This window comes from Buchnera aphidicola (Neophyllaphis podocarpi) (assembly GCF_964059055.1).
In the GTDB taxonomy this organism is placed as follows: domain Bacteria; phylum Pseudomonadota; class Gammaproteobacteria; order Enterobacterales; family Enterobacteriaceae; genus Buchnera_M; species Buchnera_M aphidicola_A.
Window position 1 is genome coordinate 1 of record NZ_OZ060386.1, and the last position, 57,671, is coordinate 57,671.

Annotated in this window: 51 protein-coding genes, 5 tRNA genes and 1 pseudogene; 29 read left to right on the forward strand and 28 right to left on the reverse strand. The window is 23.6% G+C overall.

Annotation, left to right across the window (positions count from 1 at the left end; genetic code table 11):
• The first annotated feature begins 239 nt into the window (after nt 1-239).
• From mnmG to atpC, 9 genes are all read left to right on the forward strand, one after another.
• Nucleotides 240-2,123 (forward strand): tRNA uridine-5-carboxymethylaminomethyl(34) synthesis enzyme MnmG, encoded by a 1,884-nt coding sequence (gene mnmG, locus AB4W60_RS00005; RefSeq protein WP_367676150.1) that lies wholly within the window; start codon nt 240-242, stop codon nt 2,121-2,123.
• A 98-nt stretch (nt 2,124-2,221) separates the two neighbouring features.
• Nucleotides 2,222-3,043: a F0F1 ATP synthase subunit A gene (atpB, locus tag AB4W60_RS00010; RefSeq protein ID WP_343188643.1), complete on the forward strand. Its 822-nt coding sequence runs from the start codon at nt 2,222-2,224 to the stop codon at nt 3,041-3,043.
• A gap of 45 nt (nt 3,044-3,088) precedes the next feature.
• Nucleotides 3,089-3,328: a F0F1 ATP synthase subunit C gene (gene atpE / locus AB4W60_RS00015; protein WP_343188644.1), complete on the forward strand. Its 240-nt coding sequence runs from the start codon at nt 3,089-3,091 to the stop codon at nt 3,326-3,328.
• Between the two features lie 98 nt (nt 3,329-3,426).
• Nucleotides 3,427-3,900, forward strand: coding sequence for a F0F1 ATP synthase subunit B (gene atpF, locus AB4W60_RS00020; protein ID WP_343188645.1), 474 nt, complete (start codon nt 3,427-3,429; stop codon nt 3,898-3,900).
• Between the two features lie 17 nt (nt 3,901-3,917).
• On the forward strand, nt 3,918-4,457 hold the full coding sequence (locus AB4W60_RS00025) for a F0F1 ATP synthase subunit delta (protein WP_367676151.1): 540 nt from the start codon (nt 3,918-3,920) through the stop codon (nt 4,455-4,457).
• A gap of 11 nt (nt 4,458-4,468) precedes the next feature.
• On the forward strand, nt 4,469-6,022 hold the full coding sequence (gene atpA / locus AB4W60_RS00030) for a F0F1 ATP synthase subunit alpha (protein ID WP_367676152.1): 1,554 nt from the start codon (nt 4,469-4,471) through the stop codon (nt 6,020-6,022).
• Between the two features lie 42 nt (nt 6,023-6,064).
• Nucleotides 6,065-6,931: an ATP synthase F1 subunit gamma gene (gene atpG / locus AB4W60_RS00035; protein WP_367676153.1), complete on the forward strand. Its 867-nt coding sequence runs from the start codon at nt 6,065-6,067 to the stop codon at nt 6,929-6,931.
• Between the two features lie 28 nt (nt 6,932-6,959).
• Nucleotides 6,960-8,357: a F0F1 ATP synthase subunit beta gene (gene atpD, locus AB4W60_RS00040; protein WP_367676154.1), complete on the forward strand. Its 1,398-nt coding sequence runs from the start codon at nt 6,960-6,962 to the stop codon at nt 8,355-8,357.
• A 32-nt stretch (nt 8,358-8,389) separates the two neighbouring features.
• A complete protein-coding gene (gene atpC, locus AB4W60_RS00045) occupies nt 8,390-8,821 on the forward strand; it encodes an ATP synthase F1 subunit epsilon (RefSeq protein ID WP_343188650.1) in 432 nt (143 codons plus the stop codon).
• Between the two features lie 77 nt (nt 8,822-8,898).
• Here atpC and gyrB read toward each other — a convergent pair whose 3' ends face one another.
• The 3 genes from gyrB to dnaA all read right to left on the reverse strand — a co-directional run bounded on the left by gyrB (nt 8,899) and on the right by dnaA (nt 13,854).
• Nucleotides 8,899-11,313, reverse strand: a complete 2,415-nt coding sequence (gene gyrB / locus AB4W60_RS00050) for a DNA topoisomerase (ATP-hydrolyzing) subunit B (RefSeq protein WP_367676155.1) — start codon at nt 11,311-11,313, stop codon at nt 8,899-8,901.
• A 69-nt stretch (nt 11,314-11,382) separates the two neighbouring features.
• Entirely contained in the window at nt 11,383-12,489 is a 1,107-nt protein-coding gene (dnaN, locus tag AB4W60_RS00055; protein WP_367676156.1) for a DNA polymerase III subunit beta, read from the reverse strand.
• Nucleotides 12,490-12,492: 3 nt separating this feature from the next.
• Nucleotides 12,493-13,854 (reverse strand): chromosomal replication initiator protein DnaA, encoded by a 1,362-nt coding sequence (gene dnaA, locus AB4W60_RS00060; RefSeq protein ID WP_367676157.1) that lies wholly within the window; start codon nt 13,852-13,854, stop codon nt 12,493-12,495.
• A gap of 325 nt (nt 13,855-14,179) precedes the next feature.
• On the opposite strand from dnaA, the gene rpmH reads away from it, so the two are divergent.
• Genes rpmH through mnmE form a run of 5 tightly spaced genes read left to right on the forward strand, consistent with a single transcriptional unit; the run spans nt 14,180 to nt 17,981 of the window.
• Nucleotides 14,180-14,323, forward strand: a complete 144-nt coding sequence (gene rpmH / locus AB4W60_RS00065) for a 50S ribosomal protein L34 (RefSeq protein ID WP_343188654.1) — start codon at nt 14,180-14,182, stop codon at nt 14,321-14,323.
• Nucleotides 14,324-14,335: 12 nt separating this feature from the next.
• Nucleotides 14,336-14,698: a ribonuclease P protein component gene (rnpA, locus tag AB4W60_RS00070; RefSeq protein WP_367676158.1), complete on the forward strand. Its 363-nt coding sequence runs from the start codon at nt 14,336-14,338 to the stop codon at nt 14,696-14,698.
• Entirely contained in the window at nt 14,668-14,940 is a 273-nt protein-coding gene (gene yidD, locus AB4W60_RS00075) for a membrane protein insertion efficiency factor YidD (RefSeq protein ID WP_343188656.1), read from the forward strand. The genes rnpA and yidD overlap by 31 nt, the downstream gene beginning before the upstream one ends.
• On the forward strand, nt 14,940-16,550 hold the full coding sequence (yidC, locus tag AB4W60_RS00080) for a membrane protein insertase YidC (RefSeq protein WP_367676159.1): 1,611 nt from the start codon (nt 14,940-14,942) through the stop codon (nt 16,548-16,550). The genes yidD and yidC overlap by 1 nt, the downstream gene beginning before the upstream one ends.
• A 60-nt stretch (nt 16,551-16,610) precedes the next feature.
• Complete coding sequence (mnmE, locus tag AB4W60_RS00085) at nt 16,611-17,981, forward strand: tRNA uridine-5-carboxymethylaminomethyl(34) synthesis GTPase MnmE (RefSeq protein ID WP_367676160.1); 1,371 nt, start codon at nt 16,611-16,613, stop codon at nt 17,979-17,981.
• 44 nt (nt 17,982-18,025) lie between these two features.
• On the opposite strand, the gene AB4W60_RS00090 is transcribed toward mnmE, so the two are convergent.
• Nucleotides 18,026-18,098 (reverse strand) — tRNA-Phe (locus AB4W60_RS00090).
• A gap of 245 nt (nt 18,099-18,343) precedes the next feature.
• Between AB4W60_RS00090 and AB4W60_RS00095 the strand changes: the two genes are divergently transcribed.
• Together AB4W60_RS00095 and groL are read left to right on the forward strand one after the other, a co-directional pair.
• On the forward strand, nt 18,344-18,637 hold the full coding sequence (locus tag AB4W60_RS00095) for a co-chaperone GroES (RefSeq protein ID WP_343183092.1): 294 nt from the start codon (nt 18,344-18,346) through the stop codon (nt 18,635-18,637).
• Nucleotides 18,638-18,719: 82 nt separating this feature from the next.
• The gene (gene groL, locus AB4W60_RS00100) at nt 18,720-20,369 is read left to right on the forward strand and encodes a chaperonin GroEL (protein ID WP_343188659.1); all 1,650 of its coding nucleotides are present in this window, start codon (nt 18,720-18,722) and stop codon (nt 20,367-20,369) included.
• A gap of 133 nt (nt 20,370-20,502) precedes the next feature.
• On the opposite strand, the gene epmB is transcribed toward groL, so the two are convergent.
• Nucleotides 20,503-21,546, reverse strand: a complete 1,044-nt coding sequence (gene epmB / locus AB4W60_RS00105) for an EF-P beta-lysylation protein EpmB (protein WP_367676161.1) — start codon at nt 21,544-21,546, stop codon at nt 20,503-20,505.
• 28 nt (nt 21,547-21,574) lie between these two features.
• On the opposite strand from epmB, the gene efp reads away from it, so the two are divergent.
• Nucleotides 21,575-22,141 carry an elongation factor P gene (gene efp, locus AB4W60_RS00110; RefSeq protein WP_343188661.1) on the forward strand — a complete coding sequence of 189 codons (567 nt, stop codon included), beginning with the start codon at nt 21,575-21,577 and terminating at the stop codon, nt 22,139-22,141.
• Between the two features lie 44 nt (nt 22,142-22,185).
• Here the strand turns inward: efp and dnaC are convergent, their stop codons facing one another.
• The 3 genes and pseudogenes from dnaC to rsmD form a co-directional block, all read right to left on the reverse strand.
• Nucleotides 22,186-22,926 carry a DNA replication protein DnaC gene (gene dnaC / locus AB4W60_RS00115; RefSeq protein WP_343188662.1) on the reverse strand — a complete coding sequence of 247 codons (741 nt, stop codon included), beginning with the start codon at nt 22,924-22,926 and terminating at the stop codon, nt 22,186-22,188.
• Nucleotides 22,926-23,468 carry a DnaT-like ssDNA-binding domain-containing protein gene (locus AB4W60_RS00120; protein WP_367676162.1) on the reverse strand — a complete coding sequence of 181 codons (543 nt, stop codon included), beginning with the start codon at nt 23,466-23,468 and terminating at the stop codon, nt 22,926-22,928. The genes dnaC and AB4W60_RS00120 overlap by 1 nt, the downstream gene beginning before the upstream one ends.
• Before the next feature lie 64 nt (nt 23,469-23,532).
• A pseudogene (gene rsmD, locus AB4W60_RS00125) lies at nt 23,533-24,086 on the reverse strand (16S rRNA (guanine(966)-N(2))-methyltransferase RsmD).
• Nucleotides 24,087-24,195: 109 nt separating this feature from the next.
• Here rsmD and ftsY point away from each other — a divergent pair.
• The gene (ftsY, locus tag AB4W60_RS00130) at nt 24,196-25,461 is read left to right on the forward strand and encodes a signal recognition particle-docking protein FtsY (protein WP_367676163.1); all 1,266 of its coding nucleotides are present in this window, start codon (nt 24,196-24,198) and stop codon (nt 25,459-25,461) included.
• Between the two features lie 147 nt (nt 25,462-25,608).
• Complete coding sequence (rpoH, locus tag AB4W60_RS00135; protein WP_367676164.1) at nt 25,609-26,469, forward strand: RNA polymerase sigma factor RpoH; 861 nt, start codon at nt 25,609-25,611, stop codon at nt 26,467-26,469.
• A 54-nt stretch (nt 26,470-26,523) separates the two neighbouring features.
• On the opposite strand, the gene glmS is transcribed toward rpoH, so the two are convergent.
• Entirely contained in the window at nt 26,524-28,353 is a 1,830-nt protein-coding gene (glmS, locus tag AB4W60_RS00140) for a glutamine--fructose-6-phosphate transaminase (isomerizing) (RefSeq protein WP_343188666.1), read from the reverse strand.
• Between the two features lie 61 nt (nt 28,354-28,414).
• Nucleotides 28,415-29,785, reverse strand: coding sequence for a bifunctional UDP-N-acetylglucosamine diphosphorylase/glucosamine-1-phosphate N-acetyltransferase GlmU (gene glmU / locus AB4W60_RS00145; protein WP_367676165.1), 1,371 nt, complete (start codon nt 29,783-29,785; stop codon nt 28,415-28,417).
• Nucleotides 29,786-29,963: 178 nt separating this feature from the next.
• Between glmU and AB4W60_RS00150 the strand changes: the two genes are divergently transcribed.
• Entirely contained in the window at nt 29,964-30,761 is a 798-nt protein-coding gene (locus tag AB4W60_RS00150) for a Cof-type HAD-IIB family hydrolase (protein WP_367676166.1), read from the forward strand.
• Here AB4W60_RS00150 and AB4W60_RS00155 read toward each other — a convergent pair.
• Nucleotides 30,758-31,645 carry a LysR substrate-binding domain-containing protein gene (locus tag AB4W60_RS00155; protein WP_367676167.1) on the reverse strand — a complete coding sequence of 296 codons (888 nt, stop codon included), beginning with the start codon at nt 31,643-31,645 and terminating at the stop codon, nt 30,758-30,760. The genes AB4W60_RS00150 and AB4W60_RS00155 overlap by 4 nt on opposite strands.
• A 156-nt stretch (nt 31,646-31,801) precedes the next feature.
• On the opposite strand from AB4W60_RS00155, the gene metE reads away from it, so the two are divergent.
• The gene (gene metE, locus AB4W60_RS00160) at nt 31,802-34,087 is read left to right on the forward strand and encodes a 5-methyltetrahydropteroyltriglutamate--homocysteine S-methyltransferase (protein WP_367676168.1); all 2,286 of its coding nucleotides are present in this window, start codon (nt 31,802-31,804) and stop codon (nt 34,085-34,087) included.
• A 112-nt stretch (nt 34,088-34,199) separates the two neighbouring features.
• Here metE and purH read toward each other — a convergent pair whose 3' ends face one another.
• Nucleotides 34,200-35,762 (reverse strand): bifunctional phosphoribosylaminoimidazolecarboxamide formyltransferase/IMP cyclohydrolase, encoded by a 1,563-nt coding sequence (gene purH / locus AB4W60_RS00165; RefSeq protein WP_367676169.1) that lies wholly within the window; start codon nt 35,760-35,762, stop codon nt 34,200-34,202.
• A 395-nt stretch (nt 35,763-36,157) separates the two neighbouring features.
• Here purH and thiE point away from each other — a divergent pair, with 395 nt between their 5' ends.
• The 5 genes from thiE to thiH are packed head-to-tail and all read left to right on the forward strand — an operon-like array spanning nt 36,158 to nt 39,658.
• Nucleotides 36,158-36,793, forward strand: a complete 636-nt coding sequence (thiE, locus tag AB4W60_RS00170) for a thiamine phosphate synthase (RefSeq protein ID WP_367676170.1) — start codon at nt 36,158-36,160, stop codon at nt 36,791-36,793.
• A gap of 4 nt (nt 36,794-36,797) precedes the next feature.
• A complete protein-coding gene (locus AB4W60_RS00175; RefSeq protein WP_367676171.1) occupies nt 36,798-37,550 on the forward strand; it encodes a ThiF family adenylyltransferase in 753 nt (250 codons plus the stop codon).
• Nucleotides 37,543-37,746, forward strand: coding sequence for a sulfur carrier protein ThiS (thiS, locus tag AB4W60_RS00180; protein WP_343188674.1), 204 nt, complete (start codon nt 37,543-37,545; stop codon nt 37,744-37,746). The genes AB4W60_RS00175 and thiS overlap by 8 nt, the downstream gene beginning before the upstream one ends.
• A gap of 1 nt (nt 37,747) precedes the next feature.
• Nucleotides 37,748-38,512, forward strand: a complete 765-nt coding sequence (locus tag AB4W60_RS00185; protein ID WP_343188675.1) for a thiazole synthase — start codon at nt 37,748-37,750, stop codon at nt 38,510-38,512.
• Nucleotides 38,513-38,530: 18 nt separating this feature from the next.
• Entirely contained in the window at nt 38,531-39,658 is a 1,128-nt protein-coding gene (thiH, locus tag AB4W60_RS00190; RefSeq protein ID WP_367676172.1) for a 2-iminoacetate synthase ThiH, read from the forward strand.
• 73 nt (nt 39,659-39,731) lie between these two features.
• Here the strand turns inward: thiH and rpoC are convergent, their stop codons facing one another.
• From rpoC to AB4W60_RS00250, 12 genes are all read right to left on the reverse strand, one after another.
• Nucleotides 39,732-43,967 (reverse strand): DNA-directed RNA polymerase subunit beta', encoded by a 4,236-nt coding sequence (gene rpoC / locus AB4W60_RS00195; RefSeq protein WP_367676173.1) that lies wholly within the window; start codon nt 43,965-43,967, stop codon nt 39,732-39,734.
• Nucleotides 43,968-44,063: 96 nt separating this feature from the next.
• Complete coding sequence (rpoB, locus tag AB4W60_RS00200; RefSeq protein WP_367676174.1) at nt 44,064-48,098, reverse strand: DNA-directed RNA polymerase subunit beta; 4,035 nt, start codon at nt 48,096-48,098, stop codon at nt 44,064-44,066.
• A 251-nt stretch (nt 48,099-48,349) separates the two neighbouring features.
• Nucleotides 48,350-48,718: a 50S ribosomal protein L7/L12 gene (gene rplL, locus AB4W60_RS00205; protein ID WP_343188679.1), complete on the reverse strand. Its 369-nt coding sequence runs from the start codon at nt 48,716-48,718 to the stop codon at nt 48,350-48,352.
• 59 nt (nt 48,719-48,777) lie between these two features.
• Nucleotides 48,778-49,281, reverse strand: coding sequence for a 50S ribosomal protein L10 (rplJ, locus tag AB4W60_RS00210; RefSeq protein ID WP_367676175.1), 504 nt, complete (start codon nt 49,279-49,281; stop codon nt 48,778-48,780).
• Between the two features lie 193 nt (nt 49,282-49,474).
• On the reverse strand, nt 49,475-50,164 hold the full coding sequence (gene rplA / locus AB4W60_RS00215; RefSeq protein ID WP_367676176.1) for a 50S ribosomal protein L1: 690 nt from the start codon (nt 50,162-50,164) through the stop codon (nt 49,475-49,477).
• A complete protein-coding gene (gene rplK / locus AB4W60_RS00220; protein WP_367676177.1) occupies nt 50,118-50,597 on the reverse strand; it encodes a 50S ribosomal protein L11 in 480 nt (159 codons plus the stop codon). Before rplK ends, rplA begins: the two co-directional genes overlap by 47 nt.
• An 11-nt stretch (nt 50,598-50,608) precedes the next feature.
• Complete coding sequence (nusG, locus tag AB4W60_RS00225) at nt 50,609-51,154, reverse strand: transcription termination/antitermination protein NusG (RefSeq protein WP_343188683.1); 546 nt, start codon at nt 51,152-51,154, stop codon at nt 50,609-50,611.
• A gap of 2 nt (nt 51,155-51,156) precedes the next feature.
• A complete protein-coding gene (secE, locus tag AB4W60_RS00230; RefSeq protein ID WP_343188684.1) occupies nt 51,157-51,537 on the reverse strand; it encodes a preprotein translocase subunit SecE in 381 nt (126 codons plus the stop codon).
• A 188-nt stretch (nt 51,538-51,725) separates the two neighbouring features.
• Nucleotides 51,726-51,799 (reverse strand) — tRNA-Thr (locus tag AB4W60_RS00235).
• A gap of 57 nt (nt 51,800-51,856) precedes the next feature.
• A tRNA-Gly gene (locus tag AB4W60_RS00240) sits at nt 51,857-51,931 on the reverse strand.
• Between the two features lie 23 nt (nt 51,932-51,954).
• Nucleotides 51,955-52,036 (reverse strand) — tRNA-Tyr (locus tag AB4W60_RS00245).
• A 16-nt stretch (nt 52,037-52,052) separates the two neighbouring features.
• A tRNA-Thr gene (locus tag AB4W60_RS00250) sits at nt 52,053-52,125 on the reverse strand.
• Nucleotides 52,126-52,297: 172 nt separating this feature from the next.
• Here AB4W60_RS00250 and coaA point away from each other — a divergent pair.
• Nucleotides 52,298-53,128 (forward strand): type I pantothenate kinase, encoded by an 831-nt coding sequence (gene coaA / locus AB4W60_RS00255; RefSeq protein WP_343188685.1) that lies wholly within the window; start codon nt 52,298-52,300, stop codon nt 53,126-53,128.
• A gap of 17 nt (nt 53,129-53,145) precedes the next feature.
• Here coaA and AB4W60_RS00260 read toward each other — a convergent pair whose 3' ends face one another.
• Genes AB4W60_RS00260 through AB4W60_RS00275 form a run of 4 tightly spaced genes read right to left on the reverse strand, consistent with a single transcriptional unit; the run spans nt 53,146 to nt 55,144 of the window.
• Nucleotides 53,146-53,865 carry a biotin--[acetyl-CoA-carboxylase] ligase gene (locus AB4W60_RS00260; RefSeq protein ID WP_367676336.1) on the reverse strand — a complete coding sequence of 240 codons (720 nt, stop codon included), beginning with the start codon at nt 53,863-53,865 and terminating at the stop codon, nt 53,146-53,148.
• Nucleotides 53,816-54,136, reverse strand: a complete 321-nt coding sequence (locus AB4W60_RS00265) for a hypothetical protein (RefSeq protein ID WP_343188686.1) — start codon at nt 54,134-54,136, stop codon at nt 53,816-53,818. Before AB4W60_RS00265 ends, AB4W60_RS00260 begins: the two co-directional genes overlap by 50 nt.
• A complete protein-coding gene (gene murB / locus AB4W60_RS00270; RefSeq protein ID WP_367676337.1) occupies nt 54,120-54,896 on the reverse strand; it encodes a UDP-N-acetylmuramate dehydrogenase in 777 nt (258 codons plus the stop codon). Before murB ends, AB4W60_RS00265 begins: the two co-directional genes overlap by 17 nt.
• Entirely contained in the window at nt 54,857-55,144 is a 288-nt protein-coding gene (locus tag AB4W60_RS00275) for a hypothetical protein (protein WP_343188687.1), read from the reverse strand. The genes murB and AB4W60_RS00275 overlap by 40 nt, the downstream gene beginning before the upstream one ends.
• Before the next feature lie 121 nt (nt 55,145-55,265).
• Between AB4W60_RS00275 and metF the strand changes: the two genes are divergently transcribed.
• Complete coding sequence (metF, locus tag AB4W60_RS00280; protein ID WP_367676178.1) at nt 55,266-56,156, forward strand: methylenetetrahydrofolate reductase; 891 nt, start codon at nt 55,266-55,268, stop codon at nt 56,154-56,156.
• 258 nt (nt 56,157-56,414) lie between these two features.
• Nucleotides 56,415-57,620, forward strand: a complete 1,206-nt coding sequence (locus tag AB4W60_RS00285) for an argininosuccinate synthase (protein ID WP_343188689.1) — start codon at nt 56,415-56,417, stop codon at nt 57,618-57,620.
• Nucleotides 57,621-57,671: the final 51 nt, after the last annotated feature.

Here is a 57,671-nt window from a genome sequence, read left to right on the forward strand (position 1 = left end):
TTATACACAATTTAATTAACATCTTAAGTATCTGTATTTTCGATACTTTTTTGACTTATCCACATATTTTTTTTTGATAATAATAACATTTTTATTATATAATTTAATATATAATTAACTAATAAAACACTTTACTTATTATTTTAATTATGTTTTATTATTTAACTAAATATTCTTTTAACTAAATACAATATGTTTATATGTTGCATTAATAATTTTGAGGAATATGTAAAATTAATATGTTGTTTTCGGAATTTTTTGATGTAATTGTTGTTGGGGGCGGTCATGCAGGAATAGAAGCTTCCATTGCATCAGCTAAAATGAGTAATAAAGTTTTATTGTTAACTCAAAAAATAGATAATCTAGGACAACTATCATGTAATCCAGCTATAGGAGGTATTGGTAAAAGTCAATTAGTTAAAGAAATAGATGCTTTTGATGGCACTATGGCTTTAATAGCTGATAAGTCTGGTATTCAGTTTAGAATATTAAACTCTAGCAAAGGTCCTGCTGTTAGATCTACAAGGGCTCAAGTTGATAGGTTATTATATAAAAAAAATGTTTTAAAAATTTTTAAAAATTTTTCTAATATTACAATCTTAGAACAAGAAGTTACAGATTTACTAATTGATAAAGATGTTATAATAGGAGTTGAAACTAACTTTGGTATTAAGTATAAAAGTAAATCCGTTATTATTTCTACTGGTACTTTTTTAGGTGGTAAGGTTTTTATAGGATTAAAAAGTTATACATTAGGAAGATTTGGGGATTCTTCTTCTGTAATTCTATCTAATAAACTACGAGAATTACCTTTTAGAATAGGAAGATTAAAAACAGGAACTCCTCCACGTATTGATTTACGTAGTATTAATTTTGATGAATTATCTATTCAACATAGTGATAAGCCTTTACCTGTTTTTTCTTTTATAGGTAAAGAGTCTGATCATCCTTCTCAATTACCTTGCTTTATAACTCAAACAAATGAGTTTACTCACGATATAGTTAGATCTGATTTATCAAATAGTCCTATGTTTATGGGTTTAATTCAAAGTGAAAGTCCAAGATACTGTCCTTCAATTGAAGACAAAATTATACGTTTTTCCGATAAAAAATCTCATCAAGTATTTTTAGAACCTGAAGGTTTATCAAGTATAGAAATATATCCTAATGGAATTTCAACTAGTTTACCTTTTGAAACTCAAGTTAAAATTATAAGATCTATCAAAGGTTTAGAAAATGCTAAAATTATTAAACCTGGATATGCTGTTGAATATGATTTTTTTGATCCTAGGGATTTAAAATTAACTTTAGAAAGTAAATTTATTCAGGGTTTATTTTTTGCTGGTCAAATTAATGGAACAACAGGATATGAAGAAGCTGCTGCTCAAGGTTTATTATCTGGTATTAATGCATCTTTATATTCTAAGGATTTAGAAGGATGGTATCCTAAAAGAAGTGAAGGTTACATTGGAGTTTTAATTGATGACTTATGTACTCAAGGTATTAAAGAACCTTACAGAATGTTTACCTCTAGATCTGAGTATAGGTTATTATTAAGAGAAGATAATGCAGATATTCGTTTTACTGAAATAGCTAAAAAATTTAATTTAATTAGTGATATTAGATGGCGTCTTTATAATGAAAAGATTGAAAATATTTATTTAGAGAAACAACGATTAAATAATTTGATATTACATCCTTATTCTAAAAATTCCAATTTGTTAAATGATATTCTAAAAATTAAAATTAGTAAATCTACTAATGGTTTATCTTTATTAAGTAGACCAGAATTGAATTATAAAATTCTTACATCTTTCAATTTTTTTGCTCCAGGAATTAATGATAAACAAGCTTACGAACAAATTGAAATAGATTGTAAATATTCAGGTTATATAAAAAGACAAGAGAAAGAAATTAATAAATATATAAATAATGAAAATATTTACTTGCCTACTAATTTCGATTATTCTAGTATAAACAGTTTATCTAAAGAAGTTATTCATAAGCTTAATAAATATCATCCTATTACTTTAGGTCAAGCATCTCGTATTTCAGGGATTACTCCTGCGGCTATTTCAATATTGTTAATTTATTTTAAGAAAAAATACTTTAGAAAAAATTAATTTTTATATTTTATTTTCTTTATTTCATTTTATATTTAAACTTAATTTAATAATCTCTAATTTAAAATTTATTTTATATAATCAAGAGAGCAAATTTCATGATTATTTCAAAGGGTATATCTAACTCACAAGAATATATTAGTCATCATTTACGTCATTTACAATTGGATTTACATACTTTTAAATTAGTTGATCCTCATAAAATTCCTTCTACTTTTTGGTTATTAAATGTTGATTCAATATTTTTTTCTTTTTTATTAGGTTTAATTTTTTTACTGTTTTTTTATGTTTCATCTAAAAATCTTACTATTTCATCTCCTAGTAAACTTCAAGTTTTTTTAGAAATAATTATTAATTTTATTAATAAAAATGTAGAGGAAATTTTTTTTATTAAAGATAAATTAATTGCTCCATTAGCTTTTACAATTTTTATATGGATTTTTTTAATGAATTTGATGGATTTAGTTCCAATTGATTTAATTCCATTTATAGGAAAATATTATTTTAATTTTTCATCTGTCAGATTAGTTCCTTCTGCTGATGTTAATATCACTTTATCTATGTCTATAGGTATTTTATTGTTGATTTTGTTTTATAGCATTAAAAATAAAGGTTTGTTAGGTTTTTTAAAAGAACTATTTATGACTCCTTTTAATCATCCTACATTCATGATTATAAATTTTATTTTAGAATCTGTTAGTCTTTTATCTAAACCTATTTCTCTGGGCCTAAGATTATTTGGTAATATGTATGCAGGAGAAATGATATTTATTCTTATATCTGGTCTTATTCCATGGTGGGCTCAGTGGATTTTAAATATTCCATGGGCTATATTTCATATATTGATAATATTTTTACAATCTTTTATTTTTATGGTTTTAACAATTGTATATTTATCTATGGCTTCAAAAAATCATTAATTTTTAAAAACTTATTTATATTAATTTAAATATTTTGGAGATTAAATGGAAAATTTAAGTATGGATATGTTATATATGGCTGCTGCTATAATGACTGGATTAGCAGCAATAGGTGCTGCTATAGGAATTGGTATTTTAGGTGGAAAATTTTTAGAGGGTGCCGCTAGACAACCTGACTTAGTTCCATTATTAAGAACTCAATTTTTTATAGTTATGGGTCTTGTTGATGCAATACCAATGATAGCAGTTGGTTTAGGGTTATATGTTATGTTTGCCGTTGTATAATAATATATTTTATATTTTATATCATATAATATTTTTAATTTATTTCTTAGGTTATTACAATAACCTAAGAAATTTTAATTCAAAAGGAAATAAAATTTGTGAATCTTAACTCAACTATTATTGGTCAATTGATATCTTTTATTTTTTTTGTATTTTTTTGCATGAAATATTTATGGCCTAAATTAATTAGTATAATAGAAAGCAGAAAAATTCAAATTGAAAATGATTTATTATTTATAGAAAATTCTAAAATAGAAATTAATAAAAAAATAAAAATTTCAATGAAAGAAATAGAGAAATCTAAAAAGAGAGCTTTTGAAATTATTGAAAATGCTAAAATTCAAAGTTCTTATATATTAGAAAAAGCTATATCAAAAGCTGAAGATGAAAAAAATAAAATTATCAATAAATCTTATGATGAAATAGAACATCAAAAAAAAATAGCATTTCAAGAATTAAATAAAAAAATCTCTATTTTAGCTATATCTATTTCTAAAAAAGCTATAGAAAGTTCTTTTATTAAGTATAATATAAATGATAATATGATTAATAAAATTATTTCTGATTTGTGATATTTAAGGATTTAAAATTGAATTTTAAACGTATAAATATTTCTTATCCTTATGCTAAAGCTGCATTTAATTATTCTGTGAATAATAATTGTCTTGAACAATGGAAAGAAATGTTGAGTTTTTCTAGTCAAATACTTAATGATAATTATATCCAAAATTTATTTCTTAATTCTATATATTCTCATAAAAATATGGCATCTATTTTATTATTAATTTTAGATAATAAAGTTGATAAATTTTTTAAAAATTTTATAAGATTGATAGGTATTCATAATCGTATATTAATTATAAATTTTATATTTAAAGAATTTATGATTCTTTATTATAAATATAATAATATATTAAATGTTACACTTACTTCTTGTGTTCTATTAAATAACAATGAATTAAATATTATTAAACAAAAACTAGAAAATAAATTATCTAAAAAAATTAATATATTAAATATTATTGATAAATCTATATTAGGGGGAATAATATTGCAATTTAATGATACAGTTTTTGATTTTAGTATAAGAAATAATTTAAAGCTGTTATCTGATTTTTTGCAATGTTAATTATATAAGATATGGAATTAAATTCTCTAGAGATTAGTAATCTTATTCAAGAAAGAATAGCTAAATTTAATATCTTGAGCAGCAAATTTAACAAAGGTACTATTGTATCAGTACGCGATGGAATTATAAATATCTATGGACTTTCTGATGTAATGCAAGGAGAAATGATATTAATTCCTGATGTTAACATTTATGCTATAGCTTTAAATTTAGAAAAGAATTCTGTTGGTGCTATTGTTATGGGTCCATATATTGATTTAGTTGAAGGTATGTCCGCTCAATGTACTGGAAAAATACTTGAAGTTCCTGTAGGAAATGATTTATTAGGTCGTGTAGTAAATTCGTTAGGAGATCCTATAGATGGAAAAGAAAGTATCAAACATCAATATTTTTATCCTGTAGAAGCTGAAGCTCCAGGAGTAATTGATCGTGAATCTGTAAATGAACCCTTACAAACTGGTTATAAATCTATTGATTCTATGATTCCTATAGGAAGAGGTCAGCGTGAATTAATTATAGGTGATAGACAGACTGGTAAAACTTCTATAGCCATAGATACAATAATTAATCAAAAATATTTTGGTGTAAAATGTATATATGTTGCTATAGGACAAAAATCATCTACTATTTCTGGTATTGTTAAAAAATTGGAAGATAATGATGCATTAAAATATACTATAGTAGTTACTGCTTTTGCTTCGGAATCTGCATCTTTACAATATTTAGCTCCTTATTCTGGATGTGCAATGGGAGAATATTTTCGTAATAAAGGAGAAGATGCTCTTATAATATATGATGATTTATCTAAACATGCAATTGCTTATCGTCAAATTTCTTTATTATTAAAAAGACCTCCGGGAAGAGAAGCGTACCCTGGTGATATATTTTACTTACACTCTAGATTACTTGAAAGATCTTCTAAAGTTAATTTAAATTTTATAAAAAAAAATAATAAAAATAAAAAACTTAAATTTAAGAATGGATCTTTAACAGCTTTACCTATTATTGAAACTCAATCAGGAGATGTATCTGCTTTTGTTCCTACTAATGTAATATCTATAACTGATGGTCAGATATTCTTAGAATCTAGTTTATTTAATTCAGGTGTTCGTCCTGCTATAAATCCTGGTATATCAGTATCTAGGGTAGGAGGATCTGCTCAAAAAGATATAATAAAAAAAATATCTAGCGGTATAAGAACATCTTTAGCTCAGTATCGTGAGTTAGCTGCATTCTCTCAGTTTGCTTCAGATTTAGATGATATTACACATAAACAATTAGTTTATGGTAGAAAATTAACAGAAATATTAAAACAGAATCAATATTCACCTTTATCTATTGCAGATCAATCTTTAATTTTATTTGCTGCAGAAAAAGGCTTTTTAAATGATATTCATTTAGATGATCTTTTTTCTTTTGAATCAAATATTTTAATATTTGCTCATCAAAATTATAAAGTTTTAATGGATAAAATTAATAAATCAGGAGAATATACAAAATTTATAAAAGATTCACTAATTAAATTAATTAAAGATTTTAAATCGAATTTTATTAATAAAAATTAGTAACTTAAAAATAAATAAAACTATTTAGGTAATGTAATTAAAATGGCTATTGCAAAAGAGATACGTACTAAAATAGATAGTATTACAAGTACAGCAAAAATTACGAAAGCTATGGAAATGGTTTCTGCATCTAAAATGAAAAAAACTCAAAATAAAATGCAAGCTAGTCGTCCATATTCTAAACTAATTTTAGAGATTATAAAAAATTTATCAGAGATCAAATCTGAATTTAATCATATTTATTTTCAAAATAGAACTTTAAAACGTATAGGAATTATTATTATATCTACTAATAGAGGATTATGCGGAAGTTTAAATTATAATTTATTTAAACAAATATTAAATTTTATGAATCAATACTTTAAAAAGAAAGTTGAAGTAGACCTGATTATTTTAGGAGTAAAAGGTATAGTCTTTTTTGAAAAATTAGGTATGAGTATTATTAAAAAAATTTTTAAAATAGATGAAAAATTAGAATTTTCTCAAGTATTAAATATTATCGGTTTATTTTTAGAAATGTATAAATCTAATAACATTGATAGAATATTTTTAGCTCATAATTTTTTTAAGAATGCTATGATTCAAATACCTAAAATAAATCAACTTTTACCTATTTGTACAGATATTAAAAATAAAAAATATGTTAAAAAACGTGGTTATTTCTATGAACCAGATGATGATATTAGCATATTAAATTTCTTATTAAATCGTTATTTAGAATCACAGTTATATCAGGGTATTTTAGAAAATGCTGCTAGTGAACAGGCAGCTCGTATGGTCGCAATGAAAACAGCTAGTGATAATAGTAATAATTTAATTACTGAATTACAGTTGGTGTATAATAAAATGAGACAATCTGCTATTACTCAAGAAATTACTGAAATAATTTCAGGTGCTTCTGCTATTTAAAAATATTTTAGAGGTTTTTAAAATTATAATGATTATTGGAAAAATTATTCAAATTATTGGTTCTATTGTAGATATATCTTTTCCTCAAGATAATGTTCCTAAAATATATACTGCCTTAAAGACATGTAATTTGAATAAAAAACTTATTTTAGAAGTTCAACAACAATTAGGTGATGGAATAGTTCGTGCTATTTCTATGGGTTCTTCTGATGGTTTAAAAAGAGGAAGTGAAGTAATAAGTTTGAATCATCCTATAATGGTACCTGTAGGAAAACCTACCTTAGGTCGTATTATGAATGTTTTAGGTTATCCAATAGACTCTAAAGGCCCAATAAAATCAAATACAGGAGAAAAAATTGAATTACGTCCTATTCATGGTAAAGCACCTTCTTATGAAGAACAATCTAATTCTAAAAAAATTTTGGAAACTGGTATAAAGGTTATAGACTTAATTTGTCCTTTTGCTAAAGGAGGTAAAGTAGGATTATTTGGAGGTGCTGGAGTAGGAAAAACAGTTAACATGATGGAATTAATACGTAATATTGCTATTGAACATTCTGGATATTCTGTATTTACAGGAGTAGGTGAAAGAACAAGAGAAGGTAATGATTTTTATCATGAAATGAAAAGCTCGAAAGTATTGGATAAAGTATCATTGGTATATGGTCAGATGAATGAACCTCCTGGTAATAGATTACGTGTTGCTTTTACCGGTTTAACTATAGCTGAAAAATTCAGAGATGAAGGTAATGATGTTTTATTGTTTATAGATAATATTTATAGGTATACTTTGGCTGGAACTGAAGTTTCTGCTTTATTAGGAAGAATGCCTTCTGCAGTGGGCTATCAACCTACTTTATCTGAAGAAATGGGTGTATTACAAGAACGTATAACTTCAACTAAAAGAGGATCTATTACTTCTGTACAAGCTATTTATGTTCCAGCTGATGATCTTACTGATCCCGCTCCAGCTACTACTTTTTCTCATTTAGATTCTACTATTACTCTAAGTAGACAAATATCATCTTTAGGTATATACCCTGCTGTAGATCCTTTGAGTTCTACTAGTAGACAATTAGATCCAGATATAATAGGAGTTGAACACTATAATGTTGCTAGAGGCATACAAAGTATTTTACAACGTTATGATGAGTTAAAAGATATTATCGCAATACTAGGTATGGACGAATTATCTGAAGAAGATAAAGTATTAGTTTCCAGAGCTAGAAAGATACAGAGATTTTTATCGCAGCCATTTTTTGTCGCGGAAATATTTACTGGTTCTCCTGGTAAATACGTTTCTTTAAAAGATACTATCTATGGTTTTAAAAATATTATTGAAGGTAAATTAGATTCTATTCCAGAACAAGCATTTTATATGGTTGGATCTATTGATGAAGTAATTGAAAAGTCTAAGAAAATTTAATTTTTAAATACTTTTTTAGGATTTATACTATTATGAGTTTTTATTTAAATGTTTTATCTATAAAATCTAATTTTTTTTCTGGGATAGTAAAAAAAATTCATATTTCTAGTACAGAAGGAGAATTAGGTATTTATCCAAATCATTCTCCTTTATTAACTTTAATCAAACCATGTAAATTATATATTTTGGACAAAAATAATATAGAAGAGTATATTTATATATCAGGAGGTATATTAGAAGTTCAACCTAAAAATGTTTCAATTTTAGCTGATAAAGCAATTAAAGGAATTGATTTAAATTATAAAAAAATTATTCTTTTAAAAAATAAATTTCAAAATATTATTAAAAAATCTTCTAAAATTGATAAAAATTTTTTAGCTAATTCTTTAACTTTATTAAAAATTAAAATACAACTTAAGGTTATAGAACTGACTAAAAATATTCAATCAAATAATAAATTTTAATAAAATATTTATAATCCATTTTTATAGAATATGTTATAAATATTTTTAATAAATATTTATAACATATTGTAATATTTTTATATATCAATATTAGATGCTTTTAAGGCGTTTTTTTCTATAAATTTTTTTCTAGGTTCAACAGCATCACCCATAAGAGTAGAAAATAAATTATTTGCAACTATACTATCTTGAACTGTTACTTGTAACATACGTCTTGTATCAGGATTCATTGTAGTTTCCCACAATTGAATTGGGTTCATCTCTCCTAGTCCTTTATATCTTTGTATGAAATATCCTTTTTGAGATTCTTTAATCATCCAATTTAAAGCTATATCAATATCTTTTAATTTATGTTTTTTTTCTTTTCTTATAATATACATGTTGTTTTTAACTAATTTATTTATTTTTTCACCAAAACTAGAAATTTTTTTATATTCTTTGCTTTTTAAAAATATTTTATTTAAACAAAAAGTTGTTTTCTTTTCATATTTATATATTTTAATTACTGGCTCAAAATAATTATTTATCTTATTAGTTTTTATGTTCATTTTATATGATAAGTTGTTTTTTTCTTTAGATATTAAAAAATTTAATAAATTTGATGTCCATTTAAATACATATTTTTTGTCATTTATTTTTTTTAAATATGGTTGATATATTAATGCATAAATAATGTTATAAGGAAACTCTATTGACATTGTTTTTATAATTTTTTTTATAGAATAATATTCTGTAATAATTTCTTTTAATATTAAAGATCCATTTTTATTTTTATTAATTTTATTTGATTTACTAATAAAAGATTCTTTTAATGCATTTTTTAATTGATATTTTTCCATTTCATAAATGTCTTTAATATATTTTTCTTTTTTGCCTTTTTTTATTTTAAATAAAGGAGGTTGTGCAATATAAATATGACCTTTTTCTATAATTTTCGGCATTTGCCTGTAAAAAAAAGTTAGTAATAGTGTTCTAATATGAGATCCATCAACATCTGCATCTGTCATAATTATTATATTATGATATCTTAGTTTATCTAAATTATATTCATTTTTACCTATTCCGCATCCTAAAGCCGTTATTAAAGTTGTAACCTCTTGAGATGCTAACATTTTATCAAATCTAGCTTTTTCTACATTTAATATTTTTCCTTTTAAAGGTAAAATAGCTTGATTTTTTCTATTTCTGCCTTGTTTTGCCGATCCTCCAGCAGAGTCTCCTTCAACTAAATATAGTTCTGAAAGTTTAGGATCTTTTTCTTGGCAATCTGCTAGTTTACCTGGGAGTCCAGATATTTCTATTGCTACTTTTTTTCTAGTTATTTCTCTAGCTCTTTTTGCTGCATCTCTAGCTCTTGCTGCATCTATAATTTTATTAATTATAATTTTTGAATCACCGGGATTTTCTAATAAATATTCTATAAAATATTCATGCATTAAAGATTCTACTGCTGATTTAACTTCTGAAGATACTAGCTTTTCTTTAGTTTGTGAAGAAAATTTAGGATTTTGTACTTTTACTGAAATAATTGCAGTCAATCCTTCTCTTGAATCTTCTCCTGTAGCTGTAATTTTATTTTTTTTATTATATCCTTCACGGTCAATGTAATTATTTATTGTTCTAGTTATAGCGGCTTTAAAACCTGCTAAATGTGTTCCTCCATCGTTTTGAGGAATATTATTTGTAAAACAATATAATTTTTCTTTGAATTCATTATTCCATTGCATTGCAACTTCAACTTCAATGTTATCTTTTGTATTTTTAAAATAAAAAATATTTGAATGTATAGTTTTTTTTTCTTTATTTATATGTTTAATAAATTCTTTTATCCCTCCTTTGTATTTATAATATTTTTCTATTTTTGTTCTTTGATCTTTAAGGTATATTAATAATCCTGAATTTAAGAAAGATAGTTCCCTTAATCTTTTAGATAAGATATCGAATTTAAAATCAAGAATATTTGTAAATGTTTTATTACTTGGCCAAAAACGTATTATTGTTCCAGTATGTTTATTTTTTGATAGAGCATATGTAGGGTTTTGTGGTTTTCCATGTATATAAGTTTGTTTATATACTTTTTGATCCCTATAAATTGTTAATTCTAATCTAGATGATAATGCATTTACTACTGATATTCCCACTCCATGCAATCCTCCTGAAACTTTATAAGAATTATCATCAAATTTTCCTCCAGCATGAAGTACAGTCATTATTACTTCTGCTGCTGATATACCTTCTTCTGGGTGAATGTCAATTGGAATTCCTCTGCCATTATCTTTTATTGATACAGAATTATCATTATGTATTGTAGTAATAATTTCTTTACAATATCCAGCAAGAGCTTCATCTATTGAATTATCTACAACTTCAAATACCATATGGTGTAACCCTGTTCCATCATCAGTATTTCCAATGTACATTCCAGGTCTTTTACGTACTGCATCTAAACCTTTTAAAATCTTAATATTTGAAGAATTATATGTGTTTTTCATTACTATTCCTTATGGTATTAATTTTTAGATGATATTTCTCTAATTTTTTATTTAATTATTTTCTAAAAATTATAAATTTAAGGGCATGATTAGGTGCATATTTGCATTATTATTTATTTCTTTTATGTAGATACTAGATTTAGAATCTGTAAAACTAAAACTTATTTCTTTAGATTTAGTACTATTTAATATGTCTAAAATATAATTTACATTAATCGCAATTTCAGTATTTTTTCCCATATAATTTATATATAGTTTCTCTTTCATTTCTTCTTGAAGGTTATTTTTTGCAAAAATTATTATTTTTCCTTTTTGTATATTTAATCTAATACCGCAAAATTTTTCGTTAGCTAAAATAGAAGATCTTTTTAAAGATTCTTTAAATTTATTATTATTTATATTAAAAGTGTTTTCTTTTTTATGAGATATAATTTTTTCGTATTTAGGGAATAAACCTTCAATTAATTTTGTATTAAATATTGTGTCTTCTACTTCTACTCTTAAATTATTTTCATTAATTAAAATAGTTAAATCCTCATTTTTATTTTCAATTATTTTTTCTAGTTCTAATATCCCAATTCTAGGTATTATTATTGAATGATTAATGTAAGATTTTTTTATTTTCATACAACATTTTGATAAACGATGTCCGTCTGTAGCTATAATTATGATTTTATCAAACTTTATTTCTAGCAACACTCCATTTAAGTAATTACGTACATCATTATTAGCCATAGAAAATTTCACTGATTTAATCATATTTTTTATTTTTTTTTGAGATATACAAAATTTAATTTTTTCTTTCCAATTTTTTATATTTGGAAAATTATTTACAGGAAGAGTTAAAATATTAAAATTACTTAAATTATTATTTGTTTTGATAGAGATTTTATTTTTATTTAATTCAATATTTATTATTTCATTTTCATTTATATTATTACATATACTTAAAATTTTATTTGCAGATATAGTTGTTGAACCATTTTTATATGGAGGTCTGATTGTTGTTTTTACAATAATTTCTACTAATAAATCTGTACTAATTAATTTTAGAATTCCATTACTGATTTCTATTAATAAATTAGACAATATAGGATATATACAGTTTTTTTTTATTATTGATGCGACTTTTTGTAATGGTTTTATTAAATCTATATTTTTTATGCTGAATTTCATATTTTATGATAGTCTATTTATTAAATTTGAGAAATCTTTTTTAATATTATAATATTTTTTACATAGTTGTTCTACTTTTCTACATGCATGTAATACTGTTGTGTGATCTTTACCTCCAAAAGCATTACCTATTTCTGATAAGCTATGATTTGTTAATTTTTTTATTATAGTCATAGCTATTTGTCTTGGTCTTACAATTATTTTTTTTCTGTTTCTTGATATTAAATCTGAAAATTTTATTTTATAGTAATTTGCAACTATTTTTTGAATTTTATAAATAGTAATGTTTTTTTGTTTCAATATTAATATATCTTTTAGTGATTCATTTGCTAGCTCTAAATTTATAATTTTATTGTTTATGCTAGAATTTGCTATAATTTTGTTTAATGCTCCTTCTAATTCCCTTACATTAACATTTAAATTTTTTGCTATAAAACAAGCAACTTCATATGTTAACAATATATTTTTTTCACTTGCTTTTTTTATTAGAATAGCTATTCTTGTTTCTAGTTCAGGTTGATCAATAGATATAGTTAATCCCCAGCTTAATCTAGATTTTAACCTATCTTCTACTCCTATAATTTCTTTTGGGTATCTATCACAAGTAATAATTATTTGTTGATTTTTTTCTAATAAAGAATTAAAAGTATGAAATAATTCTTCTTGAGAACGTTCTTTGTTTGCAAAAAATTGAATATCATCTATTAAAAAAGCATCTACTGAACGATAATATTTTTTAAATTTTTCAATTAAATTGTTTTTTAATGCTTTTACCATATTTTGTACGAATTTTTCAGAATGCATATATATAACTTTTGCATTATATTTATTTTGTGTTATTTGATTTACAATTGCGTGTAGTAAATGAGTTTTTCCTAGCCCTGTTTTACTGTATAAAAATAAGGGATTATAATATTTACCAAGATTTTTTGCTACTTTGATTGCTGCTTTTTTTGCTAATTTATTTGATTTACCTTCTACAAAATTATTAAAATTATTTTTTTTATTAATTTTGGAATTATAAAATATTTTTTTTATAGATTTTTTATCTTTCCATGTAGGAATAATTTTTTTTATTTTATATTTTGATCTTATTGATGTTTTAATAGATAAAGAAATTGATTTACTTAAAATTTTAAGCTTTATTTTAAGTTTATTTTTTCCGCAAAAATTATTTAATATTTTTTTTAAATTATTTAAATATTTATCCTTAACCCAATCTAATACAAATTTATTTGGTGCATATAGTACAAGAATTTTATCTTGTAACTTAGCTTTTAGTGGACGTATCCACATACTAAATTCTGTGGTTTTTAATTCATTTTGTAATTGAATAAGACATTGTTTCCAAAGTGAAAGTGACAACTTTTTACTCCACTAAAATCAAATTCTTAATATTTATTTAAATATTTATTTATTTTTAATTAATTTTATTTATATAATATCAAATATTTTATGCTAAGAATCTTTATGCTAAGAAGGTGAGTCATTTATTTTAATAATTTTATACTTAAATTAATATAAATTTTCTTTTTTTTCTCTTTTTAATTTATATTTTTAGCATAAAATTATGATTTTAAATTAAATAGAAGTTGATTGATTATACATAATTGCATTATACTAATATAATACTATATCTTATAAATTTTAAAAATATCTTTAGTAATATAAAATTATAGGTAAATATAACATGAAAAGAACTTTTCAACCTTCTGTATTAAAACGTAAAAGAGATCATGGTTTTCGTATGAGAATGTCTACAAAAAATGGAAGAAATATTTTATCTAGACGTCGTTCTAAAAATAGACAGCGCTTAACTGTTTCTTCAAAATAATTTTTTAAAAATATGAACAAAAATTATTTTTTTTCTAAAAAATTACGTTTATTAAATTATGTTGATATTAATAAAGTTTATAAGAATCATTTTTTTTTTAGAATAAAAGCATTTCAAATGATAATTTTAAGTCGTTTAAGTTACTTAGAATATCCTCGATTATGTATTAATATTTCAAAAAAATATATTAAATTATCTTGTGATCGTAATAGGATAAAAAGATTAGTACGTGAAAGTTTTAGAAAACTGCAATATGATTTAATAAAAATGGATTATATAATACTTTTTACTAGTAATATTTCTAATATAAGTAATATAATCTTAAATAGAAATTTGGGGAATTTATGGAATTATTATGTATTTCCAAATTATTAATTCTTTTTATTCGTATGTATCAAAATTTAATTAATCCTTTTATGATTTCGTGTTGTAGATTTAACCCTTCTTGTTCATCTTACGCGATACAAATGTTAGTTAGATTTAACTTATGTAAAGCTTTATTCTTAATAATAATACGAATATTTAAATGTAATCCTCTATCTTCAGGAGATTATAATATAATATTAAATAATAATAGTAAAACATCAGACATTGATGATAGCAGAGAATTAAAATAATGGGTTTAAGAAGAAATTTTTTAATATTAATTTTTTTTATATTTTCTTTTTTTATCTGGCAAAATTGGTATTTAAATAAAGACACTAATTTAGTTAAAAATGAAAATAATATAATAAATAAAGATTTAGATGTATTTAATTATCAAAATTTTATTCATGTAAAAACTGATGTGTTAGATGTGTTTATTAATAAAAATAATGGAGATATAGAAAAAGTTTCTTTATTAAAATATAATGAATCTTTAAACTCCAATAAACCTTTTACTTTATTAAAAAATTTTGATTATTTTACATATATAGCTCATAGTGGAATATCTTTTTTTGATAAAAATTCGTTATTATTTAATAGTCTGCTTCCATCAGATAATAAGTCAAACAATTTTAATTATTTAATAAATGCTAAGGATGATAAGTTACAAGTACCAATTAGTTGGAAATCTATAGATGGAAATATTATATATAATAAAATTTATGTTTTTAAAAAAGGATCTTATGATATAAGTGTTGAACATCATATTTTGAATAATTCTAATAAAAATTTAGAATTTTCTATTTTTGGTGAATTAAAACAAAGTATTAATTTACCAAAAAATAGTCTAGATTTTAAAAATAAAAATTTAACTATTAGTTCTTTTCGTGGTGCTGCTTATTCTAGTGATACTAACAAATACACTAAATATAAGTTTGATAAAATTGAAAATAATCATAATTTGAATATTATTACAAAAAGTGGATGGATAGCAATGTTAGAAAGATATTTTGTTTCTGCTTGGATTCCTGATACATCATTAATTAATAATTTTTATACTTTTAAGGATAATAAAGATATTGCTGTTATAGGATATAAGTCAGATAAAATAATTTTAAAATCTAAAAAAAATTATTTTTCTCAATCAATTTTATGGGTAGGACCAGAAATCCAAAATATAATGTCTACAATATCTCCTTATTTAGATTTAACTGTAGATTACGGTTTTTTGTGGTTTTTATCTCAGCCTCTTTTTAAAGTTCTTAGTTTTTTATATAGTTTATTAGGAAATTGGGGATGGTCTATAATAGCAATTACTTTTATTATGAAAGCTATTATGTATCCTTTAACTAAATCTCAATACGTATCTATGGCTAAAATGCGTATTTTACAACCTAAAATAGATTTAATAAAAAGTAATTTTAAAAATGACCAACAACGTATAAGTAAAGAAATTATGGATTTATATAAGAGAGAAAAACTAAATCCTTTTAGTGGTTGTTTTCCGGTAATAATTCAAATGCCAATTTTTTTAGCATTGTATTATATGCTAATGAGTTCTATTGAATTACGTCATGCATATTTTTTATTTTGGATAAAAGATTTATCTTCTCAAGATCCTTATTTTTTATTACCTGTGTTAATGGGTATTACTATGTTTTTTATTCAAAAAATGTCTCCTAGCTCAGTTACTGATCCTTTACAAAAAAAGATAATGAATTTTATGCCTGTTATTTTTACAGTCTTCTTTTTATGGTTTCCTTCTGGTTTAGTTTTATATTATATAACAAGTAATTTAGTTACTATTATACAACAAAAATTAATTTTTAAAATTTTAAATAAGAATATTAATCTAAAATAATTATTTTTTATTTAATATTATTAAATAAAATTTTAATATTTTATAAGAGAAAAATTAGTTATGTTTGTTTCAGATATAGATACTATAACTTCCCAAGCAACACCAGTTGGTCAAGGAGGTATAGGTATAATACGTGTTTCTGGCACAAGGTCTAATATAGTTTCATTAAAAATACTAAAAAAAATACCTAAACCTAGATATGCATCTTTTTTAAATTTTTTTGATATTAATGGTAATATTATAGATAAAGGAATTGCTTTGTGGTTTCCTTCTCCTAATTCATTTACTGGTGAAGATACATTGGAATTACATGCTCATGGAGGACAGATTGTTTTGGATTTAATTATTAAAAATATCTTATATATTAAAGGAATTCGTATAGCTAAACCTGGAGAATTTTCAGAAAGAGCTTTTTTAAATGGTAAGATAGATTTGACTCAAGCAGAAGCAATTTGTGATTTGATACAAGCAACTTCAGAGCATGCAGTTAGAGCTTCAATTAATTCTTTAAGTGGTGTTTTTTCTAGGAAAGTTAATGATTTATCAAGTATAATAACAAAATTAAGAGTTTTTTTAGAGACAGAAATAAATTTTGTTGAAGAATCTGGTAACTTTATTTCACATGATTTTATTACTAATAAACTTAAAAATATAATTTATAAAATACAATATATTCAAAACAAATCTAAAATAGGTAGTGTTCTTAAAGAAAGTTTTAAAATAATAATTGTGGGAAAACCAAATTCTGGTAAATCTAGTCTTTTTAATTCTTTATCTTTGCGTGATTCAGCTATAGTTACAGATATAAAAGGTACTACTAGAGATTTATTACGTGAATTTATCAGTTTGAAAAATGGTATTTTAGTAGAATTAGTTGATACTGCTGGTTTTCATAATACTTCTAACTATATAGAAAAAATTGGTATAGATCGTACTTGGAAAGAAATTAGTTCTTCTAATCATATTTTATTTGTCGTAGATAAAAGTTCTAAAGATATAAATGAATTAGAATTATATTCAGATTTTACAAAAAAAATATCTCACAAAGTTAATGTTACTTTAATCTTAAACAAAATAGATAAAATTAATGAAATACCTAAAATAAAAAAACATAATAATTTTTATTCAATTAGTTTATCAGTTTTAAATAATAAAGGGGTTGACATTTTATTAAAACATTTAAATTTTATTACAACAAATAATTGTAGTTTTGAAGGTAGTTTTTTAGCTAGAAGACGTCACTTAGAATCCATTAAATTAGCATATAATAAAATTTGTAAAGCTTATACTTACTGGAAAAAATACTTTAATTATGAATTGTTAGCTGAAGATTTAATTATTTCTCAAAAATTCTTGGACGAAATAACTGGTAAAATTACTTCAGATGATTTGTTAGGTAGAATATTTTCTAAATTTTGTATTGGAAAATAATATATTTTATTTTTTTATTTCTTTTAAATTATTTATAGTTTTGCTGCCCGAAGGTGGAATTGAACCACCGACACAGGGATTTTCAGTCCCTTGCTCTACCAACTGAGCTATTCGGGCTTTATGTCATTTTATACAAAGTAATTTTATTAAATTAAACTAATAAAAACTCTATCATATTTATATAAATTGTGTCAATTAAAATTAAAATATAAGTAAATAATTTTTTTTTAAAATATTTAATACAACCCTTGAAAGTCTTCATATTTATCCATATATATAGAAGTAAGATTCATCTTGTAGAAAAACTTGTGAATCAGTTTTTAACGATATATCAAAATTTTTACAAGGGGAGATATAATTAAATGAAAATTCGTCCATTACACGATCGTGTAATTGTTAAGCGTAAAGAAGTTGAATCTAAATCTGCAGGTGGAATTGTATTAACAGGTTCTGCTGCGGGTAAATCTACTAGAGGTAAAGTTGTTGCTGTAGGAAATGGTCGTGTATTAGATAATGGAAATATCAAACCATTAGATGTAAAATTAGGAGATACTGTAATTTTTAATGAAGGTTATGGTGCTAAAACTGAAAAAATTGATAATGAAGAAGTATTAATTCTTACAGAAAGTGATATTTTAGCAATAGTTGAAGAATAAATAATAGTTATTTTAATTTTTTTAGTAATAATATATTAACAAATTTTATATCAATCAAAAATGCATTTAAGGGAAATGTCAAATGGCAGCTAAAGACGTAAAGTTTGGTAATGACGCACGTGTAAAAATGCTTAAAGGCGTAAATGTTTTAGCCGATGCAGTGAAAGTTACTCTTGGTCCTAAAGGAAGAAATGTAGTTTTAGATAAATCTTTTGGAGCACCTGCTATAACTAAAGACGGTGTATCTGTTGCACGTGAAATTGAACTAGAAGATAAGTTTGAAAATATGGGCGCACAGATGGTTAAAGAAGTTGCGTCTAAAGCTAATGATGCTGCTGGTGATGGTACTACTACAGCTACTTTGTTAGCTCAAGCAATAGTTAATGAAGGATTAAAAGCTGTTGCTGCTGGTATGAATCCTATGGATCTTAAGCGTGGAATAGATAAAGCAGTAATCAATGCTGTAGATGAACTTAAAAAACTCTCTGTACCTTGTTCTGATTCTAAAGCTATTACTCAAGTTGGTACCATTTCTGCTAATGCAGATGAAAAAGTAGGATCTTTAATAGCTGAAGCTATGGATAAAGTTGGAAATGATGGAGTAATAACAGTAGAAGAAGGAACTGGATTGCAGGACGAATTAGAAGTTGTAAAAGGTATGCAGTTTGATAGAGGTTATTTATCTCCTTATTTTATAAATAAACCAGAAACAGGTATAGTAGAATTAGAAAATCCTTATATTTTAATGGCAGATAAAAAAATATCTAATATTAGAGAATTGCTTCCTTTATTAGAATCTGTTGCTAAATCTAGTAAACCTTTATTAATTATTGCAGAAGATTTAGAAGGAGAAGCTTTAGCTACTTTAGTTGTAAATTCAATGAGAGGTATTGTAAAAGTAGCAGCTGTTAAAGCTCCAGGTTTTGGAGATCGTCGTAAGGCAATGTTACAGGATATTTCTATTTTAACATCAGGTGTTGTTATCTCTGAAGAACTAGCTATGGATTTAGAGAAATCTAATATAGATGATTTAGGTCAAGCAAAAAGAGTAGTTATAAATAAAGATACTACTACAATTATAGGCGGTTCTGGAAATAAAAAAGCTATTCAAAGTAGAATTCATCAAATTCGTCAACAAGTACAAGAAGCTACTTCTGATTATGATAAAGAAAAATTAAATGAAAGATTAGCTAAACTTTCTGGCGGAGTAGCTGTATTAAAAGTTGGTGCTGCAACTGAAGTAGAAATGAAAGAAAAAAAAGCTAGAGTAGAAGATGCTCTACATGCAACAAGAGCTGCTGTTGAAGAAGGCGTAGTTCCTGGTGGTGGTGTTGCCTTAGTTAGAGTTGCAGAAAAAATATCTCATTTATTAGGTCAAAATGAAGATCAAAATGTTGGGATACGTGTTGCAGTTCGTGCTATGGAAGCTCCTTTACGTCAAATAGTTTCTAATTCAGGAGAAGAGCCATCAGTAGTAACAAATAATGTAAAAGATGGTAAAAATAATTATGGATATAATGCAGCAACTCATGAATATGGAGATATGATTAAATTTGGAATATTAGATCCAACTAAAGTTACAAGATCTGCTCTACAATATGCTGCTTCTGTTGCTGGGTTAATGATTACAACAGAATGTATGGTAACTGATTTGCCTAAAGAAGATAAACCAGATTTAAGCGGTGGTAATCCTGGAGCAGGTGGTATGGGCGGTATGGGCGGTATGATGTAATATTTTATTTTTGTATTCTATATACATAAATAATTAATTATTTTTTGTTAAAAATATTTTAAATACAAATTTCTTTTGAAGCCACTTTTTTAAAATTTTTAAAATTTTATAAAGTGGCTTCATTTTTAGTAAATTATTTCATATTTAAGTTTATTAATGTTTTACTTTTTCTATTATTTTTTTCTTGAACTAATTTTGGTACTAAAAAACCTGAAATTTGTTCTGTTAGTTTTTTAATAATTGATATTGCTTCTTTTTTTGAAACAAAAAAGTGAGAAGATCCTGTAACTTTATCTAAAATATGTATATAATAAGGTATTATTTCTGATTCATATAGTTTGTTACTTAATTTTTTTAAAATTTGTACATCGTTATTTATTCCATTTAACATTACACTTTGATTTAGTATGTTTATTCCTGTTTTATTTTTTAAAATACTAATATTTTTTTTAAATTCATTATTAATTTCATTAGGATGATTAATATGTGTAACCATTATAATTTTTAATTTAGTTTTATTGAATATCTCACATAATTCATTTGTAATTCTTGAAGGTATTACTACAGGAAGTCTAGTGTGAATTCTTATTCTTTTTATATGTTTAATTTTTTCTATTTTACTTATAATCCACTTTAATTCATGGTCTTTAGCCATTAAAGGATCTCCGCCAGAAAAAATTACTTCTTCAATTTCATGTTTATTTTTTATATAGTTAATTGATTTATTCCAATTTTCTTTATTTCCTAAATTATTTTGATATGGAAAATTTTTTCTAAAACAATAACGGCAATTAATAGCACAATTTGTTTTTATTATTAATAATACTCTGTTATTATATTTATGTAATAACCCTGGTAATTTAATGCTAATATTTTCTTTTATCGGATCATTGCTATAGTTTTTTGAAATTATTTGTTCTTGTTTTTGAATTAATACTTGTAAAAGTAAAGGATCTTTAGAATTTCTTTTTTTCATTCTATTAACAAAATTTAAAGGTACTCTAATAGGAAAATTATTTTTTTTTGTATTAAGATCATTTAATTTTTTTTTATTTTTTTTTAATTCTAAAATTTCAATTAGTTGATCATAGTTGGTAATAACATTTTTTAATTCTTTTAACCAATCTTTTTTATTAATACTATTTTTCATATTTAATTTATTCAAAATTATTTTCATCTTTTTAATATAAAATATAAAGGTAATTATGACAGTTTATTTTTCTAACGATTTTTATGTTGGTTTAAAAATCATATTTAATGATAAACCTCATGTTATTGAATATAATCAATTTGTAAAACCAGGAAAAGGTCAAGCTTTTTCTCGAGTTAAAATGCGTAATTTGATTACTAAAAAATTAATTGAAAAAACTTTAAAATCTATTGATTCTTTTAAATCTGCTAACATTTTAGATATAACGGTAACCTATTTGTATAATAATACCAAAAATTGGTTTTTTTTTAATAAAGAAACGTTCGACCAAATATCTATTGAAAAAGAAATAGTTGGTAAAAGTAAAATTTGGTTAATTAAACAAAATGATTGTTGTGTAACTTTATGGAATAATTCGCCCATTTCTATTACTCCTAATAAATTTGTTTATTTAAAAATAGTTAATACAAATTCTGTTTTTAAAAATAATACTATTAGTTCAAATAGTAAATTAGCTACTTTAAGCAATGGAGTTATAATAAAGGTACCTTCTTTTATTGAAAACGGGCATATTATAAAAGTTAATACAATTTCGGAGGAATATGTATCGAGGATGAAGTGAAATAATTTTTTTAAAGACTATATTGAAATATTTTTTATAATATTTCAATATTCATTTCCTTTTACATTTTTTCTAAAACTTTCCCATTCAAATGTTATCCACAAACTATTTCCTAATCTCATTCTATCTATTACTCTTTCTCCTAATAAAGATTTCATTCCTTTATAATCTAAATTAGATAGCATTCCTGTAGGTCTTTTGGATGATGATCTTCTATCTACTATTTGGTTTATTATTACTTTTTCGTATCTAGATTCTGTTTGTATTCCTATTTCATCAATCATTAATAAATCTACATTACTTAAATTATTTAATAAATTTTCTTCTGTAATATTACTATTACCGTTAAATGTTCCTTTCATATTTGACATTAAATCAGCTACAGTTACAATTAACACATTTTTTCCATTTAAAATTAAGTGATTTCCTATAGCTGATGCTAAATGATTTTTTCCTGTTCCAGGTCTTCCTGAAAATATAAAGCTAGCTATATTTCCATTAAATTCTTTTGCATATTTTTTAGCTGCTTCCAGAGCTCTTTTCTGTCCTTTATTTTCTATTTTGTAATTATCAAATGAACAATTCATATATAATTCTCTAATTCCTGATCTTCCTAATATACTTTGCATTTTCATTGCTTTATTTTCGCGTATCATTGTTTTTGAATATATTTTTCCTTGTTTTTGATTCCAGCTTAATAATTCTAAATCATTGTTAAATTTTGGTTTTATATGCTTAGGTATTAATTTTTTTAATCTTTTTAAAATATTTATATTATTTTTCATTATTTTCCTCTAAAACCTTCAGGAATATATTGATCTGGTTTTGGAAGTTTATTTATATCTCTTATTTTGTTATTTGAATAATTTAAATTTCTGCTTTGTTGTAGACTTCTTGCTAGTTTTTGTTGCCACTGAATATGATGAAAAAAACGTTTTTCTGCTTTCCAATATGATATAAAAAGTGCTAGTTCATTTTTTGTTGCTGTTTTTTTTAATGCTATTCCCCATATTTTTGCTTTTTTTAAAAAGTCTTCATCAGGAATCCATTTATTATGCATTAAAAATTTTCCTATATTTATTTTATTATTTATTTTTATTTTATCTGTTTTTTTTGTTATGTATTCATTATTTTTCTTGTTAATTTTATAGAATTCATTCTTAATAAATATTAATTTATCTAATATTTTAGGAGAAACTACATATATAATAGTTTTTTTCTCTTTCAATATTTCTACTATTCCTTCTTTTGCTAAGTTTAAGATTTTTGTTGGATTTTTGCAAAATGTTTTTAAATCAGTATTATATTTTAGTGTTTTAGTAGACATATTTTATTCTCCTATTTATAAAATATTTTATTAATTTTTATATTTTAATTAAATCAATTATTTTTTACTTTTTTAAAAAAATACTATAATTGATTGTTCCAGATGTTTTTTTTCTATATAAAAACCAACTACTAGGAATTTTTATTTTTGTTTTTTTTTTGTATTCTATATATATATAAGATTTTTTATTTAACCATTCATTTTTTTCTAATAAATAACTTGTTAAATTTATTAATTTTTTTTCAAAAGGAGGGTCTATAAATACTATATCATATTTTTCATTTTTTTTTTTAACCATGATATTGTATCTGTATGAATTAATTTAACATTTTTAATCTTTAATTTTTTTATGTTGTTTTTTATGTTTTCTACTATTTTTTTATTTTTTTCTAAAAATGTAACTGATTTTGCATTTCGAGATATTGCTTCTATTCCTAAACTTCCGCTTCCAGCAAAGCAATCTAAACATTTTGAATTTATAATTTTATTATTTAACCAATTAAATACAGTTTCTTTTATTATGTTTTTGGTTGGTTTAATTTTTTTATTTTCAATTGTTATTATATTTCTATGGCGTAATTTACCGCTAATAATTCTAATTTTTTTTTTAATCATCATTTTTATTTTTCTTATTCATTTTAGTAATTATGAATATTTTTATTTAGTTAATTTTGTATTTATTTTATAATTATAAAATTAATTATTGTTATTAAGGATTATATTATTTATGCCAAAAAATAATAAAAAATCTTTTTTTTCTTTTTTTAATTTTAAAAAAAATGCACTTAAGTCAGATAAAAAAATTTCAAAAAAAAATATTTTAAATAGTACTAGTTCTAAAAATAATTCGAATAATAAATTAGATAAAAATATTTTATCTACCAAAAATAATTTATTAAATTCTGATAAATTAAATATTAACCCAAATATTTTAATTAATAAAGAAAACAATATTAATATTTTAACAAAAAAAAAATTAGTTAAAGATATTAAAAATAATAATATTAAAAAGAAAAAAAATGTTAATAATACAGTATTATTTAAATTAAATAATAATTTAATTATATCAAATTTTAAAAAACCTAATAAATTTTTAACTAAATTAAAAGAGAAGTTAAATAAAACCAGGGAACAATTTAGCAATGGATTGATTAATTTATTGTTTAAAAAAAAATTAGATGATTCATTATTTGAAAAGATTGAAGATGAACTATTACTCTTTGATGTTGGATATACTACTTCTAGTTTTATTATTAAAAAATTAAAAAAAAACATAAACATAAAACATTATAACAATAAAAAATATATTTATTCATTGTTAAAAAAAGAAATGTTTGATATTTTATTTAAGTCAGAACAAAGAATTAATTTTAATAGGCATAAACCTTTTGTTATATTAGTTGTAGGCGTTAATGGTTCAGGAAAAACTACTACAATAGCTAAGTTAACTCATAAATTTAAAAAAGAAGGTAAGTCTGTAATGTTGGCTGCCGGAGATACATTTAGACCTGCAGCAATAGAGCAATTACAGATTTGGGCTGTTAGAAACTCAGTTCATATGGTCTCTCAAAAAATAGGATCAGATTCAGCTTCTGTTATTTTTGATGCAATATGTTCTGCTAAATCTAAAAAAATAGATGTACTTATTGCTGATACAGCTGGAAGGTTACAAACTAATTTAAATTTAATGGAAGAACTAAAAAAGATTGTACGTGTAATTAAGAAAATAGATTTAAAAGCTCCTCATGAAATATTATTAGTTATTGACGCTTGTAATGGGCAAAACTCTATTAGTCAAATTCAACTGTTTAATAAATTTTTAAATATAACAGGATTAGCAATTACTAAATTAGATGGTACAGCAAAAGGTGGAATTTTATTTTGTGCTGCTAATAAATTTAATTTACCAATTAGATATATATCTATTGGAGAAAAAATATCTGATTTACAAGATTTTAATACTAGCAATTTTATTAATTCTTTATTCTTATAAATTGTTGATTTGATTTTTTTATTTTTTTTAGATTTTTTAAAAATTTACTATAATTTTTGTGTTTAATTATAATTAAAATTAATAAATTGTATTAATTATACTATATTTTAATATTTTATTGTAATAATATTAAGTTACGAGGATTACATGATTAATAAAATGCAAATTTTGTCCGTTGTTCCATTAGGTAATCTAGATGCTTATATTAGAGCAGCAAATTCTTGGCCTATGTTATCTGCTGCAGAAGAAAAATCTCTTGCAGTAAATTTATATTACAATGGTGATTTAAATGCTGCTAAGACTTTGATTTTATCTCATCTTAGATTTGTTATTCATATTTCTCGTAATTATTCAGGGTATGGTTTATTACAAGCTGATTTAATTCAAGAAGGTAATATTGGTTTGATGAAATCTGTCAGAAGATTTAATCCTAAAATAGGTGTAAGATTAGTTTCATTTGCAGTTCATTGGATTAAATCCGAAATACATGAATATGTTTTACGTAATTGGAGAATAGTTAAAGTTGCTACTACTAAATCTCAACGTAAATTATTTTTTAATTTGCGTAAAACAAAAAAAAGATTAGGTTGGTTTAATAAAGAAGAAGTAGACGCAGTTGCTAAGGAATTGGGTGTTAGTAGTGAAGATGTACGTGAAATGGAATCTCGTATGTCAGCTCAAGATATTACTTTTAATCCTACTCCTGAAGAAGATTATTTTGATGGAAAATCTTTAAATTCTACACCTTGTTATCTACAAGATTTATATTCTAATTTTTCTCTTTTATTAGAAGAAGACAACTGGGAAACTCATGCCACAAACAAACTTAGTAATGCTATATCTAAATTAGATAAAAGAAGTCGTTATATTATTAGATCTCGCTGGTTAGATAAAAATAATAAGATTACATTACAAGAGATAGCAAATGATTATGGTATTTCTGCTGAGAGAGTACGTCAGCTAGAAAAAAATGCAATGAAAAAATTAAGAATGGCTATAGATGTATAAATATTATACAAAAAAATTTTTCTTATATTTTTAGTTATTAAATAAATTATTTTTTCATTCTACTGTAACTGATTTTGCTAAGTTTCTAGGTTTATCTATATCGTTTCCTTTAATTTCTGCTATGTAATATGCTAACAATTGCATAGGAATACTGTAAAATATAGGTGAAATCATATCTTCTACGCATGGTAATTTAATAATTCTCATATTTTTTTTAAAATGAGAATTATTATCAGTAAAAATATAAACTGAAGCTCCTCTAGAACTTACCTCTTCAATATTTGACTTGATTTTTTCAATTAATTTATTGTTTGGTGCAATTACAATAATTGGTACATTTTTTTCTATCAATGCTATAGGTCCGTGTTTTAATTCTCCAGCAGCATATGCTTCTGCATTTATATAAGTAATTTCTTTTAATTTTAAAGCTCCTTCTATAGCTATTGGGTAATTAATTCCTCTTCCTAGTAAAATTATATATTTTTTATTATATATTTTTTTTGCTAAGTTTTTTATCTTATTTTTATATTTTAAAATTTGTTTAATTCTATTTGGTAATTTTTTTAAACAATTAATTATGTTTATTACTGTACGCATATTATTTTTTTTTATTTGTATAATACTTGCTATTATTACTAATAATAATGCTAATTGTGTGGTAAATGCTTTTGTTGAAGCTACTCCAACTTCTATGCCCGCTTTTGTTAACATATTAAAGTTTGATTCTTTTATTAAAGACGATCCATCTATATTACAAATTGCTAAAGATCCTATATAATTTAACTTTTTTGAAATTTTTAAAGCTTCTAATGTATCTGCAGTTTCACCTGACTGAGATATTGCTATAAATAAACTTTTATCTCTAACTACTACTTTTCTATATCTAAATTCTGAAGCTATTTCTATATCACATGCTATATTTGCTAGGTCTTCAAACCAATATTTTGCAACCATGCTCGAATTATATGATGTTCCACAAGCTACTATTTGTACATGTTTAATTTTTTTAAATATATTTTGAGTTTTAATGTTTATTTGTGATAAATCAATTGAATTATTTTTAATTTTTTTATAAATAGTGTTTTTTATTGCTTTTGGTTGTTCATATATTTCTTTTTGCATATAATATTTGTATATTCCTTTTTTTATGTTTTCCTTTTTTAATTTTGAGTTAATTTTTTTTCTTTCAATAAGTTTTCTTTTTTTATCAAAAATTTTAACCTTTGTTTTTGTAATTTCTGCAACATCACCTTCTTCTAAATATATTAATTTTTTTGTTACTTGTAATAAAGCTAATTGATCTGATGATATAAAATTTTCTTGTATTCCTAGACCAATCCATAGAGGACTACCAGATCTAGCTGCTATTAATACAGACAAATTATTTTTATCCATTACTACTAATCCATATGTCCCTTTTATTTTTTTTAATGTTTTTTGTACAATTTCTAATAATGTTCCTCCTTTTCTCTTCTGTTCTAAATGTATTAAATGAGCTATAACTTCAGTATCAGTTTCTGAAGAAAATTTATATCCTTTGTTTTTTAGTTTTATTTTTAAATTTTCATAGTTCTCTATAATTCCATTGTGTACTACAATTATATTATTTGATATATGAGGATGTGCATTTTTTTCAGAAGGTTTTCCGTGTGTAGCCCATCTAGTATGAGCCATACCAATATTACCTGATATATTTTTATTTTTTATTTTTTTTATTAAATTTATAGTTTTTCCAGAAGATTTTATAATATTAAAAATTTTTAAATTTTTATTTGCTATGACTAGTCCTGATGAATCATATCCACGATATTCTAGATATCTCAATCCATCTTGTAGAATATTTAAAATATTGTGTTTTGAAACTGCACAAATAATTCCACACATAAATATTTTTTATCCTCTTTTTTATATTTTTTTTATTTTAATATTAAGTCTAAATTATAAATTATTTGTTTTTTGTTTTTTTTGATATCTTCCAGTATTTTTTATGTTTTTGTATTTTTTTATTGTAAATTAATCCAGGTGTTTGTGTATTTTCAATAATTGTTGTTCCTGCAGCTATAGTAGTTTTATCTACTATTTTTATTGGAGCAACTATTTGAGTACTTGATCCTATAAAAACATTATTTCCTATTTTTGTTTTTGATTTATTTATTCCATCATAATTACAAGTAACAAAAAATGCTCCTATATTTACTTTGGATCCTATACTACTATTTCCTATATAACTTAAATGTTTTATTTTAGATTTGCTTTTTATTACAGAATCTTTAATTTCTACAAAATTTCCTATAGAATTTGATTCATTAATTATAGTACCAGGTCTTAAATGCGTGAAAGGTCCAATACTGCAATTTTCATATAAAATTACATCTTCAAGAATAGAATATGGTTTAATTTCACATTTATTTTTGATGATACTATTTTTTATTATGCATCCTGTACCAATTGTTATATTATCTCCTAATGTTACTTTTCCTTCTATAATTACATTTGAATCGATTACCAAATTCTTTCCGTATTTAATTTTACCTCTGATATAACAGTTTTTTATATCTTTTATTATTACTCCAGATAAGATCATTTTTTTTAATTTTTCTTTTTGTTGTTTTTTTTCTAAATTATATAATTCTAATTTGTTGTTTATTCCCATAATTTCTATTTTATTTTTTGGTTGAACTGTTATAATTTTGAATTTTTCTTTATATGCTATATGTATTATATCTGTAATTAGATATTCTTTTTTTGTGTTATTTAGGTTAATTTGTTTTATCCATTTTTTTAAATATTTTATGTCTGTTATAAATATTCCTGAATTTACTTCTTTAATTTTTAATTCTTCGATTGTAGCATTATTTTGTTCTACAATTTTTATAACATTGTTTTCTTTTCTAACTATTCTACCATATCCATATGGATTATCTAATTTAGCAGTAATCAATTTAATAGTTTTATTTGATATATTACTAATTAATTTTTTAATTGTTTTTATTGATATTAAAGGAACATCTCCATATAATATTAAAATTTTGTTTTTTTTGTTTTTGATTTTTTTTATTGATTCTTTAATAGCATTTCCTGTACCTAATGTTTCTATTTGTTTAATCCAATTTATATTTTTATCATTTATTGTTTTTTTTACTAAATTATTGCTATAAATAATAAAAATATTTTTTTTATTTATTTTTTTAGCTATATTTATAACATATTGTAAAATAAATTTACCTGATAATTTATGCAACATTTTAGGTATGGATGATTTCATTCTTGTACTGTTTCCTGCTGCTAGTATTAAAATATTTATATTATCAATCATTTTATTTTCCTATCTTTGTTTTTTTAATTTAAAAAATATTTAAATTTTATAAGATTAAATTTTTATATATTTAAATTTATTTATTGTTTTTATATTTAATAAATAATATATAATAATTAAAAAAAATATTGTAATATTTATATAGTTATTAAAATTAATTATGAGGTGTTATCATATCATGTATAAAATTGTTGCATCTGATCTTGATGGTACATTATTAACTCCTGAACATACTTTAAGTTCTTATACTATAAAAACTTTACGTTTACTTATTTCTAAAGGTATCTATTTTATTTTTGCTACAGGTCGTCATTATAAAGATGTATCTTTTATTAAAAAAAAAATAGATATTTCAGCATTCTTAATAACTTCTAACGGAGCTAGAGTACATAATGATTTTAATGAATTGATAATGGAATATAATTTAGATAATCAAATTTCCTTAGATTTATGTAAAATTAAATATTACGATCCTGATATTATTACTCAAGTATATAAAGATGATGGTTGGTATATAAATAGACCATGTTTACAGGAAGATATATTTTATAAAGAATCTAATTTTTATTATAAATTATTTGAACTTGATTGTTTTGTTGCTACTAATATTAGTAAAGTTTTTTTTACTTGTCATGATTTAAATAAGTTAATTAATTTAAAAAAAGAAATTTCTCTTATTTGGGGTAATAAAATAAATGTTGCTTTTTCGTGTCCTTCATGTTTAGAAGTTATTTCTGGTAATGTATCTAAAGGTATAGCTTTGCAATTTGTTGCTGAATACTTAGGATTAACCTTAGAATCTTGCATTGCATTTGGAGATGGCATGAATGATAAGGAAATGCTTGTTATGGCTGGAAAAGGTTGTATAATGTTAAATGCAGATCCAAGATTAAAATATGATTTACCTAATATAGAGATTATAGATAGTAATATAAATGAAGGTGTTTCTAAATATATAAACAAATTATATTTTTAATTTATGTTATCGGTATATATTTTAGTAAATTTTATAAAATCTTGAACAATTGGATTCAGTTTTTGGTTTTTAAGCACAGCAGCATATAGTGTTTTTCTTATACCATTTTTTCCTATTTTTTTAGTAACTATTAATCCTTGTTTTTCAAAATTTTTTACAGTCCAATATGGTAAAGCTGTTATTCCCATGTTTGCTGATACCATTTGTATTAATAATAAAGTATTATCTACTGTTTTGAATATTGGAAAAATATTTGATGGTTTTAGAAATACACGCCAAATATCTAATCTATTTTTTGGAATTGGATATATCATAAATGTTTCTAAAGCTATATCATTAGGTAAAATATCTTTTTTTGCTTTAGCTAGATAATGAATAGGTGAAAAAATTAATTTTACTTCAAAATCAAATATAGGTATATATTTTAATTCATTTTTATTTAATATTTCAGATGTAAAAATAATATCTAATTTTGCCTTTTTTAGTTGAGGCTGGGGATTAAAAGTCATATTTGATTTAAAATCAATTGCTATTTTTGGCCATTGTATTTTGAATTTTTTTAAAACTTTTACTAACCATTGAATACAGCTATGACATTCAATAGAAATTCTAATAGTCTTTTTTTCTTTATTCATACATTCTTGTAGAGCTTTATTAATTTTTGGTAATACTATTTCAGCTAAATTTAATAAAATTTTTCCTTGATAAGTAAATTTAATAGGTGATGTTTTTCTTTGAAATAAATTAAATCCTAATTTTTTTTCTAATATATTAAATTGATGAGATATTGCTGATTGTGTTTGATTTAATATTTTAGCTGCTTCTGAAATTGAACCACTTTTTTTAACAGCCTGAAGTGTTTTTAAATTTTTAATTTTTATCATGATATTTTTTTATATTTATAATGAATAATTATCGCTTGTAATTTTTATTATTTACTGGAATTATATATTAAGTTTTAATGTAATATATAACATAATAAATAAAATTATTCTTTTTATTATGAGATGTTTTTATTTTTTAATTAAGAGGTTTATTATATGTCTATTGTGAATCATATCTTGGGATTTCCTAGAATTGGTATAAATAGAGAATTAAAAAAAGCTCAAGAAAATTATTGGTTAGGTAATATTACGAAATCTAAGTTATTATCTATTGGTAAAAAGATAAGAGCAAAAAATTGGAAAATACAGAAAGACCAAGGAATTAATTTATTGCCAGTAGGTGATTTTGCTTGGTATGATCATGTATTAAATACTAGTTTATTATTAGGCAATATTCCTCTTCGTCATATGGCAATTTCTAATAATAAAGTAGATATTGATACTTTATTTTTAATTGCTAGAGGTGTTTATAAAAATAAAAAATCAACTCAAGCTTCTGAAATGACAAAATGGTTTAATACAAATTATCATTATATAGTTCCAGAATTTACTGAAAATCAATCTTTTATTTATTCTTGGTCTCAGTTATTAGATGAAGTTGATGAAGCTTTAAGCTTAGGTTATAATATTAAACCAGTTATTTTAGGTCCTATTACCTATTTATGGTTAGGAAAAGTTAAAGGAAATTTCTTTGAACGTTTAAATTTATTAGATCGTATTTTTCCTATATATAGTTATATTATTTCTGAATTATCTAAACGTGGTATTACTTGGGTACAAATAGACGAACCAGTTTTATCTATGGATTTACCTAATAATTGGTTGTCTTCTTTTAAAAACATTTATAAGAAATTTAAACATACTAGTGATATCAAGATATTATTAACTACATATTTTGGTAGTATAAATCATAATATAGATTATATTAATCAATCATATGTAGATGGAATTCATATAGATTTATTATATGGAAAATATAATTTAGATGATTTTGTATCTAAAATTTCCTCTGATAAAGTTTTATCTTTAGGAATAATTAATGGAAAAAATATATGGAAAGCTGATTTAGTTAATTGGTTTAATATTATAAAACCAATTATAATAAAACATAAAAAAATTTGGCTGGGATCTTCTTGTTCCTTGATGCATAGTCCTATTGATTTAAATCAAGAAAAGTATTTAGATGATGAAGTTAAAAACTGGTTTTCTTTTTCTGTACAGAAATGTAAAGAACTATCTTTAATTACTGATGCTATAAACAATAATAATACTAATTATATAAACGATTGGAGTAATGCTATTAGATCTAGAAATTATTCTAAAATAGTTCATAATCCATTTGTTGCAAAACGTGTAGAAAATATTTCTGCAAGTGATATGAATCGTAAAAATGTGTATTCTATTAGATGTAATGACCAGAGAGATAAGTTAAATTTACCTTTACTTCCTACTACAACTATAGGATCATTCCCTCAAACAGATGATATACGTAAATCACGTTTAGAATTTAAATCAGGTAAGATATCTATTAAAGAATATAATAAAATTATCAAAGAGAATATTAAAAAAGTTATTCTAGAACAAGAACGTTTGGATATAGATTTGTTAGTGCATGGCGAACCTGAACGTAATGATATGGTTGAATATTTTGGTGAATATTTAGATGGATTTGTTTTTACATTTAATGGATGGGTTCAAAGTTATGGTTCTAGATGCGTTAAACCTCCTATAATTATTGGTGATATAAGTCGTAAAAATCCTATTACTATAAAATGGACTAGTTATGCTCAATCTTTAACATCAAAGCCTGTTAAAGGAATGTTGACTGGCCCGGTTACCATTTTATGTTGGTCTTTTCCTAGAGAAGATATATCTAGAGAAGTTATCGCTAAACAAATAGCATTATCATTAAGAGATGAAGTAACAGATTTAGAAAAATCAGGTATAAATGTAATTCAAATTGATGAACCTGCTTTAAGAGAAGGTTTACCTTTACGTCAATCGGAATGGAATAGTTATCTTAAATGGGCTGTAGATTCTTTTCGTTTAAGTTCTTCTTCTGTTAAAAATTCTACTCAAATTCATACACATATGTGTTATTGTGAATTTAATGATATAATAGATTCTATTTCTGCCTTGGATGCCGATGTAATTACTATAGAAACTTCTAGATCAGATATGGATCTTTTAAATATTTTTGAAAAGTTTTCTTATCCTAATGAAATAGGACCAGGAGTTTATGATATTCATTCTCCAACTGTACCTGATATTAAATATATAGAATCATTATTAATAAAAGCATTAAAGTTTATTCCTATTAATCGTTTATGGGTTAATCCTGATTGCGGATTAAAAACTAGAAATTGGAAAGAAACAATATTATCACTAAAAAATATGGTTATTGCTTCTAAAAATTTACGTAAAAAATATAAAGTAAAATAATTTTTGAATAAATGAAACTTTATCTATAAAAAATTAGATATTACTAAATTTTTTGTTTTTTTGATTTAGTAATATCTAAACATTTCATAATAAAAATTATATATTGTTATTTTTAGTGTCTAAAATTACGTATATTAGTAAATATCATAGATATGTTATGTTTATTAGCTTCTTGTATAATTTCTTTATCTTTTATAGATCCACCAGGTTGAATTATACATTTAACACCAATTTGTTCTGCAACTGTTATATTATCAGTAAAAGTGAAGAATGCATCAGAAGCCATGACAGAATTTTTTAGATTTTTATTTATTTGTTCAGATTTCATTTTTGCGATTTTAGTAGCATATATTCTACTAGTTTGTCCTGATCCTATGCCTAGAGTTATGTTATTTTTAGCAAATACAATAGCATTAGATTTTACAAACTTTGCTATTTTCCATGCAAATATTGAATCATTTATTTCTGTATCATTAGGTTCTCTTTTTGTAACTATTTTTATTTTTTTTATATCAATATTATTAGTATTATGTTCCTGTAATAAAAATCCTCCATGAACACTTTTAATATCTATCAAACTTTTAAATGTATTATTTTTTTTATAAATTATTACTCTTATATTTTTCTTTGTATTAATAACATTTAATGTTTTTTCTTCTATTTCAGGAGTTATAATTATTTCTACAAATTGTTTTTTCATAATTTCTGTAGCTGTTAAATAGTCTAATTTTTTATTAAAAGCAACAATTCCTCCAAAAGATGAAATAGGATCTGCTTTTTGAGCTTTTATATAAGCTTTAAGAATTGTTGAATCTATTGCTGCTCCACAGGGATTTGAATGTTTTACAATTACACATGCAGGTTTTTTGAATTGATCTATACATTCTATTGCTGTGTTTACATCTTCTATATTATTATAAGATAGTTTTTTTCCTATATTTTTATTCTTAATACTAAACATATATTCTAAATTCTTACTTTCGTACAAAGCTGATTTTTGATGCTGGTTTTCTCCATATCTCATTTCTTGTTTTTTTGTTAACTTCAAATTTATTACTTCTGGTAATATTATTTTATTTTTATTTTTTGATTTTTCTATTTTTTTATTAAAAATTTTATTGACTAATGTTTCGTAATTTAATGTATTTTTAAATGCAATTTTAGCAAGTTTTAGTCTTGTATTTAACGTGACGCAATTTTCATTATTTTTCATTTCTTTTATAATTTTTTTGTATTGTGAATTATTTGTTACAGCTGTTATATATTTATAGTTTTTTGCAGCAGCCCTTATCATTGAAGGTCCTCCTATATCAATATTTTCTGTAATATTTTCATATAATTCTAAATTATTAAGTGAATAAAAATTTATTATAACCATATCAATAGGAATTATTTTGTATTTTTTTATTATATTTTTATCTTTTTCGCCTCTGTGAAGTATTCCTCCATATATTTTGTAATGTAATGTTTTGACTCTTTTATTAAAAATTTCTGGTAATTTAATGTAATTTGATATATTTATTACATCTATATTAGATTTTTTAAGAAAATTTGCAGTGCCTTCTGTGCATAGTATTTTAACTCCTAATTTTGACAGATTTTTTGCAAATTCTTGAATTCCAGATTTGTCTTGTACGCTTAAAATTGCATTTTTTATTAATATATTATTTTTCATTTATTTTTTCTCTTATTATTATATAATATTAAATCAATAAATTAGTTTTTTAGTTTTTTAAATAAACTTTTTAATATGTTCAGATAAATTAAATAACTAATTATTCATTATAAGTTATTTTAATTTATATTTTTTATATAAATATCAGAATATTTTTTAATTACTATATAATATAGAACTTATTTTTAAATTTTTATTTGATTTTTAATTATGAAATAATATTAGAAATTATAATTTAATATTTTATTTTAATATAAAATATATCATTTTTTATTTACAAATATTTTTTAATTTAAAATTAATTGTTTTTATAGTTTATAACTTTGTATTTTATTTAATTAAATTACTAATTTAACTAGTTTTAATTTTTGTTAAAATAATGAAGAGAAGTATTTATGTATAATTTTCCACGTACTATAAAAAATATAGGTTTATATCCTATAGTACATAATATTAAATGGATTTTAAGATTAATTAAAGTCGGTGTTAAAATAATTCAATTACGTATAAAAAATAAACCAATTAAAAAAATTAAATATATAATTTATAAAGCAACTAATATATGTAAATTTTATAAAGTAAAACTATTTATTAATGATTATTGGGAACTAGCTATTGAATATAAATCTTATGGAGTTCATTTAGGCCAAGAAGATTTATTATCTTCAGATTTATTATATTTATGCAATTCTGGATTAAGAATAGGAATATCAACTCATAATTATTCTGAAGTAAATATTGCAATTAAGTTAAATCCTTCTTATATAGCTTTAGGACATATTTTTAAAACTAAAACAAAAAAAATGCCTTCTACTCCTCAAGGAATATATAAATTGCGAGAACATGTAAATAATATACATACTATACCAACAGTTGCTATTGGTGGTATTAACATTAAAAATGCTAATTCTGTATTGTCTACTGGAGTTAATGGTATTTCTGTCATAAGTGCTATAACTAAATCTTCTAATTGGAAAAAAGATACTTTGAATTTATTAAAACTTGTAAACTCTAAATTAACAAAGGTTTAATTTTATGTTAAATAATGAAGATTTTTTAAGGTATAGTAGAAATTTGTTATTGAAAAATTTTAATGAAAATAAACAACTTAAACTTAAAAATAGTACGATTTTAATAGTAGGTATTGGAGGTTTAGGTGCTCCAGTAGCTTTATATTTAGCTGCTGCTGGTGTTGGAAAGATGTATATTGCAGATCATGATAATTTAGATATAAGTAATTTACAAAGACAAATAGTTTATTTTACTAAAGACATTGGTAAGAAAAAAGTTTTTTTATCTAAAGAGTATTTGTTAAAAGTAAATCCTAATTGTATAGTTAAACCCATTCCTTATTTTATAGACAAAAAAATTATATCTACTATTATAGATAAAGTAGATTTAGTTATTGATTGTAGTGATAATTTTAAAACTCGTTCTTTGATAAATAATGTATGTGTTATGAATAATAAACCTTTAATTATTGGTAGTGCCATTGGTTTATTAGGACAAATAATAATAATTATGCCTCCATGGGATTGTGGTTGCTATAATTGTATATGGAAAGTAAATAATAATTTATCTAATAATTGTGATAATTTTGGAGTTTTAGGTCCTATTGTTGGGATAATAGGTTCCTTTCAAGCATTAGAATGTTTAAAATTATTAACTAATGAATGTTCTTCTTTAAAAAATAAAATATATTTGTTTGATGGTAATAAATTAAATCATAGTATTTTAAATTTACAACGTTCTTCTAACTGTAATGTATGTGGAGTTTTATATGATTAAAATTTGGGTGAATGATAGTCAAATTAAATTAAATATTCCATATTCTATTAGTAATTTAATAGATACTTTAAAATTAGATATTAACGGAATTGCTTTTGCTGTAAATAGTACAGTTATATCTGATTCTAATTGGATTAATAATTTTTTAAAAGATGGTGATAAAATAGTTGTTTTCCATGCAATAAATGGAGGTTAGTATGCTTAAAATTGCAAATAAATTTTTTAAGTCTCATTTATTTATAGGAACAGGAAAATTTGCATCTTCATCTTTAATGGTAGATGCTATAATTGCCTCTGAAACTAACTTAATAACTGTTTCTATAAAACGTTTAGATCTCAAAAGAAAAAATGAAGATAATATTTTATCTTCTATAAAAAATCTTAATATAAATATTATACCTAATACTTCCGGGGCTAAGGATTCTATTGAAGCTGTTTTAGCAGCTGAAATAGCCAGAGAAGCATTAAAAACAAATTGGATTAAATTAGAAATACATCCGGATTCAAAATACTTAATGCCAGATCCTATAGAAACACTTAAAGCTGCTGAAAAATTAGTGAAAAAAGGTTTTATAGTTTTACCTTATTGTAATGCTGATCCTATTTTATGTAAATATCTTGAAGAAGTAGGTTGTTCAGCAGTTATGCCTTTAGGTTCAGCTATAGGTAGTAATAAAGGTCTTTTAACCAAAGATTTATTAAGAATTATTATTGAACAATCTAATATTCCTGTAATTATTGATGCTGGTATTGGAGCTCCTAGTCATGCTGCTGAAGCTATTGAAATGGGAGCTAGTGGTGTTTTAGTTAATACTGCTATCGCTGTTTCTAATAATCCAAAAAAAATGGCTAAGTCTTTTGCTTTTGCTGTAAAATCTGGATTGCTTTCTTTCGATAGTGGTTTGGTACAAAAGAGTAAATATTCTATTTCTAGTAGTCCATTAACAAATTTTTTATTTTAATTTTGGGAAAAATATTGAATGAAATATTTTACTGACATTTGGAAAAATATTGATTGGGAAGATATTGCATTACGTATTAATAATAAAACTTACAAAGATGTTGAATTAGCATTAAATTCTTATAAACTAGATAATGAGGGTATTATGTCTTTATTATCTCCTTCTGCAGCTAATTATATAGAACATATATCACAAAAATCTAAGTATTTAACCCGTCAGAGATTTGGTAATACTATTAGTTTTTTTATTCCTTTATATCTTTCTAATTTATGTTCAAATGAATGTACTTATTGTGGTTTTTCCATCAATAATAAAATTAAAAGAAAAATATTGAATGCTTCAGAAATTATCGATGAGTGTAAAGTAATTAAAAAATTAGGTTTAGATAGAATATTATTAGTTACAGGAGAACATAATAATAAAGTTGGCATGAAATATTTTTTAAAACATATAAACATTTTACGCGATAAATTTAGCAGTGTTTTTATGGAAGTACAACCATTAATGCAAGATGAATATACTTTATTGAAACAATATGGTATTGATGGTTTTTATTTATATCAAGAAACTTATAGTAAGAAATGTTATGATTATCACCATTTAAAAGGTAATAAAGCAGATTTTTTCTTTCGATTAAAAACTCCCGATATAATTGGAAAGTCTGGAATAAATAAGATTGGTTTAGGAATATTATTAGGTTTATCAGATAATTGGAGAGTAGATTGTTATTTTATGGCTTTACATTTTCTTTGGTTAAGAAAAATTTATTGGAAGACTTCTTTTTCTATTTCTTTTCCTAGACTGAGATCTTGTATGGGAGGTATAAAAAATAAAAATATTATTTCTGATTTACATTTTTTACAAATTATCTGTACTTTTCGTTTGCTTGCTCCTGAGCTAGAACTATCTTTGTCTACAAGAGAATCAGAATATTTAAGAGATAATATTGTACCTATAGCTATAAATTCTATGAGTGTTTTTTCAAAAACATCTCCAGGAGGATATAATAACTCATCTAGTTTTTCTGAATTAGAACAGTTTTCTTTAAGAGATAAAAGAACACCTAAAGAAGTTTCAGATGCTATGATAAGATTAGGATTACAACCTATATTTAAAGATTGGGATTATTATTTAGGTAGAAGATAAAATTTTAAAATTCACAAGATATTATCCTATAATTAATATCTTGTGATTATAGCATAGAAAATATTGTTTTTTATTATTTTATTATGCTAGAATTTAGTAATTCTGCTAAATTAGCAGAAGCTTCTTCTACACTCATTGATTTATTTTTTTTCTTTGTCGATGTTGATTTAATTTTGTTTTTTTGTTTTTTTCTATTTTTTAAACGTATCTTGTGGTAAGTATATCCAGTTCCTGCTGGAATTAATCTACCTACTATTACATTTTCTTTTAATCCTCTAAGCTTATCTTTTTTTCCTGCTACTGCTGCTTCTGTTAAAACTCTTGTAGTTTCTTGAAAAGATGCTGCTGATATAAAAGATTCTGTTGCTAAAGATGCTTTTGTTATTCCAAGTAAGTCTCTTGTAAAAGTTGCTTGTTTTTTTTTGTTTATTTTTAATTTGCGATTTTCTATTTTTACACGTGAAAATTCTACTTGTTCTCCTTCTAAAAATGAAGAATTTCCTGGTTGATTTATTGTTACTTTTCTCAACATTTGCCTTACAATAACTTCAATATGTTTATCATTTATTTTAACTCCTTGTAATCTATATACTTCCTGTACTTCATTTACAATATATTTAGTAACTGCTTGCACTCCTCTTAATCTTAAAATATCATGAGAAGATTCTGGTCCATCTGAAATTACATCACCTTTTTCTACCATTTCACCTTCAAATACATTTAATTGACGCCATTTAGGTATCATTTCTTCATAATTTGTATTATCTGTCATGGATTTTATTATTAAACGTCTTTTGCCTTTTGTTTCTTTTCCAAAAGAAATTATTCCACTAATTTCTGCTAAAATTGCTAGTTCTTTTGGTTTTCTTGCTTCGAATAAATCAGCTACTCTTGGTAGTCCACCTGTAATATCTTTTGTTCCTCCTGATTCTTGAGGAATTCTTGCTAATGTATCTCCTGAATTAATTTTAATTCCATCCTCTAATTGTACAATAGATTTACCTGGAAGAAAGTATTGAGCAGGCATATCAGTACCTGGAATTAATACATCTTCTTTATTTTTATTTACTATTTTTAATGCTGGTCTTAAATCTTTCCCTAATGATGTTCTTTCAGAAGTATCTAATATTATTATTGAAGATAAACCTGTTAATTCATCAGCTTGTCTTATAATTGTTTGACCATCTATCATATCTATGAATTTTACATATCCATTTACTTCTGTAATTACTGGCATGGTATGGGGGTCCCAATTAGCTATAGTTTCTCCTGTATAAGCTATTTCTCCATTTCCTTTTGACATTATAGCACCATAGGGTATTTTATAACTTTCTTTTGTTCTTCCATGATCATCAATCATTTTTAGTTCAACATTTCTGGATGTTATTACTATTTTTCCTGTTGAATTAATAACTGATTTTACATTTTTTAGTTTTATTTTTCCTTTATTTCTGATTTGTATACTGGATTCTGTTGCAGCTCTAGAAGCAGCTCCTCCTATGTGAAAAGTACGCATAGTTAACTGTGTTCCTGGTTCTCCAATAGATTGAGCAGCTATTACTCCTATAGCTTCGCCTTTATTTACTAATTTACCTCTTGCTAAATCTCTTCCATAGCAACTAGCGCATATTCCAAAATCAGTTTCACAATTTACTACAGATCTAACCTTAACTAAATCAATTGAATTTTTTTCTATAATGTCGCACCATTTTTCATTTAATAATGTATTTCTTTTGATTAAAATATTTGAATAATCATAATTATCATATATATCTTCTGCTGTTACACGTCCTAAAACTCTTTCTATTAGCGTTTCTTTTACGTCACCACCTTCTATTACAGGAGTCATAGTTATTCCATTATATGTATTGCAATCATCTTCAGTAACTACTAAATCTTGAGCTACATCAACTAATCTTCGTGTAAGATAACCTGAATTTGCTGTTTTTAATGCGGTATCTGCTAAACCTTTTCTAGCGCCGTGAGTAGAAATAAAATATTGTAATACATTTAATCCTTCTCTAAAATTAGCTGTTATTGGAGTTTCAATAATCGATCCATCAGGTTTAGCCATTAATCCTCTCATTCCTGCTAACTGTCTTATTTGAGCAGCTGAACCTCTAGCTCCAGAATCAGCCATCATAAAAATATTATTAAATGAAATTTGTTTTTCTTGTTCTCCTTTTTTATTTATTACATATTCTGTAGATAAATTTTTCATCATTGCTTTTGATACTTTTTCATTAGCATATGCCCATATATCAATTACTTTATTATAACGTTCTCCCGCAGTTACAAGTCCTGATTGAAATTGATCTTGTATTTCTAAAACTTCTGTTTTTGCTTCTTTTATTATTTTGGTTTTTATGTCAGGAATAACTAAATCGTCAATACCAACTGATGAACCAGATCTTGCAGCATATTCAAATCCTGTATACATAATCTGATCTGCAAATATTACAGTTTTTTTAATTCCTAAAATTCTGTAACAATCATTTAACATCTGAGAAATAGTTTTTTTTCCTAATGTTTTGTTAACCATTTTAAAAGGTAATCCTTTTGGTACTATCATCCATAAAATAGCTCTACCGACTGTTGTATTAACAATATTATATTTTTTTTTGTAATTGTTATTTTTTTTAATATATTCCTTGATTTTTACCCTAACAGAAGAATGTAATTCAGCTATACCTAATTTATATATTTTTTCTGCCTCCTTTGGTCCATTTAAAATCATTCCTTCTCCTTTTCCATTAATTTTTTTTCTTGTCATATAATATAAACCTAATACTACATCTTGTGATGGTACAATTATAGGTTCTCCATTTGCTGGTGATAATATATTATTTGTTGACATCATTAGAGCTCTAGATTCTAATTGTGCTTCTTTTGTTAATGGAACGTGTACAGCCATTTGATCTCCATCAAAATCTGCGTTGTAAGCTGCGCATACTAAAGGATGTAGTTGTATAGCTTTTCCTTCAATTAATATTGGTTCAAATGCTTGTATACCTAATCTATGTAAAGTAGGAGCTCTATTTAATAATACAGGATGTTTGTTTATTACTTCGTCTAATATATCCCAGACTATGGCTTCTTCTCTTTCTACCATTTTTTTTGCTGATTTTATTGTAGTGGCTAAACCTTTTTTTTCTAACTTTCCATATATAAAAGGTTTAAAAAGCTCTAAAGCCATTTTTTTTGGTAATCCGCATTGATTTAAATGTAAATAAGGTCCTACTGTAATAACAGATCTACCTGAATAGTCTACTCTTTTTCCTAGTAGATTTTGACGAAATCTACCTTGTTTGCCTTTTATCATATCAGCTAATGATTTTAAAGGTCTTTTATTTGAACCAGTTATAGCTCTTCCTCTTCTACCATTATCTAATAGAGCATCCACTGCTTCTTGTAACATTCTTTTTTCATTACGTACTATTATATCAGGAGCATTTAATTCTAATAATCTTTTTAGCCTATTATTTCTATTAATTACTCTTCTATATAAATCATTTAAATCCGATGTTGCAAATCTTCCTCCGTCCAACGGAACTAAAGGTCTTAAATCTGGAGGAAGTACTGGTAGTACTGTTAATATCATCCATTCTGGTTTATTTCTAGAATTTATAAATGATTCTAATAATTTTATACGTTTTGTTGTTTTTTTTCTTTTCGTTTCTGAGTTTGTTTGATTTATATCCTGTTTTAAATATTCACATTCTTTTACCAAATTCATGTTTTTTAAGAGTAACTGGATAGCTTCTGCTCCCATTTTTGCATTAAATTCATCTCCATATTCTTCTAATGCATCTAAGTATTGTTCTTCTGTAAGAATTTGTCTTTTTTCTAGGTTAGTTATACCTCCATCTACTACTACGTATGATTCAAAATATAATACTCTTTCAATATCTCTTAATGGCATATCTAGTAATAAACCTATACGTGAAGGTAGAGATTTCAAAAACCAAATATGAGCAGTAGGTGATGATAATTCTATATGACCCATTCTGTCTCTTCTAACTTTGCTTTGTGTAACTTCTACTCCGCATTTTTCGCATATTACTCCTCTATGCTTTAATCTCTTGTATTTTCCGCATAAACACTCATGATCTTTAACTGGCCCAAATATTCTAGCGCAAAATAATCCATCTCTTTCAGGTTTAAATGTACGATAATTAATAGTTTCTGGTTTTTTTACTTCTCCAAAAGACCATGATCTTATCATATCGGGTGAAGCTAATGATATTTTGATAGCATCAAATTCTTCTGTTTTATTTCTTTTTTTTATTAATTTTATTAAATCTTTCATTTTAATATTCTCTTTAGTTCAGTTAATATTTAAAGTTTATTATTTTTAGGTGTTACCTAATATATTTTCTTTAAATTAGGATTAATTTTTAGAACATTATTCATGCTCTAATTCAATATTAATACCTAAAGAACGAATTTCCTTTAAGAGAACATTAAAAGATTCAGGCATACCAGGTTCCATTTTATGATTACCATCCACTATATTTTTATACATTTTTGTACGACCATTGACATCATCCGACTTTACTGTTAGCGTTTCTTGTAAGGTATATGATGCACCATAAGCTTCTAATGCCCATACTTCCATTTCTCCAAAACGTTGTCCTCCAAATTGAGCTTTTCCACCCAATGGTTGTTGTGTTATTAAACTATAAGATCCTGTTGATCTTGCATGCATTTTATCATCTACCAAATGATTTAATTTTAACATATACATATATCCTACTGTAACAGGTCTTTCAAATTTTTCTCCGGTTCTTCCATCAAACAATTCAATTTGTCCTGATTCAGGTAGATCAGCTAATTTAAGTAATTTTTTGATTTCACTTTCTCTTGCTCCATCAAAAACAGGAGTTGCTATAGGCATGCCTTTTTTTAGGTTTTTTGCTAATTCATAAATTTCTTTTTCTGAAAATTTTTGTAAATCTACTTTCTGTCTTGTATTTTCACCTATATCATATGCTTTTTGTATAAAATTTCTAATTTTTTCTATTTTTTCTTTTGTTTTTATCATTTTATTAATTTTGTCGCCTATACCCTTAGCTGCTAGACCTAAATGAGTTTCTAAAATTTGTCCAATATTCATACGAGAAGGAACTCCTAATGGATTTAACACTATATCAACTGGATTTCCATTATTGTCGTAAGGCATATCTTCAATTGGATTTATTTTAGATATTACTCCTTTATTTCCATGTCTTCCTGCCATTTTATCTCCTGGTTGTATTTGTCTTTTTACAGCTAAATACACTTTTACAATTTTTAATACTCCTGGAGCTAAATCATCTCCTTGTGTTATTTTTTGTTTTTTTATTTCTAATTTTTTATTAAAATTTTTTTCTAATTTATGTAAGTCGCTTATTAGTTTTTTTAGATCTTTTTTGTTATTTTTATCTTTTATTTTTATTTCTAGCCATTTTTCACAAGGTAAAATATTTAAATAATTTTTCTTTATTCCACTAGATATTAGTAATTTTTTAATTTTCATAAACAATTCTAATTTAAATATTTTTAGTTCTTCACTTAAATCTTTTTTAGCTTTTTTTAGTTGCATATATTCTATTTCTAGCGCTCTTTTATCTTTTTTTACACCATCTCTTGTAAAAATTTGTACATCAATTACAGTTCCAGAAACTCCGTTAGGTACCCTTAATGATGAATCTTTTACATCTGATGCTTTTTCCCCAAATATAGCTCTTAATAGTTTTTCTTCTGGAGTTAATTGAGTTTCTCCTTTAGGTGTTACTTTTCCAACTAGTATGTCTGTACCTTTTATTTCAGCTCCTATATATACGATTCCAGATTCGTCTAATTTAGATAATGCAGATTCTCCTACGTTAGGAATATCCGAAGTAATTTCTTCTGGACCTAATTTTGTATCTCTAGATATGCAAGATAATTCCTGTATATGTATTGTTGTAAATCTATCTTCTTGTACCACTCTTTCAGAAACTAATATAGAATCTTCAAAGTTATAACCATTCCATGGCATAAATGCTACTCTCATATTTTGTCCTAAAGCTAATTCTCCTAAATCTGTTGCGGGACCATCTGCAAGAACATCATTTTTTTCAATTTTATCATCTATGGATACGCAAGGTATTTGATTTATGCATGTATTTTGGTTTGATCTTGTATATTTATTTAAGTTATAAATGTCTATTCCTGCTTCTTGTTCATCATTTTTATTTTTTTTAACTTTAATTACTATTCTAGAAGCATCTACATATTTTATTGTTCCAGGTCTATTTGCTGTAATTGTTACTCCTGAATCTACTGCTACAGCACGTTCCATTCCTGTACCTACAAGAGGTTTATCAGCTATTAATGTAGGTACAGCTTGTCTTTGCATATTTGCACCCATTAATGCTCTATTTGCATCATCATGTTCAAGAAAAGGTATTAAAGAAGCTCCAACTGATACAATCTGTTGAGTAGATACATCCATATAATTTACTTGATATTTATTAAATAGATTTGATTCACCTTTATATCTACAGGTAACTTGTTTATTAATTAATTCCCCGTTTTTATTTATATTTGTATTTGCCTGTGCTATAATAAAATTTCCTTCTTCTATAGCAGATAAATAAGTTATCTCTTCTGTAACTTTTCCTTTCTCTACTTTTCTATAAGGTGTTTCTAAAAAGCCATATTTATTAGTTTTAGCATATACAGATAAAGAATTTATTAAACCAATGTTGGGTCCTTCAGGAGTTTCTATTGGACATACTCTTCCGTAGTGTGTTGGATGAACGTCTCTTACTTCAAAACCTGCTCTTTCTCTTGTTAATCCTCCTATTCCTAATGCTGATATTCTTCTTTTATGTGTAATTTCTGATAAAGGGTTATTTTGATCCATGAATTGAGATAATTGACTTGACCCGAAAAATTCTTTTATAGCTGAAGAAATAGGTTTTGCATTTATTATATCTTGAGGCATTAATGTTTCTAAATCACCTAATGATAATCTTTCTTTAACAGCTCTTTCTACTCTAATTAAACCTATTCTAAATTGATTTTCAACCATTTCTCCTACAGATCTAATTCTTCTATTTCCTAAATGATCAATATCATCTACTGATCCTTTTCCATTTCTTATACTTATTAATTTCTTAATTACATCAATAATATCTATTTTATCTAAAATTCTAGATCCTTTAATATTTTTTCTTGATAAAGAACTATTAAATTTCATGCGTCCAACATTAGATAAATCATATTTTTCTTCTGTAAAAAATAAATTTCTAAATAAGTTTTCTGTAGCCTCTTTTGTTGGTGGTTCTCCTGGTCTCATCATTTTATAAATTTCTATTAATGCACTATATTTGTCTTCTGTAGAGTCAATTTTTAAAGTTTCTGAAATATATGCACCATGATCTAAATCATTAGTGAATAATGTTTCAATAATATTAAATCCATTATTTTTTAACTTATATATAAATTCAATATTTAGTTCTGTATTTGCTAAAGCTATTATTTCTCCATTAATTTTATTAATATAATTTCTAGATAATTTTTTTCCTATTAAATATTCTATAGGTACTTCTATATTTTTTATTCTATCTAATTTTAATTTTTTTATATGTTTAGCTGTGATTCTTCTACCCTTTTCTATATAGTTATTACCATTACATGTTATATTAAAAGATGCTGTTTCTCCTCTTAATCTTTCTGGAAATAATTCCATCATAATTTTATTATGCTTAAATTCAAAAATATTTTTTTTAAAAAAAATATCCAAAATTTGCTCTGTATCATAATTTAAAGCACGTAATAATACACTAACTGGTAGTTTTCTTCTTCTATCTATTCTTACAAATAAATTATCTTTTGGATCGAATTCAAAATCTAACCATGATCCTCTATATGGAATGATTCTAGCATTATATAAAACTTTTCCAGAAGAATGTGTTTTTCCTTTATCACTATCAAAAAATACTCCTGGACTACGATGTAATTGGGATACAATTACTCTTTCTGTTCCATTGATTATGAAAGTTCCATTATTGGTCATTAATGGTATTTCTCCCATATATACTTCTTGTTCTTTTATTTCTTTTATTGTAGCTTTTTGAAATTGATATTCTTTTTCATAGATTACTAAACGTAGTTTTACCTTTAATGGTGCAGAGTATGTTGCTCCCCTTGTTTGGCATTCTTTTACATCAAATGTATTTGTTCCTATTCTATAATTTATATATTGTATCTCGGCATTTTCGCTGTAACTTTTTATAGGAAAAATAGATTTAAATGCTGATTCTAAACCACTGATATTTTTATTATTATGTTTAATAAATTTTTTAAAAGATTCTATTTGTGTATAAAGTAAGTAAGGAATATTTAGAACTTGCGGACGTTTACCAAAATCTTTTCTAATTCGTTTTTTTTCAGTATAAGAATAAAACATTCATTACCTCAGATATCTTTTATATAAATCTTATTTTTTTGATTAAATTATTTTTCAGAATTAAATAACTTTGCTAATTTTTTAATATGAAATTTATTTTTTTAATAAAAATGTTTATTTTTTATATTTATTTTTATTAGTCTAAATAAATTACTTTTAATAAAAGCATAAAAAGGCTGGCAACTTATATATTACTAGTTACCAGCCAACATCCTATAATTTATTTAGGATGCTATTAATTAGAATATATATTATTTAATTTCAACCTGAGCACCTGCTTCTTCTAGAGATTTTTTTAAATTATTAGCTTCTTCTTTACTAATATTTTCTTTTAGAGTTACAGGAAATGATTCAACTAAATCTTTTGCTTCTTTTAGACCTAATCCTATAGCGCTACGTACAGATTTAATCACTGATATTTTATTACTTCCAATAGATTTTAATATAACATCAAATTCAGTTTTTTCATCTATTTCTTCTTTTGTATTTTTTTCTTGACTATTCAATGGAATAGAAGCTGATACTCCAAATTTATTTTCTATAGAAGATATAAGTTCCATAACTTCCATAACAGACATATTAGATATTGATTCTAAAATTTGTTCTTGAGTAATTGACATGACAAGTTATTCCTAACAATAATTTTAATTATTATATTTAATTTTGTATTAATTTATTTTTACTTTTTATTTTTTTCTTTAATTTTACATACATTGTAAATTATATAAACTAATTTTCCTATTGAAGCAATTTTTAGAGTTATAGCTAGCTTAGTTAAAGCTTCTTTAATAGTTGGAATATTTGCAAGATAATCTATTTGTGATAAAGATAATAATTTACCTTCAAATGCAGCTCCTTTTATTTGGAAATTTTTATTTTTTTTTGAAAATTCTTTAAATAATTTAACTGCTGATCCAGGATTATCTATTGAATAAGCAATTATATTTTGACCTTTTAATATATTTTTTAAACATTTAAAATTTGTTTTTTTTATTATTTTTCTCAATAAAGTGTTTTTTATAATGTTTATTATTACATTTTTCTCTCTAGCTTTTTTTCTTAGTTTTGTTATTTCATTTGCAGTTATTCTTGAAGGATCAGCTATAATAGCTGAAATTGCTGATTTTGATATTTCAATTGTTTTATATATAATATCTTTTTTATTTTGAAGGTTTAATGCCATATATTTATACTCTTTAATTTTATTTATTAAATTTTATTAAAAATTTTAATTCATTTAAATTTAAAAAATTTTTAAATTTTACATTATAAATTGATACTTATCTATATTTATAAATATACTATTTTTATAATGTTACGAATTTTATATTTTATTTATTAATAAACAAAATATTTTTTTATAGTTCTATTTGATTTTATAGATTTAAGTGGTTTATATTAACTGATATTCCCATAGTTGTAGAAATAGTAACTTTTTTAAAAAATACTCCTTTAGACTTTTCAGATTTCATCTGAGTGATAGCTTTTAATAATACTTTTAAATTTTCTACTATATGTTCTTTTTGAAAATTTATTTTTCCAATTATGCTATGTATTATTCCATTCTTATCATTTTTAAAATATATCTGTCCTTTTTTAACATTTTTTATTGTTTGATAAATATTATTTGTTACAGTACCCAGTTTTGGACTTGGCATTATTCCCCTAGGACCTAAAATTGACCCTATTGTTCCTACTATTTTCATTGCATCTGGAGATGCAATTATTACATCTAGTAAATTTTTTTTATCTTTTATCTTTTTGATTAAGTTTTCCATTCCTATATAATTGGCTCCTGCTAGTTTTGCTTTTTTAATATCTAAATCTTTTGCAAATACTCCTATTTTTATTTTTTTTCCAGTACCATTTGGTAATAAAACTGTTCCTCTAATATTTTGTTCAGATTTTTTTGTATTTATTCCTAAATTTATTGCAATATCTATACTTTCGTTAAATTTAGCTGTTGCTGTTTTTTTTAGAATATCTATAGCTTGATTAACATCATATATTTTTTTTGAATCAACTTGTTTTGAGATTTTTGATCTTCTTTTCGTTTTTTTCGACATTTACTCCATCCTCTATAATTAAACCCATAGAATTAGCTGTACCTATAATAGATTTTATTATCTTTTCTATATTTGAACCTGTCATATCTTTTGATTTTATTTGCGCTATTTTTTTTATTTGAGATAGTTTAATATTACCTACTTTATCTATTTTTGGTTTACTAGATCCTGATTTTATTCCTGCTTCTTTCTTTAATAAAATAGATGCTGGAGGAGTTTTAGTAATAAATGTAAATGATTTATCAGAATATACAGTTATTATTACAGGTATAGGCAATCCTTTTTCTATATTTTCTGTTTTTTTATTAAATATCTTACAAAATTCCATAATGTTTAGACCTTGTTGACCTAAAGCAGGTCCAACTGGTGGACTAGGATTTGCCATTTTTGCAGGAATTTGTAGTTTTATTTTTGATTTAATTTTTTTGACCATTTTTCTATTCCTTAGGTTTTTTCTACTTGTCCGAAATCTAATTCTACAGGAGTAGATCTACCAAAAATAGACACAGATACTTTTAATCTATTTTTTTCATAATCTACTTCTTCTACTACTCCATTAAAATCTGCAAAAGGACCATCTTTTACACGTACCATTTCTCCTGGTTCAAATAAAGTTTTTGGTCTAGGTTTTTCTCCTGCTTTTTTTATTCTATTTAAAATTAAATTTACTTCTTTATTGCTTATTGGCGACGGTTTATCTGATGTACCTCCTATAAAACTCATTACTCTAGGTACACTACGTATTAAATGCCAACTTTCATCATTCATTATCATTTGTATTAAAACGTATCCTGGAAAAAATTTGTATTCACTCTTTCTTCTATAACCTCCTCTTATTTCAATTACTTCTTCTTTTGGAACCATAATCTTGCCAAATAATTTTTCTTTTTTGTTTAATTTTATATATTCTTTTATTGATTTGGCTACTTTTCCTTCAAATCCAGAGAATGCTTGTATAACATACCAACGTTTTTTTTTAGTATCAGGCATTTTTATAACCTTAATTCAGTTATGAAAGATATTAAATTAAATAATAGATTATCAAGTCCCCATAAAATAATTGATATTATAATAGTTACAAATATTACTATCAGTGTAGTATACAAAGTTTCTTGAAATTTTGGCCAAATAATATTATTAACTTCTTTTTTAGTTTTTTTGATAAATATTACTATTTTTTTTCCTAAATCGGTCAATAAAAATATAATGATAGATGTTGTAATAGTTATTAAATTAATTAATATTGTAGTTATTGAATGCTTTTTATAATAATAACTTATAATAAAATCTACAACAAAGATACTTAATATATAAATCCATTTTGTAAGTTTTTTTTTATTTTTTTTATTTTGATATTTTTTTTTAATTTTCATATTTAGAATAAAATAATCCTATTAAATACATATGTATTAGATCACATTTTTTTAAAAAAATTAAATTCATATTCAATAATATTATAATTTTATTACTAAACATAAATATTTTTGAATATTAAACAGATTTAAATATTTGAATATTATTGATAATAATTTGATTTGTGGAGAGAATTTTGTTTTAATATTGCTGATACCCAGATTTGAACTGGGGACCTCATCCTTACCAAGGATGTGCTCTAACCTTCTGAGCCATATCAGCATAGAATTTTTAAGTTTTTTATTAAATACTTTCTTTTTATAAAAAAGACTTTTGAAATGGAGCGAGCAGCGGGAATTGAACCCGCATCATCAGCTTGGAAGGCTGAGATAATAGCCTTTATATGATGCTCGCAATGATAATAAAGTATAATTTTTTGGTGGGAGAAGGATTCGAACCTTCGAAGTCTCTGACGGCAGATTTACAGTCTGCTCCCTTTGGCCGCTTGGGTATCCCACCTTTTTATTAATAATTTTGCCGGCTACCGGAATCGAACTGGTGACCTACTGATTACAAGTCAGTTGCTCTACCTGCTGAGCTAAGCCGGCTTATAATATTTTTAAATATAAATTTTAATTTTAAAATATTACATAAACTGTTATTATATAATAAAAGTTATGTAATATACAATAAATAAATTGCTTTTTTTTAAAAATTTTTGTTCTATATAAAAATATATACGTTTATTTTAATTATCATTTTTTACAACTATAGAATTATATGAATTACTATCAAAATGTGTATAAAAATTTAATTTTTAATAAATATAATAAAATATATTCTTTTATATTGGATATTTTAGGTAAAAAAATAAGAAAAAATAGCACTAATAAATATATTTTAAATGATTTTTTTTTAAGTAAATGTAAAATAACAAACAATATTCCATATATAATTGGTATTACAGGTAGTGTTGCTGTAGGTAAAACTACTATTTCTAAATTATTGCAATTTTTATTACAAACAAGATTTAATAATTTTAAAATAGAATTAATAAATACTGATAGTTTTTTGTATCCAAATTATATATTAAATAATATAGGATTGATGCATAAAAAAGGATTTCCCGAATCTTATGATATAAATTTATTATTTAGTTCTTTATTTAATATAAAAAAAGGTATTTCTTCTGTTAGTATCCCTGTTTATTCACATAAAATTTATGATATTATTCCTAAATGTGAACAAGTTATTAATTTACCTGATATAATTATCATAGAAGGTTTAAATATCTTACAGAATATTCCAATATATAATCATATTTTAATTTCTGATTTTGTTGATTTTTCTATATATATTGATTCATCGGAAGAATTACTAAAATGTTGGTATATAAATAGATTTTTTCAGTTAATTAAAAATTCTCGCTCTAATTTAAAATCTATTTTTTATAATTATAATAAAATTACTGAATTTAAAGTATGTAAAATAGCTAATAAATTTTGGGAAGATATTAATTTATTAAATTTAAAATTAAACATTTTACCTACTCGCGATAAAGCAGATTTAATTATATATAAAAGTGATAATCATTCATTAAAATTAATATAATGTATTATTATAAATTTTTATTTAAGTATTATTTTTCCATTTTTGATAACTTTAATTTGTTTATTAACTTTTATTAATAAGTTTCCCTGCATGTCTATTCCTTTATTAATCCCTATAATATTATTATTTCCATTAAATAACTTAACTTTTTTATTTATATAATTATCAAATATTAACCATTTATTTTTAAATTTCATAAAACCGTATTTATTAAATTTTTTTAGAGAATCTATTAGTTTATTTATCAATTTTGGAATTATTAAGTTTCTATCAATATTTATTCCTGATTCTATTAGACTAATCCATGGCTGATCTATCTCATTATCTGTATTAGAGTATTTCATTCGAACATTTATTCCAATTCCTATTGCTAAACTAATTTTTTTATAATTTTTATCACATGATTCTATTATTATCCCTGCTAATTTTTTATTATTTAGGTATAAATCATTTGGCCATTTAATTTTTATTTTTTTTACTCCTATATTTTTTAAAACTTCTGCGATACTTATAGTAATAATTATACTTATTCCTTTTTGTTTGAAATATTTTTGTTTGTTGAAACACCAATACATTGATATATATATATTACATCCAAATGGTGAGAACCATTTTTTGTTTCTTTTTCCATATCCTTTTGTTTGATATTCAGAAATACATACATCTCCAGATTTAAATTTTTTTATATTATTTAATAAATATTTGTTTGTAGAATTTATTACTGGAATATAAAAAATTTTTTTTTATCATATTATAAATATTTTTAATATTTAATAATTTTACACGATTTTTAAATGCATATTTTATATTATCACAGGTAATAATATTTAAACCCCATTTTTTTAGTATTCTAATTATGTTTCTAATATTTATTTCATTTACTATATTTTTTTCTAATTTTTTGTTTATTTTTTTGATGGAATAAAATTTTCCGTCACTCATTATATTAATAATATTTATTATTTTTTTATTGTAATTAATATTATAATTTTTATATATTTTTTTCATTTTTAGATCCGTATAATCTAACTTCTGGTTCTAACCATATATTGAATTTTTTTGCTACATTGTTTCTGATTTTTCTTGCTAAAGATATTATATCATTAGGTGTTGCGTTATTTTTATTTATTATTATTAGGGCTTGTTTATTATGTATTTGAGCTCCTCCTATTATAGTTCCTTTTAAATTGCATTTTTCTATTAACCATCCTGCATATATTTTTATATCTCCATTTTTTTGGATATAAAAATGTAAATTTTTATTTTTTTTTATTAAAATTTTAAATTTTTTATAATTTATTATTGGGTTTTTAAAAAAACTACCTGCATTTGCTATATTTTTTGGGTTTGGAATTTTTTTTTTCCTAATTGAACATATTTTGTTATATATTTTGTGGGGTGTTAGTTTTTTATTATTTAAAATATTTAATCCATTATACTCATTTATAGGTTTCCATTTTTTGTATAACTTTATACCTACAGATATTATTACATAATCTTTAAATTTATTAGTTTTAAAAATACTATGTCTATATCCAAAATAACAAAATTTTTTATAAATTCGTTTTATTTTTTTTGTTTTCAAAAACATTAAATCAATATAACTACATATATCTTTAAATTCTAGACCATATGCTCCTATATTATTTATTGGAGCTGATCCAACTAATCCTGGAATTAAAGCTAAATTTTCTAATCCAAATATCCCAATTTTTAATGTGTATTTAACTAATTCATTCCATTTTTCACCTGAATTAACATGTAGTATCCAATGTTTTTTTTTTCTATGATATTTATACCTCTTATTCTGTTTATAAAAATAATACCAATATAATTTTTTAAGAACAGAATATTACTTCCTTCTCCTATTATCAAATAAGGTAATTTTTTTTTTTTACATATTTTATAATTTATTAATAATTTTTTTATATCTTTGATAATAATAATTTTTTTTGCTTTAACATCAACAGATAATGTATTAAATTTTTTTAATGAATTATTTTTTTTTAATATCATGTTTATTCTTTATTTTGAAATTAAATTAAAATATAATTAATTTTAATAAACGATTTTGTTTATTATAATTTTATTAATAGTTTATATTATACAAACATTTTATAAGGATTTATATATTTATATGCATGTTTCTTACTCTCATTATATAGAATTACTATATTACAATTTATTATACAAAAATAATAAAAAAATTAATTTTTCTTTTGAATTTTTCCCTCCTAAAAATAATAAAATGGAGAGTTGTTTGTGGAATTCTATAAATCAATTAACTAGTTTTAAACCTAAATTTTTTTCAGTAACATATGGAGCTAATAGCGGAGAAAAACATAAAACAAGTGAAACAGTATACTCTATAATGAAAAAAACTGGAATAAATACTGCTGCTCATTTAACTTGTATAGATTCTAATAAAAATGAATTAATAAATATAGCAAAAAATTATTGGAAAAATGGGGTTAATCATATTATAGCCCTTCGTGGAGATTCTTTTGATATAAATTCTAAACCTAGAATGCATGCTATTGATTTAGTTTATTTATTAAAAGAAGTAGCAGATTTTGATATATCTGTTGCTGGATATCCTGAAGTTCATCCTGAAGCTAATAATTCTCAATATGATTTAGTAAATTTAAAAAATAAAGTACAAGCAGGAGCTAATAGAGTAATTACTCAGTTTTTTTTTGATACTTCTGCTTATTTAAGATTTAGAGATAGATGCGCAAAGATTGGAATAAATGTAGAAATTATTCCTGGTATTTTACCTATTTATAATTTTAATCAAATTAAAAAATTTGCATCTACTACAAATGTAAAGATTCCACTTTGGGCTCATAAAATATTTGGTAGTTTGGAAAATAATCCAGATGTTAATAAAATATTATCTGCCCATATTGTTATTAATATGATAAGTGTGTTATGTTCTGAAGGAATACAAAATTTTCACTTTTATACTTTAAATAAATCAGAAATAATTTATCCTATTTGTCATTTATTAAAATCTAATACAATATAATTATTATTTAATTTATATATTAAAATTTATTTTTTAATTAAAGATTAATATTTTGTAACATTAAACTATTAAAATTATTTATAAATGAAATATTTCTTTATATTTTAAGTTTAGCATTATATCTAACAATTATTCTAAATAAAATTAAATTATATAATAAATTAATGTTTTATCAATTTTATTAATATTTATTAATCTATCTATTTATTTTTTAATTTTATTTTATTTTTTAACAAAATATAATTGGGTTTATTTTAAATGAAAAAAAAATTAATTAAAAAAGTTATTTTAGCTTATTCTGGAGGATTAGATACTTCAGTTATTATTCCTTGGTTAAAAGAAAATTATAAGTGTGAAGTTATTGCTTTTGTTGCTGATATTGGACAAAATAAGGAAGATTTAAATAATATTGAAGATAAAGCTTTAATGTCAGGTGCTAGTAGTTGTTATATATTAGATTTAAAAGAAGAATTTATAAGTAATTATGTGTTTCCTATTCTAAAAATAGGAGCATTATATGAAGGTAATTATTTATTAGGTACAGCTATAGCTAGACCTCTTATAGCTAAAGCTCAAGTAGATTTAGCTAATAAATTAAATGCTGATGCTTTGTGTCATGGATCTACTGGTAAAGGTAATGATCAAATACGTTTTGAGGTATCATATGCATCTTTAGATTCAAGATTAACAGTTTTGGCTCCTTGGAGAGAATGGAATTTGAATTCTCGAGAAGATTTATTAAAATATTTATCTGATAGAAATATTCCAACATCAACTACATTAAAAAAAATCTATAGCAGAGATGAAAATGCTTTTCATATATCCACAGAAGGTGGAATTTTAGAAAATACATATAATGCTACTAATAAAGATTGTTGGGTTTGGACCAAAGATTTAGAAGATACTCCAGATGTTTCTGAAAAAATTTCTATTACTTTCAATAAAGGTATTATTTCTTCTATAAATGGTATTAATTTAAGTCCTTTTAATTGTATAGATAAATTAAATAAAATAGGCTCTATACATGGAATAGGGCGTGTAGATATTGTAGAAAATCGTTTAATAGGAATTAAATCTAGAGGTTGTTACGAAACTCCAGGAGGAACTATTATTTTTAAATCTTTAAGATCTTTAGAGCAAATAGTTCTTGATCGTGAATGTTTAAGGTGGAGAGAAAAATTAGGCGCAGAAATGTCTAATATAGTTTATGATGGAAAATGGTTTTCTCCGATACGAGAAGCTATACAATCTTCATCTGATTTTTTATCTAATTTATTAAATGGTGAAATAGTATTAAAACTTTATAAAGGTAATATAATAGTTTTACAAAAAAAATCACCTAATTCTTTATATTCTAGAGAATATGCTACTTTTAATAATGATAGTGTTTACAATCATAAGGATGCTACTGGTTTTATTCGACTTTTTAGTCTTTCTGATAAAATTCGTTCTTCTATTAAATAAAAATATAATTTAGAATTTTTATATATTTTATTTTATATTAAGTACGATTAT

Excerpts from the sequence above, each read along its gene's own strand:
- mnmG (WP_367676150.1), top strand. The coding sequence starts at position 240 with ATGTTGTTTTCGGAATTTTTTGATGTAATTGTTGTTGGGGGCGGTCAT.
- atpB (WP_343188643.1), top strand. The coding sequence starts at position 2,222 with ATGATTATTTCAAAGGGTATATCTAACTCACAAGAATATATTAGTCAT.
- atpE (WP_343188644.1), top strand. The coding sequence starts at position 3,089 with ATGGAAAATTTAAGTATGGATATGTTATATATGGCTGCTGCTATAATG.
- atpA (WP_367676152.1), top strand. The coding sequence starts at position 4,469 with ATGGAATTAAATTCTCTAGAGATTAGTAATCTTATTCAAGAAAGAATA.
- atpG (WP_367676153.1), top strand. The coding sequence starts at position 6,065 with ATGGCTATTGCAAAAGAGATACGTACTAAAATAGATAGTATTACAAGT.
- atpD (WP_367676154.1), top strand. The coding sequence starts at position 6,960 with ATGATTATTGGAAAAATTATTCAAATTATTGGTTCTATTGTAGATATA.
- atpC (WP_343188650.1), top strand. The coding sequence starts at position 8,390 with ATGAGTTTTTATTTAAATGTTTTATCTATAAAATCTAATTTTTTTTCT.
- gyrB (WP_367676155.1), bottom strand. The coding sequence starts at position 11,313 with ATGAAAAACACATATAATTCTTCAAATATTAAGATTTTAAAAGGTTTA.
- dnaN (WP_367676156.1), bottom strand. The coding sequence starts at position 12,489 with ATGAAATTCAGCATAAAAAATATAGATTTAATAAAACCATTACAAAAA.
- rpmH (WP_343188654.1), top strand. The coding sequence starts at position 14,180 with ATGAAAAGAACTTTTCAACCTTCTGTATTAAAACGTAAAAGAGATCAT.
- rnpA (WP_367676158.1), top strand. The coding sequence starts at position 14,336 with ATGAACAAAAATTATTTTTTTTCTAAAAAATTACGTTTATTAAATTAT.
- yidD (WP_343188656.1), top strand. The coding sequence starts at position 14,668 with ATGGAATTATTATGTATTTCCAAATTATTAATTCTTTTTATTCGTATG.
- yidC (WP_367676159.1), top strand. The coding sequence starts at position 14,940 with ATGGGTTTAAGAAGAAATTTTTTAATATTAATTTTTTTTATATTTTCT.
- mnmE (WP_367676160.1), top strand. The coding sequence starts at position 16,611 with ATGTTTGTTTCAGATATAGATACTATAACTTCCCAAGCAACACCAGTT.
- AB4W60_RS00095 (WP_343183092.1), top strand. The coding sequence starts at position 18,344 with ATGAAAATTCGTCCATTACACGATCGTGTAATTGTTAAGCGTAAAGAA.
- groL (WP_343188659.1), top strand. The coding sequence starts at position 18,720 with ATGGCAGCTAAAGACGTAAAGTTTGGTAATGACGCACGTGTAAAAATG.
- epmB (WP_367676161.1), bottom strand. The coding sequence starts at position 21,546 with ATGAAAATAATTTTGAATAAATTAAATATGAAAAATAGTATTAATAAA.
- efp (WP_343188661.1), top strand. The coding sequence starts at position 21,575 with ATGACAGTTTATTTTTCTAACGATTTTTATGTTGGTTTAAAAATCATA.
- dnaC (WP_343188662.1), bottom strand. The coding sequence starts at position 22,926 with ATGAAAAATAATATAAATATTTTAAAAAGATTAAAAAAATTAATACCT.
- AB4W60_RS00120 (WP_367676162.1), bottom strand. The coding sequence starts at position 23,468 with ATGTCTACTAAAACACTAAAATATAATACTGATTTAAAAACATTTTGC.
- ftsY (WP_367676163.1), top strand. The coding sequence starts at position 24,196 with ATGCCAAAAAATAATAAAAAATCTTTTTTTTCTTTTTTTAATTTTAAA.
- rpoH (WP_367676164.1), top strand. The coding sequence starts at position 25,609 with ATGATTAATAAAATGCAAATTTTGTCCGTTGTTCCATTAGGTAATCTA.
- glmS (WP_343188666.1), bottom strand. The coding sequence starts at position 28,353 with ATGTGTGGAATTATTTGTGCAGTTTCAAAACACAATATTTTAAATATT.
- glmU (WP_367676165.1), bottom strand. The coding sequence starts at position 29,785 with ATGATTGATAATATAAATATTTTAATACTAGCAGCAGGAAACAGTACA.
- AB4W60_RS00150 (WP_367676166.1), top strand. The coding sequence starts at position 29,964 with ATGTATAAAATTGTTGCATCTGATCTTGATGGTACATTATTAACTCCT.
- AB4W60_RS00155 (WP_367676167.1), bottom strand. The coding sequence starts at position 31,645 with ATGATAAAAATTAAAAATTTAAAAACACTTCAGGCTGTTAAAAAAAGT.
- metE (WP_367676168.1), top strand. The coding sequence starts at position 31,802 with ATGTCTATTGTGAATCATATCTTGGGATTTCCTAGAATTGGTATAAAT.
- purH (WP_367676169.1), bottom strand. The coding sequence starts at position 35,762 with ATGAAAAATAATATATTAATAAAAAATGCAATTTTAAGCGTACAAGAC.
- thiE (WP_367676170.1), top strand. The coding sequence starts at position 36,158 with ATGTATAATTTTCCACGTACTATAAAAAATATAGGTTTATATCCTATA.
- AB4W60_RS00175 (WP_367676171.1), top strand. The coding sequence starts at position 36,798 with ATGTTAAATAATGAAGATTTTTTAAGGTATAGTAGAAATTTGTTATTG.
- thiS (WP_343188674.1), top strand. The coding sequence starts at position 37,543 with ATGATTAAAATTTGGGTGAATGATAGTCAAATTAAATTAAATATTCCA.
- AB4W60_RS00185 (WP_343188675.1), top strand. The coding sequence starts at position 37,748 with ATGCTTAAAATTGCAAATAAATTTTTTAAGTCTCATTTATTTATAGGA.
- thiH (WP_367676172.1), top strand. The coding sequence starts at position 38,531 with ATGAAATATTTTACTGACATTTGGAAAAATATTGATTGGGAAGATATT.
- rpoC (WP_367676173.1), bottom strand. The coding sequence starts at position 43,967 with ATGAAAGATTTAATAAAATTAATAAAAAAAAGAAATAAAACAGAAGAA.
- rpoB (WP_367676174.1), bottom strand. The coding sequence starts at position 48,098 with ATGTTTTATTCTTATACTGAAAAAAAACGAATTAGAAAAGATTTTGGT.
- rplL (WP_343188679.1), bottom strand. The coding sequence starts at position 48,718 with ATGTCAATTACTCAAGAACAAATTTTAGAATCAATATCTAATATGTCT.
- rplJ (WP_367676175.1), bottom strand. The coding sequence starts at position 49,281 with ATGGCATTAAACCTTCAAAATAAAAAAGATATTATATATAAAACAATT.
- rplA (WP_367676176.1), bottom strand. The coding sequence starts at position 50,164 with ATGTCGAAAAAAACGAAAAGAAGATCAAAAATCTCAAAACAAGTTGAT.
- rplK (WP_367676177.1), bottom strand. The coding sequence starts at position 50,597 with ATGGTCAAAAAAATTAAATCAAAAATAAAACTACAAATTCCTGCAAAA.
- nusG (WP_343188683.1), bottom strand. The coding sequence starts at position 51,154 with ATGCCTGATACTAAAAAAAAACGTTGGTATGTTATACAAGCATTCTCT.
- secE (WP_343188684.1), bottom strand. The coding sequence starts at position 51,537 with ATGAAAATTAAAAAAAAATATCAAAATAAAAAAAATAAAAAAAAACTT.
- coaA (WP_343188685.1), top strand. The coding sequence starts at position 52,298 with ATGAATTACTATCAAAATGTGTATAAAAATTTAATTTTTAATAAATAT.
- AB4W60_RS00265 (WP_343188686.1), bottom strand. The coding sequence starts at position 54,136 with ATGAAAAAAATATATAAAAATTATAATATTAATTACAATAAAAAAATA.
- AB4W60_RS00275 (WP_343188687.1), bottom strand. The coding sequence starts at position 55,144 with ATGATATTAAAAAAAAATAATTCATTAAAAAAATTTAATACATTATCT.
- metF (WP_367676178.1), top strand. The coding sequence starts at position 55,266 with ATGCATGTTTCTTACTCTCATTATATAGAATTACTATATTACAATTTA.
- AB4W60_RS00285 (WP_343188689.1), top strand. The coding sequence starts at position 56,415 with ATGAAAAAAAAATTAATTAAAAAAGTTATTTTAGCTTATTCTGGAGGA.